Consider the following 57671-nt stretch of genomic DNA (forward strand, 5'->3'; position numbering starts at 1 on the left):
TAAAAGCTGTAGTCCTTATCCTGCATACCTTTCCGCTTTTCTTAGTGCCATTCGGATGTAGACTTAAATTAAAATCAGTGTATACTAAAAACATAGCACTGATTTACAAAGGTGGTGATAAACAGTTGAGAACAGCATACCAGTACAGATTACGCCCAACAAAACAACAAGCAGCAGCAATAGACCGATGGCTGTCTATGCTATGCGCTCAATATAATTATTTGTTGGCTGATAGATGGATTTGGTGAGAAGCCTACACTGTATGCGATAGCATCAGTGTAGGAGTATGTCACTATTCTTGCTGAGTTGACCCAGATTCTTGGCCATTTGATGGATTTAACAAATTATCAAAGGGAGAGAGGCGAAAGCCCGGTGCTTTATAGTCTTTAGGTAAGTAATTTTCGGGAATGGTAATTTGATTACCATCTCGAATTGCTGAATAATGTGGAGAAAGAATTTCCATATCTGCTTCGTTGCATTTATCCTGAATATTCTGATGGAGTTCTGAGTAAATTCTCGCCATTAAAGTGGGCTGATTTGTATAAGCATTTATTTCATAACTTACATAGAAATCATCCAAACTTGTTTGTAATATAAACGGGGCAGGTTCTGTTAAAACATGTTGCGTTGCTAGCGCAGCATCAATTAAGACCTGATGAACTTTTCGCCACGGTAAGTCATAGCCAAGAGTTACCGTAGTGTGCAAAACTAAATAATAGTTTGGGTCTTGAGCTAGAGCGCTATAGTTGGTAATTTGGCTGGTTAGCACTGTGCCATTTGGGATAGTAATGACGACATTTTTGATTGTGCGAATCCGTGTCACAAACAAGGTTTTTTCGACAATATCACCAATCGCATCGTTAATCTTAATGCGATCGCCAATTCTAAAAGCGCGAGTATAAATTAGAATAACTCCTGCAACAATATTAGCGACAGCTGCCGATGAACCGAGTGATAACAGAACACCCAAGAAAACCGAAACTCCCTGAAATGCTGGTGAACCAAATCCAGGCAAAAAAGGCAACGCCACTACCAATGCCAAAGCGATTATTAAAAATAATGCTAATTTAAAAGTTGGTTCTGCCCATTCTGGATAAAATCCAGGTAAAGATAAACTTCCGTTGCCTAATTCCCTAAAAATGGGTCGAATAAACCTAATAACATAATAGGCACAAATAATAATTATAGCTAGGGAAATCAGTTGAGGTAAATAAGCAACTAATCCCTGGATAGCACTTTCTAAAGCTAAGAATAGATAATTCCATAGATTTGTACTAGTTTGTCGAGTCCAGGGGAAAAAACTCAATACTAATGGAATATAGATAGAGAGGACTCCCAGAACCAGTAGTAGGCGAGTCGCCTTAATAACATTATTTAAAACATAGGTGATTCGTGATGCAGGCAAAAGCTCAAAGTTTTGAATCCGAATAGCAGGTATGCTTCTTCCTTGCCAATTATGGATCAAATTAAATATTTTCTTAAATATCTGATTGCAAACCTTGAAAATTATTACAAGGGCAACGGTAGAAATAAATGTATAAAAAACTCCAAATAGAATATTTTTAAAACTACGATCTTGTCTATACTGGGTGATAGTAATACTAATTTTTTGGACATATTCATTGGCAAGTTCTTGTGTTGTTTGACCTGCTGCTTTGGCATCACCATCTGTAATTGTAAATATAACTTTATCACCAGATAAGATATTTGTTGTACTTGGCTGGTCAGAAATTTTTAAAGAATTAACCGGGACTGTGAGGTCTTTAGCCATTGTTTCAATTCTGTTTGTCACCGCCTGCGATCGCTCTGATGCTGAAAACGAGCCGACACCTGCTTTAATAACAAATAATGTTTGATCTCCCAAAACGACAGGAGCGCCATCTATCTTACTAACAGCTGGAGCCTTGTCAGTGGGTGGAGCATTATCCTGAGAATAAGCAAAAGGCGTAACGATGATGAGTATAAACACCATCAAAGCCAAACTTAGAAATTTATTTATAAAATATTTTTTACTACTATTCATCTATATTCATTGTTAGTCAAATTTAATTTTAATTTAGGTTAGCATACAAAAGAATGTCTGTTTGGCAGTAAAATTGACAACAAATAGCATAAAAGTTTATCTATCTTAAATCTGAAAATCTTAAATCAATCCTTAAGTTTTTCAATAAAACAGATTATAAGGTAATTTTAACCAACTCCTGTACCCAAGCAGTAAATTAAAACACCATATAAAAAAAGAATGAACAACGATCGCAACCACTCCCAAACCGAAACTCTCTACAGACATGGCGACGTTCTCATCAGACGGATAGCCACCCTACCTGTAGACGCACAAAAACGCGTAGGTACTACTCTAGCTTACGGTGAAGTTACAGGACATAGCCATCGCATTCAACAATCCCATGCCGCTCAATTGTGGGCAAATGGTAGTGACCTATTTCTCGAAATCAAAGAACCAAGCGCCACCTTAATTCACGAAGAACATCGAGCCATTGAATTACCCCAAGGACTTTACCGAGTCTGGAAACAACGTGAATACCGTCCAGATGCTTACATAGAGGTAGAGGACTAATGCTCAACATGATGTCCAATGGGCGTATTCCGAAAAAACCTGTAAAACAAAGCCCTGATATTAACCATGAACCTGTATCACCTGAACGTGGGCGAAAACTGATTTTAGAACATCGCGCCTGGGATGGAATACGTGTTTTGGGTCATCTAGATTTAAGCGGTGCAGCGCATCTTTACCAACTTCCAGAAAATCTCACAAGTGAAAGCCTAGATATTACAGACTGTGTAAACTTAACTACCTTACCTCCAGGTCTTCACGTCACTAATTGGATTGAATTAGCTGGTAGCGGTATTACTAACTTACCTGCGGGACATGGTTTCGTTTTGTACTGGCGGGGTGTAAGGGTGACAGATGAAATTGCCTTTGCCTCACACACTCTTACAGGACAAGAGATACTCAATATCGAGAATGTAGAATTGCGCCGTGTACTGATTGAGCGTTTGGGATATGAAACATTTTTACAGCAAGTAGGCGGATTAATCCGCGATCGCGATCAAGATACTGGCGGAGAACGTCAACTTGTATCCATACCCCTAGAAGATGACGAACCATTAATGGTATTAAAAGTAACCTGTCCATCCACCGGACACATTCACGTCCTGCGCGTTCCCCCATACATGCGAAATTGTCATCAAGCAGCAGCCTGGATTGCAGGTTTTAATAATCCAGATGAGTATCATCCAGTAGTGGAAGCGTAAAGAAATTAGGGAGTAGGGAGTAGTGGGAAATACTTTGCATTAGTACTAAAATTTTTGTTTTTCATCTCCCTCATTTTCCTCATTTTCCTCATCTCCCCAATCCCCAATACTTAAACACCGGGTTGCACAAATCGTTTAATGTCACCACAGGCTATGTAAGATTTGCCATCGGGTGCTGTTTTCACTTCATCAACAACGTACAGCATTCCTTCTTCACGCACCGTCCGAGGAAAGCGCATATTCCAATCTGGTTCATAGCCGTCAGAAACTACCCTAGCTCTGAGTTTGCTCCCTTCTTTGACACACTGCACTAAAATTTTGTCGTCCACAGTGTCAGTCGTGGCTAAGTCAGCTGCACTAGCCGGGCCTTTGGCGGCTTTACCTGTGCTAACTCGTTGGGATGATCTGCGGGTAACAAAAATATCTGGTTCACCAGGTTGAGTCAGACGGGTAATTGTACCTTCTACACGGTAGAAACTACCATCGCTGGAAAGTTCTAGTTTTTCAACCACATAACGTGCGCCTTCAGCACGAATAGCTCGCGGAAATTGGACGTTCTTGCTAACATCGTAACCGTCAGACTTGACTTTAACTCGCAATTTACCTGCTTCCCGAACACAGTGTAGTTCCACACCAGAACCAACTTCATTCACCACAGACATCGCGTAGACTTCATCGCCAGCTGTCACACCACGCCCCACTAAATCGCTCCGGTTGCGGTTCATGGTTTGGTAACTTTGATCTCGCAGTTCTTTTCTCCCAGCATTACCTAGAGCTTTTTGCGCGATGCGACTGGCGAAATACTCTAACTGATCTATTTCCTCAGCAATTTCAAAGTTCTCATTTAATCCTTTATCCCGTAACTCTTTAATTAACTCACGCAAAATTTGTTCAGCTTCTTCATGTTTGCCATGTTCAGCTAAATTCAGAGCAATTTCTTTGGCTTTAGCAATAGTGAGGCGGCTGAGTTCTAAGATAATATGACTAGAAGATGCGATCGCGGATTCTTCTACAGTGCCAACTTTGGCAATAACATCGGCCATACCAGAAACACTTTGAATTATTTCATCTTGGATAACATCAGCGCTGTAATGCAACTTCATCACAGGTAAATCACCAATTGCGGCGGCTGCTATCTCTAGACTCAACCCCAAAAGTTTATCTTCTCCCTCGTACAGTTCGCCCAAGCTAATCACAGTTTGACCAGTTTCATTTTGACTGACTGTAGCCAAACTTAAGGTGTCTACAAGGCTGACACCATCAGCTAATTCCAGTGTCACCTTCAGATTTTGACCTACCACTGCTCTGAGACTATCTAGCTCAATGCTAAATACTTCTGTAGCCTCATCAATACTTTGGATAAAATAGAAATTACCATTGGCGGCTCTTGCCATCCCAATCAACAAATCTTCATTAAAACCTTGGTCAAAACCCAAGGTAGTTGTAGTGATACCTTCCTCAGCTTTTTTTCCGGATGTCGCTGTGAGTACTTTGGGGTCTTGAATGCCCATGTTGGCGTGGCCATCGGTAAGCAAAAGCACACGGTTTATTTTTTGTGGATCGAGTTGTGACTTCACATGTTCGCAACCTTGCAGCCAACCCCCAGATAAGTTAGTAATACCCCCGGCTCTGACTCTGCGAATAGAGGTTTTCAATGCAGACTTATCAGTTACAGCTTGGGGTTGCACAACGGTATCTACTTCGTCGTCGTAAACCACCACCGAGAGAATATCATTTGACTCAAGTTGATCTACTACAGATTCGGCAGCTTTGAGTGCATGATGCAAAGCACCACCAGCCATAGAGCCAGAACGGTCAATTACTAGAGATAAATTCAGATCACGTCGGGGAGATTCGGCAACATCAGCCCGAAACCGGAGCAGAATATTTGTCTTTAATGAAGAACCTGTAGGTAGAATTGCTTGGTCAAAGTCGTAACTAGTATTAATCATTTTATATAGCCTTCTGAGTTAGCTGTATTTAGTTACAAGCCTGATAATGCATGGTTTATCAGTGTTGTTTTTAGTTTACCCAGAAAGTATATTAATCAGTATATAGAGGCAATTTAAAGTAATTATTGTGTTATTTAGTCATTTTTACCACAGTTATTTAGAGTTTGCTGCCAATCAGCTACACATATCCCTTTACTCTCAAACCGCGATATGTGTTTTAAGTTTGTGGTGACAATTACGACTTCATCAAAACTTGGTAACTGGAGAATAGCCTGAGCCACAAGAATGACATCACCGTCCAAACTATCATTGCTGGCAGTCGGCTTACCTTGATTTCGCACCCATGCCCACAATTCTGCTGCTTTCTGCATTGTTTCTGGGGTGATTGGTATTAAGCAAGTTTGACTAAGTTTGTTGAGGCGATTTATACTCTTTTCCTTTCCTTGTCTCAATAATTCCCGCCGCAGCTCATAGTCAGCTATCTCAGGCACACGTATAGCAGTTTCAGTATTCTGTAAAGATTGTAGCCATTTACTAATTTTCGGTTCTATTTTTGGATGTGTTACTTTACTCAGAGGATGAGTGTCTAGTAATATAACATTGCCCATTTGATGGTTATGCAGTCCGCCAATTGTGATTTAAAGCTGCTTCAATCTGAGGGTATGCTTCGTCATCGTATCCTGATTCATCGGCCATCCATTCATCAACTAAGCCTAGGACTTTTTCTAACGAATCGTCCCCGTTTGTTTTTGGTTCAACAAATCCCTCAAAGTCAGTAATATCAATGTCTCTCGTCTGACTCGAAACGAACGTCATTTGGTGATAGCTTCCAAGAATGCCAGTACTGGGAGTCAAGTAATTATATTTACGATCAGAAAAATCTTGTCGTATTTGACTAAAAGGCGAAAATTTTGCCTCAACCAACGCATCGACTCTTGCCTTAACTTCTAGCAGTTCTGCTAAAGAAAGGGCATCTAATTGTTGCATAATCACATTGATCGATGATGTCTTGGCCATAGGGTTACTATAGGTGAACTTATTTTTCAATTCTATGCCATTCGCAGCTGAAGTGTATCTGCTTACCTAGCGCTGTTACCATGCTGCGACTCATGCAAAATTGGCATAGTAAACAAACCCCAAGCCAAACCCGTAATCAAACCAAAAGGTGTCACCAGATAATTATTAAAATCCCATAACCCAAACACCTGGGCCGCCAATTCCAAAGGATAAGCCATCATCAACACACTAGCCAGCGCCGCACCATTCCAACCATACTGACTCAACCAATAAAAACCCCTACCATCAGTCACCCCATACAACAACCGAGTAATTAGCAACCCCGTCACAGTACCATAGCAGCGCATACACACAGCCATAATCAACGGGGGCGCTAAATCAAGTCCCATATTTGGTTGCGGACACACATGATTACCCATGAAATAAATAATGTCCGCAATCCTCCCCAACAAAAACACATCAGACGCCGCCAAAAAAGGAGCAAGAGGCGGGCCGAAAACCATCCCCACCAGCATAAAGTCAGCAACAAAACTGACCCAATTAACCCGTAACTCATCCTTAAAAGCTACCCTTACCATTCTTCTTCTTCGCGCCTTTGCGTCTTTGCGTGAGACATTTCTTAACCTACATTAGCAACATAGGGACTTGTCAACTTATCCAACTGCTGAATCAACAAACTGAGGAACAAACCCACATCAGTCACCACACCCACCGATTCCACAGAACCGCGATCGCTTAACTTAGTAACCACAGCTGGATTAATATCGACACAGACCATTTTCACCCCAGCCGGAGTCATATTTCCCACCCCAATGGAGTGCAGCATCGATGACAACATCAAAATCATCTCCGCACCCTCAATCTGTTTGGCGTATTCCTCTTGTGCTGTAATCAAATTCATTTCGGTATCAGGTAAAGGCCCGTCATCACGAATGGAACCAGCTAACACAAAAGGTATATTATTCGAGACACATTCATACATCACGCCACTTTTAATTACTCCCGTCTCCACAGCTTTGGCAATACTGCCATAACGACGGATAGTATTAATTACCTTGAGATGATGGCGGTGTCCACCACGCACAGCGACACCCCGCTTCATATCCATCCCCAAGGATGTGCCCATCATATTTTGCTCGATGTCATGGACTGCGATCGCATTGCCACCCAACAGTGCTTGTACGTATCCTTCCCGAATTAGTTGTGATAGATGTTCGCCACCACCAGTGTGAATCACCACAGGCCCCGCTGTGACAACTACTTTACCGCCAGCATCTCTAATTTTCCGTAATTCCCAGGCTACTTGCTCAACTACCAGTTCCACGCGCCGTTCGCTAGAAACTCCCGCTGACATAAAGCTGAATTCTTGAGCATTCCGCTGTTCTCGTGATTCTGTTTTGCGGATGGTGCGGATACCTAGTACATCCACAACTACCCGGTCATCAACTTCTAGATCGCGTAAAATTTTACACCTTGCCACTAGACCATCGGGGCTTTGAGTAATGGCGATCGCCCCATCCATGCGCTGATTTTGTACCTTCACCCATTCACCGTTAATCCGCACTTCTGTGGGATAAATCGTACTGACGTAAAAATCATCAGGAGCAACCCCATTTTGGATCACAGGTTCTAGTTTGGCATCCCGTTCATCGTGGGGCAAATCTACCGCACCCAAATCGATTAACTCAGAGATGATTTCTTCCATCACCTCATGGGAAGGCGCTGACACTCTCACCTCAGCGGCTGAAGTACTTTGCCGTTGTTCTCCCAAGTTGAAATTCATCACTTGGAAGCTACCCCCAGCATCCACAATCAAATCCAAAGCCCGATTAATTAAACCAGAGTCGAGCAAATGCCCTTCTAGACGAATAATTCGGCTTTCTACCGAGACATTGGCACGGATTTCTGCATGTAGTGGTTCCGTTACGCGCAGGGTGAGACATTTAGCTGCACCACCAGCTTTGAGAAATTCAGTTAGTGGCGTTTCAATGACTCGAAAACCCACATCTGCTAAACGTGTTTTTAAAGTATTGCTAGCCTTGTTCATGATGACGATGCTTTCCACGTTCACCGTGTTGCAGGCAAAGTTGACAGCATCGGCTTCGGTAATCGCTATCCGCTTTTCAGGTGCGACACGCATTTCGATTAAGCGGTTAGAATAGGCATCAAAAGCGCCAGGATAATACAATAAATAGCCGTTAGCTAAAGGACAGAAGCAGGTATCTAGGTGATAGAACCGCTCATCAATTAGGCGCAGGGAAAGCACCTCAATATCTAGCCATTTAGCTAAATAAGGGTGAGAATCTAATTCAGAACGAAAGCCGTATCCTGCCCATAGCCAACGTCCTTCTCGATCTAACAATGCATCCCCTGCTCCTTCAAAGGGTAGGTCTTTAGGCAGTAAATGAACTGTATAACCGTTCTCTTCAAACCAGTTGTTGAAAAAAGGTTCTTCGCCCTGACGTTCTTTATGCAAAAAGCGGCTGAGGACGACATTATCTCCTAACACCAAGCCAGCATTGGCCGTAAACACCATATCTGGCCAACCAATTTGGGGTGGTACTAAATCTACAATGGCGTGTTGTGTAAGGATGTGGTAGAGTTTCTGCCACTGTTCGACGGCGCGATCGCGCGATGACTTGTGAATATTCCCTTCCATCCAGGGATTGATTACATAGTCCACATCGTAGTGGTCAGGGGCGCACATCAAAAAGCGAATCAGGGAAGTCATAAAAAATATTACAAGCGTTTAGATGCTACAAGCCTACTTCGGATACAGACTTTTACTAGTTCTAGTTTTGTAAAACCAGCTATTAACCTTCTATCTTTTGATAGTTCTCAGGTGACACACAGGCTCCGCTCTTATTCTATTCTTAGAAAAGACAAATTAAAGTGTCAATTTGGCAGCAGTAATTTAGTCAGTAATACAGATGCCAGTATTAACTCACAAACTGGAGTATAACCTTGATTTACAGAATAGTTGCAGGTTAATTAGCTAATTATTTGACTAGATGAGGATATATCGTATTTTTTGATTTTCTGAGGAAGTAATCAAAATTTGATTGATCCGCAATCACCCCAGATATATTTGATATAATTTCGCAAGATTTTTTTATAAGTTGATAATTATTTTAAATAAAGCTGAATCGTACACTTAGTTTATGGGGTTGATGGGCAACTAATTTATCGACATAAGTTAAGCTGTAATTACAGAAAATGCTTACAATTCTCAGGTAAAACCCACCATAGTAGGATTACGGAAATAATTTGCCTATTTCGCTTGATATTTTGAGCTAGTACGTTTTAAGATAGCTAAATTAGTGATAATAGGTAGCAATAGACTATGAGCTTTTCTGGAATTACTGTTAAACATCGTTCCCAAGAAGTTGAGGCTCTCAAGTCGTTTCTGATTTACAGTCTGATTGGTTCGTTAGCGCTACATATTGGCGTATTGGCCTCAGGCATAGGAAATTTGTTGGTGAGGACGCCTGAAGAAGAATATGCACCAATAGAGTTAGCCATTATTGATCCTCCTACTGAAGAACCAGAAAAACCACCCGAAGTAATTCCAGAAGAAGCAAAACCACCCCAACCTCGCCAAATTATTACTCGTAACGAGATACCAGTTAGTCCGGCAAAAACAGAAATTGTCCAGGAATCCCAGCCACAGATTGCTCCTCAGCCTCCTGTAGTTGCCGCAAAACAACCCCTCGTAACACCACCAGAACCAAAGGTTGAGAGTGTAGAAAAGCCTCCAGTACAACCGCAACCAGTTCAACAGCAACTACAACCACAACCAACCACAACAACCACCGAAAAGCCAGAGCCTACTAATGTTCCACGCCAGGAAGCAGTTGCCAAACTAGAATCTCTACTAACTTCAGAATCATCACCATCAACAATTGCTGTTGCTCCCACTAATCAAGGTAACGAGAAATTGAGGGAGTCTTTAAGCGGCTTAAGAGATTCTAGAGCTACTCAAAGTAGTAATACTAATACAGTAGATAGTAATGCCGTCCCCAGACAAACTACAGCGACCAGTACTAACAATACACGAGTACCGCGATCGCCCATAGCGGCAGCACCTACAGCACCACAAATTCCTAATCCTGGCAGTAATTCCAGTGGTTCAGGTGATGGTCGTGCAGCTTGTACCCAGTGCCGTACCAACTATCCAGAGTTTGCTAAACGACGAGGAATCGAAGGTAGAGTAGAAGTAGCTGTTGATACTGATGCCAAAGGTAATGTCACCAATGTCCGGATTGTTAACTCTAGTGGCAATAGCCGATTAGATGAAGAAACAGTAAGACAAGCGCGTAATTGGAAATTAAAACCCTCAGAAGGTGGTAGACAAGGAGTCTCAATAGCTACTGATTATGCTATCCAAGGTTCCCAGCGACACCGCCAAGTCCAAGAAAGAAAAAAACAACAAGAAGCACAAGCTCAACAAAGAAGTCGCCAGACAGCAGCACCTAGTTCTAGTAACCCTCCAGCCCCAACAACTAGCGAACCCAGAGTTAGAGCAAGGCGAGAACCTACACCAGCAGTGAATCCAGCCCCAACTTCTAGTCCTACAACGACAACACCAGTCAGACAACCTCGTCAACCTGTACAAAATACTGCTACAGGCTCATCATCGGGAACCAGGACAACTCCTACTCCCAGTCAAGGAAATGTCAGAGATTCTTTACGCAGTGTCCAGCGTCAGCGAACATCTACTACTTCAGCACCAGCAAAACCAGCGGCAAAACCCGCACCAGCACCAAGACCAGCGGCAAAACCCGCACCAGCAGCTAATACAAATCGCCGTCCTCGTCCCACAGCCAATACCCCACCTCCCGCTAATACACCATCTCCTAGTCAAAACAATTTGCGGGATTCTTTACGCCGTAGTCGCCAAAGCGCTCCCTCACAGCCAGCAGCAACGCCTGAAACTGCGGGTCAGGAGTAATTCAACAAGAATGCTCCCGCTAATCCTGTTCATGTGCAGCAGCAGTGGGAGCAAGTACCGCAAAACGAGACTGATGGTTTTTATTTTTAGGTGTAGGATTCTTGAAGTTCTTTAGACTTAGCTGCTGCTGCTTGATAAGCGTCTAAGTATTCCTTACCACCCAACATTACATCACCGTAATACTCATAAGGTGCATCACCATAAATTGGTAAGGGGTCATCTTCTGGATAATCTTCTTGTGATTCTTCTATTATCGCTTTCAATTGCTTGACACCCCAACTTTGTGCAGCGAAGTACCAAAGCTCATGAGAACTTTTTTGCAGATGTGGTAAGGTGGGGTCAACAATCTTGACACTTGAATCATCACCTGAAGTATCGCTTAATTCCATCCAACTATGTTCAATTGGTTGAGATGGTTTATCAGCAACTGCTAAAAACCCCTGGACATACTTTGCACCTTTTGTAATTAATACTGCTCTGTAAGCATTATCAAATGGCTTATTAGCTTTGCTTTTTATACTTTCAGCAATTTCAATGGAAAGCGTTTCATCTAATGCTTTATTCATTAGAGTGGGGATTAGAGCAATGACTACACTATATTTTATCACTTCCATGTCGGCGGATAGCTTTATTTTTGAACCCTAGTACCGCTGATACAAGGTTAGTGGTAGCATCAGGGGTCTAAAATAGTAAAAAATAGCACATGTGAATTAGACAGCGTTAGGTTAGGCGCTCAAAAATCAATGGTGGAAATAATTGCTGTTTTTATGATCATTGGGCTAATTGTGATTGGTATTTTAATCAGTCCCCTAATCATTAAGCAGCGTCGCAACCGTATTAAACGCCGTTCTTTTCCTCCATTGTGGAATGCTATCATTGAAAATCATCTGCCCATTTATCTCCAGCTTTCACCTGATGAACGTAGAAGATTTCAGGGACATATTCAAGTATTCTTGGCAGAAAAGCAATTCATTGGCTGTGGCGGATTACAAATAACCGCAGAAATGAAGGTAACTATTGCTGCTGTTGCTTGTTTACTTTTACTCAACGAGCGAGGAAAATACTTCCCGAAACTGCGTTCTATTTTGATTTATCCCGGTACATATTTTGTGAATCAAACTGTGGCTACAGGAAATTATGTAGTCGAAGAAAGACGCGAGGCCCGATTGGGAGAATCATGGACTCAAGACCAAGTGATATTGTCTTGGTCACAGGTTAAACAAGATACTGATAACTGGAAAGATGGACATAATGTTGTGCTGCACGAATTTGCCCATCAGTTAGATCAAGAGGATAGAACAGCCAACGGTGTGCCTATCTTACAGCGCAATTCCGATTATGCTATTTGGGCGCAGGTGATGACAGCAGAATATCAACAACTTTGTCATGATATTCAAAGAAAAGCCAAAACTGTTATGGATGGCTATGGTACTACCAATCCCGCCGAATTTTTTGCCGTGGCTACTGAAACATTTTATGAAAAACCACGCCAATTGCAACGGCAGCATCCGGCACTTTATGAGCAATTACAATACTACTATCAATTAGATCCTGTCCAATGGACTTAATGATAAATCCATTAAATTCGCTAGTTTATAAACAGTCCGCGCCCCAACATTACCATCCCACTCCGCGTCGCCAACTTCGCAGACATCAAAACCGATAATTTTGCGTGGCTTGCCGCCGTAGGCATCGCTTTTTATCAATTCCCGGAATAAACAAAAAGTTTGCTCTAATTCTAAGCCACCAGGAACAGGAGTACCCGTATTTGGACACAACTTGGGATCAAGCCCATCTACATCAAAACTAATGTAAACATACTCTGGTAAATGACTGATAATTTCCCGGCATAAATCAATCCAAGTGCTACCAGCGTAGAGCTTTTGTTTAATCATGGGATCATAATAAGCGATGATGCGATCGCCTCCGGCACTGCGCGAAGCGCAATCGCCTGATTGATCAATCATTGCCACTTCGTCATGGGAAATATCACGCACGCCTACCTGCACTAACTTGGAAATCTGCGGTATTTTCAGTCCATTAAACATAATCGAAGCATGGGAAAACTCAAATCCCTCATAAGCATCGCGTAAATCTGCGTGGGCATCAATGTGTAAAATGCCGTAATTTGGGTATTTCGTGGCTAATGCTTGGAGGTAACCTAAAGGTACACTGTGATCCCCACCAATGACTGCAACACGTTTCCCTTGGTTAATTGCTTCCTGACACTGGGTAAATAACCATTCATTTATCTGTTGACCAGCTTGATTAATTTCAGTTAGCACAGGGGTTAAATCGGGCGCATCTGTAAGTGATTTACCTTGTGCTAATCGTTCAATAATCTTCGCTGCCAAGGTGCGATAATACTCGTTTTTTTCTAAAATATCCTGGGAAATTTCCTGCATAAAAATTCCCTGTTTCCAGCCATCAGGATGATCGAAATCGAATAAATCCAGTTGTATGGAAGCATCCAAAATTCGCTGTGGCCCATTGGCAGTACCAGCACCATAAGATACAGTGGCTTCCCACGGCACAGGAATGACAATCAAGTTAGCAGACTCATAATCGCATGGCATACCAAATAAGTTGCCATTAATTTCCCCTACGCCACTAGGATTGTAGTCTGGTTGTTGAGTACTCATCTAGATTTACACCTGCCTGGGTAAGTTACTGTCTCGTACCCAATTATCCTAACGAAAAGAGGCTCCCTTTCGTCATGATGAGCCGGATTTTCCCTTGACAGTGTAGACATGTTATTTAATTCATGTTCCTAAACTAAATAACTGGTATTAGGGACAATAGGAAAGAAGGCATATTCATACCAAGCAGTCCAAACAAAACTTCTAATCCATCTTTGATACTTTTGGGGGCTTAATTCATAACTGAATTCTCCCTCAGATTTATCAATAGAAGATAGATGTGAATTACAACCGCAACCGTGATGATAGGTAAAACCGTATTTAGAAGCGATGCTTTGCACTTTCATTTGAATAGCAAAAACTTTTCCTGCGTGTAACACGGCATCCCAAGAACGCTTATGTACTATGTCGCGTTTATCAAAACGTAAGGCGCGTTCTTCAAATACATGATCTCGATAAATGGGGGCTAGGTGTACATGATAGAAACTAGCAGGTAGATCATATCCAAATTCATCAAACAGTTCCTTGGCAATATAAGCTACTTTTGTCTCATCTGCATACTCTGTTCCTTGAGATGCAACATTTTGAATAATTTGGTCAAAATTGGGATAGCTATCAATCAAAAGATCTTGTCCATAAAATTCCAAAGTTTCATGCGCTAATTTGCCAAATAACTGGGAAAATGCTGATTTTAAATCACCTAAGTCTGGACGTTCATGAAATAAATCCACATCACCGTGCGCTAGTTTATATTGGAACAACTGCGCCATTTCCACATAACTTTGTGGGTTATCAAGTCCTACATTTGCTATTCCTGCTGCAATATCTTGCCACACAGGAGGCAATTGAGAAATAGGAACCGCATTTTCAGAAGCAATCACCGTAATATTAGGAGCTTCGAGAACCTGCATAAATAATCTCCATTTAAACTGGGAATCAGCATTTAATCACAATACTTGTCTAGGAAAATTAAATATTACTAAAATATTTTTTTGGTTATTTAAATATGTGTAAATTAAATGCACAGCACAGTAGATACTTTGACAGTATCGTGACAATGCTACAAAAAAACTGTTACAGAAAATACAAAATTTTCAGAAATGAGATATGCTGATTCAACACTTCCAGACGTTAGCACAGTACAACACCTTAGCAAATGGTCGTTTGTATCAAGTTTGTTCACAGCTTTCAGATATGGACCGAAAACAGACTCGACTAGCATTTTTCAAAAGTATTCACGGTACTTTGAATCATATTATGTTGGGTGACCGGATCTGGATGGGACGCTTTACAGGTCAACAGATGCCATCTCAAGGACTTGATGCTATCCTCTATGATAAATTCGAGGATCTTTGTGCAGCCCGTGTTTTAGAAGATGAACGCATCGAAATATTTATTCGCAACCTAGATGCTGATTTCTTACAGGGAAAAATCACTTACAAAAATAATCAGGGTAAAATTTACAACGATTCGGTGAGTTTGTTGCTAGCACATTTTTTCAACCACCAAACTCATCACCGAGGGCAAATTCACGATATGCTTACCCAAACAGAAATTGCTCCTCCAGTTTTGGATATGCATCGGGTGATTGCGCCATGATGAAGAAGCAGGGGAGCAGTCCCATAATTTATGTGTGGGATTAATCTAACAATCTAAAATCAAATCTAAAATCGAAAATTGTATGAGTTCTGAAAATTTAGAATTAACTATTGGTTGGCTGTATCCCACACTGATGAGTACTTATGGCGATCGCGGTAATGTGATTACTATAGAACGTCGCGCTCAGTGGCGGGGATATGATGTGAAGGTTGTAGCCTTGGATCAAAATGCTACAGCCGCTGATATTAAAACTGTAGATGTCATAGTTGGTGGTGGCGCACAAGACCGTCAGCAAGAAATCGTCATGCGCGATTTGCAGGGTGCGAAAGCTGATGCTATGCGTGAAAAAATCGAAAATGGGACACCAGGAGTTTTTACTTGTGGTTCTCCCCAACTACTGGGACATTATTATGAACCTGGTTGGGGACAAAGGATTGAAGGGTTAGGCATCCTCGATTTAGTTTCGGTACATCCTGGGGAAAATACTAAACGCTGTATTGGTAACTTGGTAATTGAAGTTACAGCCTCTCGTTTAGCTCAGGAACTAGAAGAGATGACGGGAAGCAAACCTTATTTAGTGGGCTTTGAAAATCACGGCGGACGCACCAAGTTAGGTAAAGTAGAAGCTTTGGGACGTGTGGTGTATGGCTTAGGCAATAATGGTGAAGATGGTACAGAAGGAGCATTTTATCGCCATGCGATCGCCACTTATTCCCATGGCCCCTTATTACCTAAAAATCCCTTCGTAGCTGACTGGTTAATTCAAACAGCATTGCGATTAAAGTATCAGCAGGCGATCGCCTTAAAACCTTTAGATGACACTCTGGCTGTACAAGCGAGAGAAGCCATGTTGAAACGCTTAAAAGTTAGTTCACCCACTCCGACAACAGCAAAAGCTTAACGCCTTCTAAATTTCCGCACCTTGGAAACGGGACGCATCGCTTCTCGGCCGAGGAGAAACATTCCCGTGACACCCAAACTGACAACCCAAGCATATTGATACCAATATTGGTGAATCTGCTCAATGGTAGTTAGTGCTGGATGTAACGTGTTTAAGTAAAGCAGTAGCACCAGGATCATGAGCGCCCCAAAACCCACAAAGCTCAAACCAATCAGGATTCGCGCAGGACGAAGCTCCCAATCGCTAATTTGCTCTAAATTAATTTCTGCAAGTTCCTGCAAAGATTCATCAGCCACATTGGAAGCTACGCGCAATTTGTGACTGAGCTTGGGTGGTAATATTGGTGTCAGTGTTGCTACAGTAGGGCGTCGTAGCAAAGCCTCTGTGTCTCGTAGCAACTCCAATGGCTGACGAGCATTAGTTGGTTGAGCAAAATCTATATTATCCGTAGCAGTGGGGACGGTGGCTTTGCTTTCCAAATCCATAACGCGCCTGAAAAGAAAAAGGATATCAATAGCCTAGCGAATCAGTTAGCAGCAGTGCAAACCCAAGAAATAATTTCTCTGGGAATTGGGGATTGGGGAAGAAAAAGCAGGTGGGACATAATTTAGGCTTGTACCAAAATCTGTCTCCCACATCTCCCTTAAGCGGAAATCACTTGCTCAAAAGCCTCAATCAGCCGATCAACTTCCTCTATTGTGTTGTAATGCACCATACTCACGCGGATAATACCACCTTGATTAGCTAATCCCAGAGATTCGATTAGCCGTTTAGCATAAAAATCACCGTAGCGAATCCCAATATGATGGGGGTCGATTTTTCCAGGGATAGTCGAGCTATGTACACCGTCAACTACAAAAGATATGGTGGGTACACGCGATTCACGATTAGCTATTGATTGGCCAATGACGCGGATTTTCGGCTGACTGTTGAGGTATGCTAGCAGGCGATCGCTAATTTTTTCTTCATGCACACTCATCAAATCAAAAACTTGCACCATTTTATTTCTTAATTCAGGTGCAGTTTCATTCCCATAATGTAGTTGTGCTAATTCACTTAAATAATCACATAAACCAAGCATCCCATAAGTTAATTCAAAATTAAGATTACCTAACTGAAATTTATAAGGAATATCTGTCTGTTGAATAAAATAATGGTTGAGTCCAGGGATGCTTAATAAATGTTCTTCCTTCCCATATAGTAAAGCACAATGAGAACCATAAACTTTATAGCAACTCAAAGCATAAAAATCCACATCTAAATCTTGCACATCCACTAATCTATGGGGAGCATAAGCTACTCCATCCACACAAATCATGGCTCCCCGCTCATGCACAAATTTGGCAATTTCTTTAATCGGGTTGATAGTTCCCAAAATATTAGAAGCATGAGTCAAAGCTACTAATTTTGTACGCCGACTTATTAACACGTCTAAATCTTCTAAATGAAGTTCTAGTGTCTCTGGGCGAATTTGCCAAAATTTAACTTTAATTCCTTGTTTTTCTAGAGCCACCCAAGCACCAATATTTGCTTCATGGTCGCAATTAGTAACTATAATTTCGTCGCCAGGTGTGAATGTTTGGCTCAGACAAAGTGCCAGAATTTTTAACATCATAGTAGTGGATGGCCCCATAACCACTTCTTTTGGTGATTTGGCGTTAATTAAAGTAGCCATTCCCTGAGTACCCAACGCCACGCGCTCTCCTGCTAGTTGAGAAATTTCATAAGAAGCTCCCAACTGAACATCAGTAGTTAGGAGAAATTCGCTAATTCTATCTACAACCTTTTTCAGAGTTTGTGACCCACCAGCATTATCGAAAAAAGTCCATTTTCCTGATAGTGCCGGAAAATATGGGCGAACTTTGTCAATATTCAAAAACATAGTCTGATTTCTCCAGAAAATAATTTCACTGATGAGTGTATCAATCCCAGCTTGGGGTTTCTGGATCGAAGATACACCACACACCCAGGATAAAAGCGGAAATACCGACCATATCAGCACTTACGCCAGCAAAATGATTTTGCCTAAAATTTTTGGCGGGTGTCTATCTCAAGACTGATACCAATTTGTGTTGAGATATGCGATTGTGAGCAAAGCGTAAAGATAGATAATTGCTTGTACGCTGCATTGAAAATACACCTTTGCTTTTGTAACAACAACTTGGGATGAGAGAGGCGATCGCTCTGACAAGTGTTAGATGTTTTTATTCTTCACAATTTACTCTAATTTTTTTGATAAGTTTAAGATAGAGCCAAAAAAAATTTGGTATTGAATAAAAATTCCTTGATTAAACAGAAAGGAAAAATCTATGGATACTGCTGTTAGATATGATATTGGGGTTATTAAGGAAGAAGCACGGCAGCTAGTCAATAAGGGACTGATTGACCGTCAACAGCCCATTTATTCTCTATGTAGATATATTCCCCATCGTGACTGGCTCTTGTTTGAGATTGAGCTAGAAAAGAATGAATTTTTGCTCAGGGATCGAATTATTGACCTTTTGAGTAGTGAAACCTGGGAAGATGACTGATGCTGCTCGTAAAAGTTTTTCTACATTAGCAGCATTCACCACAAAATTTCTAAATATAGCCATCAAGAAGAAATTGTAATTTTTCTTTTTGCTTTTCGTTCAAACAAATAATATTCATTTTTAACTAAGCTATATTTGCTTTTTAGTTAATCCTGGTGCGGTAAACGAGTACTCAAGAAAATTACTCCAGTAATGATGCCGTTCAATGATGCCGTTCTCTGTCCCTGTTCCCTGAGCTAAAAACAGACCCAGAATAAATACTTCCTAGCCCTTGAGGTGCCATGCTTTAACTATCGGCACCCCAAACTATCCCGTGTAGCAACACCAGTTACAGGATTAATTCCTGTAGCGCGATCGCACATTAACGCCACTTGATAGCGGTCAATCAAAGCATCTGTAAAATCAGCACCTGTAATGTCCGCATCGAAAAAACGACTACGGGTCATAGTCGCTTCAGTGAAAATAGCATTTTTTAAATTTGCCCCATCTAAGGTGACACGATCAACTAAAGCGCCAGTCAGGTTGGCACTTTCCAAATTAGCTTTTAATAAAACTCCCTTAGTGAGAATTGCATTAGTTAAATTTGCGCCTTGAAAATTAGCCTCGCGCATCTCCGCAGCCACAAAAGTCCCACCTGCCAAATCAGCATGGGAAAAGTCACGATTTTGTAAACTGCCATTGCTGTAGTTGATTGTGTTCAGTTGAGCAAAAGCTGGTTGGGGATTAATTATCACCCACAACCAAGCCAACATTACAATCACCATCAAACTCAACAATTTCAGTAAAATCTTTTTCATAACTTTACAAACTTGATCGATCATCATTAGCCAATAGTTTAACGACTAATGACTAATGACTCACTCTATTTCCAATCTTTACCAATACGAATTGTCAAATCAGATTCTAAATCCCCAGTTGCCGATACATCAACGTGACCCAAGCCGATGATTTCATTCAGCTCAAGTCCTGTGCCTCGGTTACCTTTCTGGACAATAATTTGAGTTTGACGTTGAGTATCGGGCCAATCAGACACCGCGTAAACGTTTGTAAAGCCTTTCTGTTTGAGATAGCTAATAACTTTTTGTGTTAGCTGGGGTTGATTGGAAGCATTTTGAATAGCAATTCTGCGGTTATGTACTGGGCGTAAATCTGGCTTGAGACCAGGTACATCTACCCCAACATAATTATTCAATAGACTCTGTTGTCCATTCAGATTCAACCAATAACTATTAGGGTCTTGGCTAAATCGGCTGAACGTACCCGGCAAAATGGTCATTTGGAAATTATCCCGTTCCAAGTTCACGGAATAATTAGCTAAAGCCATCATTTCTTCGAGTTTGAGATTTGTATCAAAATACTTCCGCATTAAGCGGGTTAATTGCGGTAGTCTGGGTAAGACTGTAGGACTATTGAGGCGTTGAAGCAAAGCGGTAATTAACGCTTGTTGTCGCTGCACTCTAGGGAGATCCCCTAGTCCTGGTTCGCGGAATCGGGCAAATTGCTCTGCCTGTTCACCGTCGAGAGTTTGCCAACCACTGACTAAATTAATTGATAACTGATTACTAGTATCTCGATATTCCATATTTTGGGGTACAAATACATCTACCCCACCCAATTGATCGACTAACTGCCTTAATCCACTAGTAGAAATACGGATATAACGATGTATAGGAGCATTATTTAAAGTCCGACTGACAACCCGTGCTGCTAAGACTGGGCCGCCTTGAGCATTGGCATCAGATACCTTTGTTAATCCTTGTTCTGGGATAGCGATCATTGTATCCCTGGGAATAGAAAGCACCCGCATAGATTTATTACTAGGGTCAAGCCGGACAAGCAACATAGTATCGCTGGTACCTGCAAAACTTTCCGGTGAGCCATCAACAGTACCTTTGACCGGATCAACCCCCATAATTAAGATGTTCATCGGTCGAGAGAGTTTATACTGGGATATTTTGCCCCACAACTCTCCAGGTAAGGGAACTTTCTGCTCATCTTTACCAGAAAATCCTAATTCCTCATCTGTTTTGTCCAGATTGCTCCACAAAGGAGTCCACAAAGCCAAAGTCGATACCAACAATCCAGATAACACGATCCCCACAACTACTGTCAGTGTCCACAGTAGCCACCGAGGCATAGTCAAGCCTAATCTCTCGTAAAGCTCATTGGGAATTGCACTTACAGACTCAGCAACACTACGGGAAATATTTCCTGGCTGATGAGGAACTATCTCTAGTTCTGACGGAGATGGCTGTGAAATTCCTAGCTCATTTTCTGCCCATTGTATTTGTTGCGGTCTTTCCTCCAGTTCTAATTCTGGTACTTGTTGCGGTGTGACCTGATTTTCTGACCATTGAAACTGTTTAATCACAATTATCTCCCCACTTAACCACTCCCGAAAGGTATGTTAATCGAAGCCACAAATCTTGCCAGGGGAAAAGCTCACTGTACACTTATAGTGTTCCGACTTAGGTGTGTATGACAACATGAATAGTTCATTGTTCCCAGTAATTCTTGCCGGTGGCAAAGGTGAGCGTTTTTGGCCCCTGAGTCGCAAAGACAGACCCAAACAATTTTTAAGCCTTGATGGTAGCTCTAGAAGTCTATTACAAGCAACTGCCGATAGACTGTTAACAATCTCCAACTCTTGGGATAACTTGTGGGTGATTACTTCTAGTCAGATAGCCGGAGGTGTAAGGCAACAACTACCTGAACTGCCATCTCAGAATTTATTAATTGAGTCACAGGGTAGGGACACAGCCGCCGCCGTCGCCTGGACAAGTTTGGAAATTCAAAAGCGTTACGGAGAAGACGCTATTATTGGCTTTTTTCCCTCTGACCATTGGATAGCTGATCAAAAAGCATTTGTCAATACTTTAAGTGCTGCTACCCAGTTAGCGGCAAGCACGGAAGCGATTGTCACTTTGGGGATCAAGCCTACTTTCCCATCGACTGGTTACGGCTACATTGAACAAGGCGAAAAGATTGGTAGCTTTAATGATTTGCCAGCCTATCACGTCAACCGCTTTACTGAAAAGCCCAACCGTGAAACGGCAGAAACTTTTTTATCTACGGAACGTTTTAGCTGGAATAGCGGTATGTTCGTGTTTCGGGCAGGAGTTGTTCTCAAGGAACTATATACCCATGCACCAGAAATCATTGAACCGTTAGCACAACAAGGTCCTGATATATATCCTCAATTGCCTAAACAGAGTATAGACTATGCACTCATGGAAAAGACAAATTTAGCATATGTCTTGCCAGTAGAATTTGGGTGGGATGATTTAGGAGATTGGAATGCGCTGGAACGCTTACTGAAAAAAGCAGAGAATCCCAATGTGGAACTCGCTACCCACGTAGGATTGGATACCCAAGGGGCTATTGTTTATGCGTCTAATCCTGAAGATGTAGTTGTTACTATTGGTTTAGAGGATGTAGTGATTGTGCGCGATCGCAACGTCACCCTCATTGTCAACAAAGAACGCACTCAAGAAATCAAGCAGATTCTCAAAACCCTCGCCGACGATCCCCGATTTACTGAACTGTTGTAGTTGTTAAGCTGTAAAAGTTAAAACCCTTGGCAGAGACTGAATAGCCCGTTTTCATATTATAACTTGAATGTCTGGATTGGGGATTGGGGAAAACACACTGCCTCATCTCCCCACCTCTCCACTTCTCCATCAACCTCGCCACCTCCCCACCTCCCCACAATGTTCCTCACCCAAACTGTCCCCCGTCAAAGAGAAATTATCGAAGTAGTCCTCCGTAATGGCTGGGATTATATGCGAAGGTTACTGACTGGTGGTAAAGCAGATGAACCTCAGTTACCCACACCTGCGGTATTAAAAAACATTCTTGTGGATTTGGGACCAGTTTATGTCAAACTTGGTCAGTTACTATCTACTCGTCCAGACTTACTGAATGCTGCCTACATTGAGGAACTTTCTACCCTACAAGACGAAGTACCACCAGTTCCTTGGGTAGAAGTAGAAATAGTTATCCGCAAGCAACTTAAACGTCCTCTAGAAGAAACATTCAGTACAGTTAATCCTGTAGCAGTAGCTGCGGGATCAATTGCCCAGACTCATCGAGCCACATTAATCGATGGTCGAGAAGTAGCGCTGAAGGTGCAACGTCCGGGAATTGATATCACAGTTGCTCAAGATATCGCTTTAATTCAAGGTATTGCTGATTTAGTAGCACGTACCGATTTTGGGCAAACCTACGAAATCAAATCTGTCGCTGAAGAATTCACCAAAGCTTTAGAAGCCGAGTTAGATTTTACGCGGGAAGCTGGTTATACAGACGAACTGCGACGGAATTTATCCCGTAGTCGTTGGTTTGATCCCAAACAAATTGTGGTAGCAGAAATTGTCTGGGAATTGACCACAGAAAAGTTAATGGTGATGGAGTGGTTAGATGGTGTACCTCTGCTGTCAGCAGATTTGACGAGTGAGCAAAACGGTAATAGTTCTGATCCCAACCGCAAAGCCATTACCACTTTGCTATTTCGAGCTTTTTTTCAGCAACTATACATTGATGGCTTCTTTCATGCTGATCCCCATCCTGGGAATTTATTTTATCTTGTCGATGGGCGCATTGCAATTTTAGATTGCGGAATGGTGGGTAGACTTGATCCCCGCACTCAGCAGATATTAACAGAAATGCTGTTGGCGATTATTGATTTAGATGCGGGGCGATGCGCTCAGTTAACTTTGCAATTAGCAGATTCTCCTCAACCAGTGATTTTGGCAAGGTTAGAAAGTGATTATGATCGCATGTTGCGGAAGTATCATAATGTCAGCTTGACAGAAATCAATTTTAGTCAAGTAATTTATGAAATTTTGCAAGTTGCCCGTAACAATAAAATTCGCCTACCTAGCAACATGGGCTTATATGCCAAAACCCTAGCTAACCTAGAAGGAGTAGCCCAATCATTTTACCCAGAGGTAAACTTATTTGATGAAATCAAGCCATTAATTACAGACTTATTTCGGCGGCAATTACTAGGAGATAATCCCATCCCATCGCTATTGAGAACAGCCCTAGATATTAAAAGTCTCTCATTACAATCTCCCCGGCAAATTGAACGGTTATTAGATCGAGTCACCTCCGAAACCTTACAGTGGAATCTTTCACTCCGGGGTTTGGATGGTGTGCGACGGACGATGGATGATGCTGCCAATCGCTTATCTTTTAGTATTTTAGTGGGTTCCTTAATTATGGGAGCAGCCATTATTTCCACCAAAGCTCAAACAACTCAACTATCTTTCTTAAGTAGCGTTCTCTTTGCTGCTGCCAGTTTATTAGGATTGTGGTTAATTATTAGTATCTTGCGATCGGGGCGTTTAAGGTAGAAGGTAGGGAGTAGGCTTCGCCGTGATCAGCCGTTAGCGTAGCTTCTTGAAGGGTACGGGAGTAGGGAGTGGGGAGAAAATGCCAAATTACCTTTCTTTTTCTCTATGTCTTCGCGTCTTTGCGCGCCAGTTGCTACAAGTCGGGGAACCCGCCCAACGCACTGGCTTGCCTTTGCGTGAGGCAAAATTCATATTCTCAATCAACAATGCCAAAAAACCCATATCTTAATAACTAGAACTCTAGATAAACTCAGACAAATCATCAGTGTGCATCTGTATTCCTCTGTGGTGAAAATACCAAATCTATGTCAATCATTACTGTTGAAAATCTGAGTAAATTTTATCCGGTAGCTGTCAAAGAACCGGGTATCAAAGGAACACTCACCCACTTTTTTCGCCGCACCTACCGTTCAATTAAAGCAGTTCAAAATGTTTCCTTTGAAATTGCGCCTGGTGAAGTGGTGGGTTTTTTGGGGCCTAATGGTGCAGGTAAAACCACCACGCTCAAAATGCTCACGGGATTGATTCATCCTTCCGACGGTATAGTTAAAGTCGCGGGACATGTGCCGTTTCTTCGCCGAGAGGCATTCTTGCAAAAAATCACCTTGGTGATGGGACAAAAACAGCAATTACTCTGGGATTTACCAGCACTCGATTCTTTGAGAATCAACGCTGCTGTTTACAACATCTCTGATAAAGAATTCCAAAAACGAGTGGGGGAATTAACAGAGATGCTGACTCTAGAAGGTAAACTTACCCAACCAGTGCGAAAGTTGTCTTTGGGCGAACGGATGAAAGCAGAACTGTTAGCAGCGCTGTTGCACCGTCCTCATGTATTGTTTCTAGATGAACCCACACTAGGACTTGATGTAAATGCTCAGGTGGCAGTGCGTGATTTTCTCCGTGAGTATAATCAACGTTACCAAGCTACCGTATTATTAACTAGTCATTACATGGCTGATATTACTGCCTTATGTGAGCGAGTGCTATTAATTCACCAAGGCAAACTCATGTATGACGGCAGTTTAAATGGATTACTAGAACAATTTGCACCTTATAGAGAAATCCATGTAGAGTTAGCCGAGCCGTTACCAAAAGAAAAACTAATGTCTTATGGTGATGTACAACTATTAGAAGGGCGTGCAGTGAGTTTTATGGTACCGCGAGAGTCGCTTACTCGTACAGTATCCAAGATGTTGGCGGATTTAGAGGTGATTGATTTAACAGTGACTGAGCCGCCTGTGGAAGAAGTGATTGGCAGAGTTTTTCAGGCGGGAGTTGTTTAATTCGTAATTTTCAATGAAAAAAACTATTAGGAAAATTTTGACTTTTCTGTCTGTTTATTATGCCTATATGGTGGAGTATCGGGCAGAATTGATTTTATGGGTTTTGGCTGGATCTTTGCCAATTATCTTGATGGGTGTTTGGATACAAGCGTCGGAAAATGGGCAGTTTGGTTTGAATCCTGTAGATTTTGCTCGTTACTTTCTCACGGTTTTTGTTGTCAGACAAATTAGTGTTGTCTGGGTAATTTGGGAGTTTGAAAGGGAAGTAGTAGAGGGTAAGCTGTCATCCAGGTTATTACAACCCATAGATCCAGTGTGGCACCATGTGGCATCTCATTTGTCGGAAAGAGTTGCTCGCATACCGTTTGCATTTTTACTGGTTGGGTTGTTTTTTTTACTTTATCCCCAGGCTTTTTGGTTGCCGAGTTTGAGGCAATTCTTATTGTTTGGGTTGGCAGTGGTGCTAGCTTTTATCTTACGGTTTACAATTCAGTACACCTTTGCGCTGTTTGCTTTTTGGACAGAACGGGCTAGCGCTTTAGAAAACTTCTGGATGTTATTTTATTTGTTTTTGTCTGGGTTAATTGCACCTTTAGATGTTTTTCCTGAACAGGTGCGAACAGTTGTCATGTTTACGCCTTTTCCTTATTTGATTGATTTCCCGGCGAGTCTTTTGGTGGGTTTACCTGTGGATGTTGGGCGGGGATTTTTATCAATCATGGGTTGGATATTATTATTTTTGGGTGCAAATCGTCTGCTGTGGCGTGCAGGATTGAAACGATATTCGGGTATGGGAGCGTGAGGAGAATGGGGAGAATGGGGAAAACCAAGTTAACTAATAGCTTCAAGCAGCGCGTCAAGCCAAGGTTTTCACCACAAGCGATCGCATTGATCATCAATTACAGGAACTTGGCATGATCTTAATCGATCAAACAGATGAGATGGTACAACTAGTTGGTATTCCTGATGGATCTTTACTTGAACCGTAAGATTTAATCGGATAATCTAAACATTCAGGATTGTTTTAAAAGGAAACCTAATTTAAATGAACAAAAAAACTATACTTAGTTTGCTTTCGACCCCTATGCTAGTTAGTTCGATTCTTTCTATGGGAGTCATGGCTAATCAAGCACAGGCGGCTGAACCAGAAGCAGACAAGACAGACAAACTATCCTGTATACGCAATAAACATGTAGTGGGATTAGTGTGTGCTAGAGCTTCTGTATTGGCACAAATTCCTGAATATGAACCGGATGTAGAGTTTTCTGCTCAAAAAGAAGTTCCCTTACTAGCGTTTAATGTTGAAGAAAGTGATATGGCAGTTGATTTATTTCAATGTGACTGTCCAGCCTGTATAAATTCTTTGCGTCAGATGCGTGGTATTGCACCTTTAGTCTATTGAGACGCAAACATTCATTGCATTTATTCTTGGGCGTGATTTATGAAATGCATTCCACGCCCTTTTTTTTAAGTTTAAGACTTACGCACTCGCTACGAAAATCAAGGCTTTGAGATTGCTTCCCTACGGTCGCAATGACGAAAATACGTGGTTGCTTCCGTAAGTCCTGGGATATTATGTAAATCATCAAGAAGCATCACCCTTCATCACAGGCCCACCCATCACCCAACCACGTTACTTTTTTGGACGAGAGAAAGAATTAAAGCGCCTGTTTAACTTACTTAAACGCCATCCCCTACAAAACGCCGCCATTATTGGTAAAAAGCGTAGTGGCAAAACTTCTTTACTACACTATTTAAAAAACATCACCACCACCCCAGTAGAACAGTTACGTCCAGGTCAAAAATCAGATTGGCTACCCCATCCAGAAACTTATCAATGGGTATTTGTGGACTTACAAGATGCACGGATGCAACGCCGAGAAGGAAGCATAATCCCCTTGGGTACACGCAGATTGTATTGTTTGGCACGCGGAGTAAGCAATCGCTTGAACTTTTTGAATGACTGCTGCATGAGTTCTAACCCACCAAGTTCAACTTTTGGTGGAGGTAAGATAGATACTCAAAGCTAGACTTCATCTTAGTTGCTTGTAGCGTAATCAGAAGCAATCTTATCTAGAAGAGATGCTGTACGATAACTGATAATTTTCTAATTTCTAAATCCAAAAAATTAGAAAAAAGTTGCTTTCTTTTCAGTATTTTGTTGATTGTGTAATGGTGTTGTGAATTTAGATAATTGCCAAGAGTTCTGATTTTTCAAGTTTTTCGATTTTCAGTTATGGCCAAAACACCGGAATATCCAATCGTTGTTATTCCAGAGTTAGTTAAAGACAAAAAACAGTTTACCCCTTTAGTTTTCCCGTCTGGACAAGGAGATGCACCAATTGGGGCAAGTGAGGGGCTGTTTGAAAATGTTCTCAAACATTATTTTGGTGAAATTGTTTCTCCCCAGCAGATGATGCTTCCACCAGGGCATCGACTACCTTTTACGGCTGATTTTCTGATGGTTGAACCAAATACTGGCTTACACATAGACTTGGAAGTTGATGAACCTATCTCATTTGCGACTGGAAAGCCTACTCACTGTATCGGCGATGATGACTATAGAAACAAGTGTTTTGTCGATGCAAACTGGCTGGTTATCCGGTTTGCAGAAGAACAAGTCTCATCTCAGCCAGAACGCTGCGCTCGATTTATTGCTGGTGCGTAGGCGTAGCCCGCCGTAGGCATCGCCCAACTGACAGATAATAATACTTATCGCCAGAAGCTACTTCATGTAGAGAAAGTTACTCCTATGCGTCAGTGGTCTGCACGTCAAGCTTCCAGGTTAAATAAAAGTGATTACCGCCAAGGCTATCTTGGCCAGAGAAGAAACTAAAGATATAAAAAAATATTCAATAGACAATTTGCTGAAAGCGATTAGCGTTCATCAGTTTTGAAATTTATCGGTTAGGGTTTTGTTTTAAAATTTTTGGTGGGCCGATCACAAAGATCATCAAGTTGAGTTGTTAAGCTAAGCAGCAAAAACAATTTAATATCAGTTCAACTTGGTAGTTATATATCATGAATCAACTTTTTGAATATGTTGGATTGCAACTACTAATGCGTCTATCATCACCTCATAGCTAGCATCAGTAGAACGTTCTAATGTCATTAATCCAGCCTGTTCGATGGCGATAAAACCAGTAATTGCTGCGTTAACCATTCGCATTGCATCAATTAATTTTGTTTCACTGAGATTGTAGGATTGCAGCACACGTTTGAGGAAACAGAAGACTTCCTGAATCAGTGGGGAAGTTTCTGGATCTTGGAGATTGAGTTGAAATTGGGTCATAACTCGATAGCGGTTGGAGTAAGAGCGCGCAAAGTCCCGCGTTGCACGTCCCCCTGCCCGTAGTAGTGCTTGGGGATCTTCCAGTCCGTTGGTTTGTTGACGAGACCATTCAATATATTGCTGCCAAATGGTGAGTGCAACTGCCCGTCGCAAAGCTACATTGCCATCTAGATGCTTGTAAATCGCAGGAGGCTTAATACCCAATTCCCTTGCAACCCGATTCACACCTAAAGCAGCTTCCCCTTCTCGATCGAGACAGGCGATCGCAGCATTAATTACATCCTGCTGCGTCAAGGACTTTTCTTTGATTGGACGACCCATAAAGAATTTAGTTAATACAATTAACTAAAAGTGAATATAATTAACTTTATCAAGAACTACCTGTCTACGCCTATGAGTAGCCTGACGTTTGCTCCTGCCCATCAGCTGGCGCGAATGATTCGCGATCGTGAAGTTTCTGCCGTTGAAGTTCTCAATGCTTACTTGGCTCAAATCGCCAAACACAACTCGAAGTTGAATGCCATTTGCACGCTGGATGAGGAAAATGCTTATCTTAGGGCGAGGCTGGCCGATCAGGCTTTAGCTAAAGGCGAAAACTGGGGTGCTTTACACGGCGTTCCCATCACGATTAAAGACATTTTTGAAACCGCAGGGTTGCTCACCACCGCAGGCTACATTCCTCTCAAAGACTACGTACCTCAACAAGATGCCACTGTCGTTGCCAGACTTCGGACAGCAGGAGCAGTCATCCTGGGAAAAACAAACATGGCGGAACTGGCTGGCGATTACCAAAGTACGAATTCCCTGTTTCCACGAGTCAATAATCCTTGGAATCTTAACTACACTGCTGGCGGGAGTTCTGGGGGGAGTGCTGCGGCTGTTGCAGCAGGGCTATCGCCATTGGATTTAGGCAACGATATTGCGGGTTCAGTGCGTCAGCCTGCTCACTTCTGCGGTGTATATGGTTTGAAGCCTACGGATCGCCGCATTTCTACAGCAGGACAAATTCCAGAAGTGCCTGGAATGCCAGTGTGTCTTCGGCAAATGATGACAGTGGGTTGTTTTGCGCGTTCGCTCGAAGATATCCGGTTGTGCTTCTCATTAATTGCAGGCTCTGATATTCGCCGTCCTGATGTGCCGCCAATTCCGCTTGATAACCCGAATGGTAAGTCTTTACAGAATCTCAAAATTGCTTGGCTCGATGAATGGGTAGAGGTTCCTGTTGCGTCTGAAATTCGAGTGGCGATGAGTGCGATCGCACAAACCCTGACTCAAGCAGGTGTCCAAATTGAACGCTGGTTTCCTCAAAATTTTGACCTATCAAAAATACTGAACCTCTACGGGCGGATGGCTGCATACATCAACATTTACGCTCAACCCGTAGATCGATATAACTTGCGTCGCAGTTGGCAGCAGATTTTTCGCACCGCTACCCAAGGCGACAAAGAACTCCGCAAATTGGGGGATTTTAGCCGCCTTCTACCAGACCTGTTGAACCCGCGTCTGAAAGGATATTTTGAGGTACTTACCGAGCGCGATCGCTTCACTGCCCAAATGGATGAGGCATTAGAACCTTGGGATGCGTGGCTCACTCCTGTTGCTGCCACCCCTGCCTTTACACATCGTCCCGCTTGGAGTGCTATTGAGATTGATGGCCGACCCTACCCTCATACAGTGGCAAACGGAGCTTACACTATGCCATTTAATCTGAGTGGACATCCTGCGGTAGTGATTCCAATTGGACACACTCAAAATGGTCTACCGATTGGAATGCAAGTTGTTGGCAAACGGTGGCGTGAAATGGAGTTATTAGCGATCGCTCAGGAACTTGATAAAGTAATTAATGCTTTCCGAAGCCCGTCTGTAGTTATTTAACTAAATTTTTAATTTTAGTAAGGATTCAGGTAGCAGAGTATTGACAAAAGTGACACTTGAGGAGGAGTATCACAGATATGAACCAAAGCCTGCCTCAAGAACTAGACCCAGAAAGCTTGAACCAGTTATCCAAAAAAGAACTGGTGGATATCATCATTGAGCAGAGCAAGATAATACGTGAGTTAGAGAAAACAATCAAAGAATTACAGCAAGAAATAGAGCGTTTAAAAGTCAGCAAAGATTTAGATAGCACAAATTCATCGAAACCCCCATCTGGGGACATCCTGAAAAAAAGCGAAACCAGAAAATCACCACCTCAAGAAGAATCAAATCAGCCGAAAAAGAGACCAGGCGGGCAGCCAGGACATCAGGGAAAATAGAGTTTTGCGTCTATCGCGTAAAGTGATAATCAAGGTATTCGTCCCACTTGTTAAACTGGCTGAAAATTTATATGAACCCTCACGAAAGTGATACAAAACAAGCGGCTACGTCATCAAAAGCATGGAGTAGTTGGCAAGAAAATCTCACTCTCATTGCGATCGCCTTATGTTTGGCACTCCTGATTAGGACTTTTATTGCCGAACCCCGGTACATCCCATCAGACTCTATGCTACCTACATTACACACAGGCGATCGCTTGGTAGTAGAAAAAGTCTCTTACCGTTTTCACCCTCCTACATCTGGGGATATTATCGTTTTTCAGCCACCTGAAGAATTACAAAAACGGGGATATCCCTCAGACCAAGCTTTTATTAAGCGGGTAATTGGTGTTCCTGGAAAAATCCTCAAGGTGACTAACGGTAAAGTTTACCTCGACGGTGAACCCTTAGCAGAAGACTACATCGCTGAACCACCCAATCAGCCATTCCCACCAGTACAAGTCCCCGAAGACAAGTTTTTTGTCATGGGAGACAACCGTAACGATAGTAACGATTCTCGCTACTGGGGCTTTTTACCGAGACAAAATATCATCGGTCGGGCAACTTTTCGTTTTTGGCCCCCCGATCGCATTGGCTTTATTCAAAGCTAGACCCCCACTCCCTACTCCCCATCCCTGTGATATCATGGGAGACTGCTGCATACATTTATAAAAACTAGAAAGTGAATCGATCATGGCTCTGACGCAACAGCGCAAACAAGAAATAATGTCGAACTACCAAGTTCACGAAACCGATACTGGGTCTGCCGAAGTTCAAGTTGCTATGCTGACCGAGCGCATTAGCCGCCTCAGCTTACACCTCCAGTCCAACAAAAAAGACCATTCTTCTCGGCGTGGATTGTTGAAGATGATTGGTCAGCGCAAGCGTCTTCTCGCCTACATTCAAGCAGGTAGTCGAGAAAAGTACCAAGCTTTGATTGCTCGTCTTGGTATTCGTGGATAGGAACAACTGCTTATGTCTGCTGAAGAATCTGAACGCAGTCGCTTACCCTTTGAACCGAAAAAAAAGCGCCAAAAACCTGCCAAAGCTACCAATAATCCTCCAGTACAGCCAAAAGTAACCGAAAAACCAGCTAGTAAGCAGCCACCTTTCAAAAAAGAAGAGATGGCAATTCCCGAAGTAGTCAGCCAACGGATGATTCGGCGGGTGGCTGGATTTTGCGGTATCCCCACAGCTTTGGGTATTGCTAGCTTAGTGGTCAGCTATTTACTAGCCACCTATTCTGATATCAAACTGCCTCCCATTGCCGTGTTACTGGTAAATATGGGATTATTTGGTATAGGAGTTTTGGGAATCACTTATGGGGTTCTCTCTGCCTCTTGGGATGAAGAAAGACCTGGAAGTTTCATTGGTTTAGGCGAATTTGGCACAAATTGGGGTCGCATGGTGGAAGTGTGGCGCGAAACTCGGCAAAAGAACGTATGATGTTCGGCGCTCAGATATCAGACAACTGTGTTATTGGGTAAATTTTCAAGTAAATGTTGAAGTTGACATTTGATAACTTCAACATTGCTAAATAAAAAATTATAAATTTGATTAAACCCTATATGCAGTTGCCAAATCACTGAGCGCTATATTTGGGAAAATCAGCAAAATTTTCAACTTAATTAAATAAATTGACTTAATTGCCGAAATAATTAGGAAACTTAAATATGATTATAGTCATGAAAAGTGGTTCCCCAGAAGCGGAAATTAACCGCATTAATGAGGAACTAATTACTTGGGGACTGACACCAGAAAAAATTATTGGTCAACACAAAGTTGTCATTGGTTTAGTAGGTGAAACCGCCAGCTTAGATCCCTTACAAGTCCAGGAAGTCAGCCCTTGGATTGAGCAAGTTTTACGAGTAGAGTTGCCCTACAAACGGGCTAGCCGTCAGTTCCGTCATGGAGAAGCTTCAGAGGTAGTAATTAATACTCCTGATGGCAATGTCACCATTGGGGAAAATCACCCGTTGGTAGTTGTAGCAGGCCCTTGCTCCGTAGAAAATGAAGAAATGATCATTGAAACGGCGCAGCGTGTCAAGGCAGCAGGCGCTAAGTTTTTGCGTGGTGGTGCATACAAACCCCGGACTTCTCCTTATGCCTTTCAAGGACATGGTGAAAGTGCTTTAGATTTGTTAGCAAAGGCCAGAGAAGCTAGCGGATTAGGTATTATTACTGAAGTCATGGATGCAGCCGAACTGGACATCATCGCTGAAGTGGCCGATGTGATTCAGGTGGGAGCGAGAAATATGCAAAACTTCTCCCTGCTAAAAAAAGTAGGCGCACAGCCCAAACCAGTGCTATTAAAGCGGGGAATGGCCGCCACCATTGAAGATTGGTTAATGGCAGCCGAGTATATTTTGGCAGCGGGTAATTCCAATGTGATTTTATGTGAGCGGGGTATTCGCACTTTTGATCGCCAACACACCCGTAATACTTTGGATTTATCAGTAGTGCCAGTATTGCGTAAGTTAACTCACCTACCCATCATGATTGATCCTAGTCATGGCACAGGCTGGTCAGAATTTGTCCCCTCCATGGCAATGGCGGCGATCGCAGCTGGAACTGATTCTCTGATGATTGAGGTTCACCCCAACCCCACTAAAGCCTTATCTGATGGGCCACAATCGCTAACACCAGAGCGCTTTGATTACTTAATGCAAGAATTAGCCGTGATTGGTAAAGCGATGGGACGTTGGCCACAACCAGTAGTAGCTCTGACTTAACTAAATATTGCGTAAAAATTAGGAGTCAGCAAGTGAAATATCCTGCTGACTCCTAACTTGATTAACGTCTTCTACCGCCACCGGAACCAAACGAACGACTACCACCTGTAGAACGTCTAGTCCCAAAACTGCTACTACCAGATCTAGGTCTAGTGGAACCAGATCTGTTATTATTTCTGAGATTACTGGCACCTACACCGGAACCAGATGAGCGATTACCTGTAGTGGGACGAGGTGTAGTTCTGACAGTGGATGTATTAGGTGCTGACCTTCTAATATTACCTGTAGTGCGGAAAGTTGTACGATTGCGCTCGACGGCTGGTGGCGCATTGTAACGAGTGCGATAGCTACTAACTGCTTGATTATAGGTACTACCATAGCCGCCATAACCAGTTAGCACTCCTCCTGGCTGATAGGCGGGTGGTACATAGTATTGGGGTCTAAATAACATATTACCGATGGCTTGACCTGCAATGTTACCAGCCACAGCCCCAGCAAAAGGCGCCCAAAAGTTACTTTCTCGTCGGACTACCACCGTTTGTTGTTGTCCCGTTTGGGGATTGGTTTGTGTTTCAGTGACGTTGTGGATGTACTCGATTTTAAAGTCTTCTGTCATGTATAAAGCAGGCTGTCCGTTTTCGACCTTCAAAGAAGTTTTCTTTCCTTCCTTGATTTCTTCGTCGGTTAGTCGTGCCATTTGCAAATTATCAGTTTGAAATGTAGGGGGAGTACTGTTGAGTAAAAACAGTGTATATTCCCCAGTACCATCATCAAAGGTGGCTTGCTGTACTTGATACTGACCATCACTTAATTTTGTTGCCGTAGAAGTACTGTTAACATTCCTATTTGGCGCGGTAGCTTGGTTAGAACCACCACAAGCAACAGTTGTTATGCACAAACTCAAAGCTAAAAAAACAACTGTAAATTTTCGTAATACTTTCATGAGCATTTGATTATGTCCTTCCTTCGAGCTTAACAAGTCTCAATCAAGGTAGTAATGTAGAGACTACCCAACAAGTTATAGAGGAATCAACTCTGGGTAGTATTGCAATAGTTGATCGTTAGTCAGTTCATCACCTAACTGTGCGGGTGAAAAATGAAACTGAATGGCGCGGAATTGGTCTTTGTAATGCAAATTGATTAAGGCTTTCAAAGCATCCTTGAGTGCGGGAATGTTGGATAAATCGGTTTCCAAATCAGGAACTTCTCCTTCATAGGCTACAGTAATCATGACAATGACGTTACGGGTTACAGGTAGAGAAAAAGACTGATCTCCACCAGCAGGTGCATTTAAATCATATTCAGCACCGTAACGTTCGGCAGAGTCGCTAAATAAGTCATTGACAAAATCTCCCGCATCCCCTTCATCCCAAAAGACTTCGCCTTCATTGGCAGCAGAAAGCCAAGACTCATCATATCGCAACAGAGTTTCGCAAATTTCTACTAATCCTTCTCCCAAAACCTTCAAGTCACCGTCGGCATCAATGGCTTCGCGGGCGCTACTATTTAATACTCCGAGAATTGGTGCGACATCAGACCCGGCTAAGTGCAAAAACAAGCGACAAACCACATAGCGAGTCCGTCCCATCATTTTATTAAAGCGATCGCGCATTTGCTTTCTCCCAAATTTTGTTGCTCATTACTAATACCATTACCTGTCTTTAATATTGACTGATATAGTGGAAGCTTTGGAGAAAATCCACCACCATATTTAATGCCGGTGGTGTAGATATAGCAATTTCACTGTTTATACTAGTTGAAAATGTGACATTGCCATCGGCAGGATGAATAAATTTTTTGCCAAAATTAGGGTGATCATAGATAATTAAAGTCTGAGCGCTGGAATTAGTTAATATAGTCTGGGTTGGAGTTCTACAGAAATTTAATTTTCCGGCTAATTCCAAATTTCGTTTCATTTGTCTAATTTTTTCAACCTGATTCATAGCTTGCTGGATGAGCAGAGTTAATTGCATTACTTTATCAGGTGCTTTTAATCCCAGAGAAAATACATCCTCTGCGGCAATCATTTCCATGAGTGTATAAATATTTTTGTGGGTATTAATAGCATCGAGAAACGGCAGAATTGCCATACAAGCTGTAGGTAATAAGGCTTCATCGCTGTCTAATCGGAAAGTCAAAACAGTGCGACGACGGCCAATTTCCATGCTGGGGGGTTGTTTCAATTCCCGATATTCCTGAGCAATTTGGTAATAAGCCGCAGCTAAGGCAAAATTAGCTTCATGTTCTAAGGCTGCATCAACCATAATCTGGATTGTCGGCGCAGTTTCATTGAAAAATTCCCGTGGGTCTATCGCATCAAATTTTTGGATAATCGAGCGATCGCCATTGGGACTAAGATCAACCCATTCACAGGTAATACCTTCGGTTTTTAAATTAAATCGGGATGTGGAATAGAGTTTTGCTCCAGTTAGAGTAGCACCAGATAAGTCTGCACCTATCCATTCGGCTTTGATTAAAGTAGCTTGAGTTAAATTAGTATGTATTAAACTTGCATTGGTTAAATTGGCATTACTCAAGTCTGCACCAATTAAGTTAGCTCCGCTTAGTTTAGCGCCACTTAAATCAGCCCAACGAAGATTCGCACCTTGTAAATCAGCCCAACGGAGATTTGCACCACTGAAATCTGCACCACTGAGGTTAGCATGACGCAGGTCGGCTTGTTTGAGTTCAGCATCACGCACATTGGCTCCACTCAGGTCAGCACGACTTAAATCGGCGGCGTTTAAATTAGCCATTTCCAAGTTAGCGCCCACCAAAGAACAGCCTTTCAAACTAGCTTCACTGAAATTGGCGTGACGCAGATTGGCTTGTCGCAGTGTCGCTTCTCGCAAATCAGCACTATTCAAGTTAGCTTCAAACAAGTCAGCCCGACTGAGGTCAGCCCGAATTAACTCAGCCCGGACTAGGGATGCTCCCCGTAATTGAGCGCGACTGAGATCAGCACGAATTAAATTAGCAACATTGAGACTAGAATTATTCAGATTAGCGCTGTCCAAATTTGCGCCACTCAATCTGGCCACATTTAGCTTGACATGACTCAAGTTAGCAGCACTGAGGTTCGCTCCACTCAAGTTAACTATACTTAAGTCAGCCGAACTGAAATTTACACCACTGAGTTTGACACCACTCAAGTTGGCTTCTACAAGCTCAACACCACTAAAGTCAATGATTCCTGTGGCGTATTTTTCTAGCAATTCCTCTACAGTCATGAATGCTACCCCTCAAATACCAACATGAATAGTTGGCAAAGTATGCAGAAAATAAGTAATAAATAAACTGTCAAAATCGAAAATGAAAATTGGTATTTTAGGACTGGGACTGATAGGTGGTTCTTTGGGTTATGATTTGCGATCGCAAGGTCATCATGTTTTAGGAGTCAGTCGCCGGGAATCTACCTGTAAAAGAGCTATGGCTTTAGGTAGCGTCGATGTAGCATCTGTGGACATGAATTTGTTAGCAGCCGCAGAAGTTGTATTTATTTGTACGCCTATCGCCCTTATTGTTCCCCAATTGCAGCAACTGATTGATCATTTACCTACTACTACGGTGGTAACTGATGTCGGTTCAGTCAAAGCCCCCATAGTCAAGGACATTGTTCCCTTATGGAAAAATTTTATTGGTGGTCACCCCATGGCCGGGACATCAGATAGTGGGATAGAAGCCGCACAACATAACTTATTTGTGGGTAGACCTTACGTATTAACACCAGATGAAACAACACCACAGACAGCGATCGCTGTTGTAGAAGAAATTGTGCGATCGCTTGGGGCTAATCTATATTATTGTCAGCCCGAACAACATGACCGAGCTGTGAGTTGGATTTCTCATTTACCCGTCATGGTGAGTGCATCCTTGATTGCGGCTTGCATGGGTGAAAGTGATCCCGCGGTTTTGCAATTAGCTCAAAATCTTGCTAGTTCAGGTTTTCGTGATACCAGTCGTGTGGGAGGTGGCAATTCAGAATTAGGATTGATGATGGCACAATATAATCGCCAATCCTTACTGAGTGCATTACAAGGATATCGCCACAATCTTGACGAATTTATCAACTTAATTGAGCAGGAAGATTGGGTGAATTTAGAGTCAAAATTAAAATCAACAGGACAGGCACGACCAAAATTTGTGGAATAATTATGGGGTGCGTTACAGTTTATTTAACGCACCTTTATTTAAATAAAACAGGTTTCACCAATTATTTTAAATACACAATTTCTTATGCTTGTAAAGGCGAAACAGTAATCAAATTAGAAAATCTAGTAAAGTCACCTGTGTTGTGAGTGAGTAACTGCGGAATATCATAGACTAGCATTGTAGCGACGATATTTGCATCATGCACTTGCTTACCACCTATAGGAATTTCTTCCATCAACGATAAAAGCTTTTCTGTTACTTCGGGACTATCTTCAGCTACTCGAAATTGAGCTTGAAAAAATCTAACACGCTCAATTACTGTGGTCATAGGTTGAGGATTTGTGAATGCTTGTGGACGAGTGAGAGTCACAATAAATTCCCGCAAAACTTGGCGACTAACCCATAACTCAATTTCTGTATCATAAAGATTCTGAATCTTTTGTAGTGCTGCTTGATGAAAAGAAGACTCGGATACATTTGCATACACCAAGATATTCGTATCCAGAAATACAGAGTTAGCGGCCCCAATCATCATACATATCCTCACGTCTTAAAGAAAGGTTTTCAGGCCAAGAACCATAATGATCTACTGGAAAATTGAAAGGAGGACGCTTTTCCTTTATCGCTACTTTCTCAGTCACAGGTTTGTCTGCAATTACTATTACCACTTGATGCTCACCTGCTGGGATATCAGGCGGTAACTGGACTGTAATTTTACCGTCTTTAGTCACCGTGGCAATTGTTTCAATAGTTTTCATACATTTTCCTCGATTGCTGCTAAGACAGACTTCGGTAATAGCTTATCTTTAAACCAAACTATTTTCGCCGGCACATTATCTAATTTTACGCCAGCTTTTTCTAAATTCAATCTTTCAGAAATAGCCAAAATTAAATTGTCACATCCAGAACGCCGCACCTGATAAAACTTCTTTTGTAAATATTCTGGTCGCCAATAACCAACAATTTCTAATAAGAAATCACGACCATCAGGATGTATTAACCGAAAATCGGGAATCATCACACTACCAGGAATCGGTACTAAATCAACTTCTCGCTCTAACACCCAATCTGTTTTTAGTGCATCCCACTTATCAGCAAAAGATGACTCAAGCATACTATCGTAAGGCTTACCCTTAGAGTAATGAGATACTAAACCACATTCAGAATTGAGGGTAAATCGTCCAGTTTTCCAAGTATTAGTATAAGCATCGCGGGTTTGCAGAGTTGCCGCCAAACTCCATTTAGTCACATGTAATAGAGCCGGAATTAACTTAGCGATCGCCAGCCCATATCGCGTACTTGGATGAAATAAACTCGTCGGACCATCCACCGTAATTGTAAACCCGTGGTCAGCATCCCCTTCAATATAAGCCATCAATTGAAACAACTTTAAATAACGAAATAACAGCTTATATTCCCCCGGAACATTCCGATGGGCATTTAAAATTAATTGACTCGCCTTATAAAAAATTCCCTGCACCTGAGACAAGTTATATCTATTTAACAAATCCACCCCAGAAGGCGCATCAAAATTAGTTAAAATCTTATTTTCCGCCAAATCAGCATATAAACCATCACGCACCTGTTCCAGCAACACCTCACGTTCTAGTTCCTGACTTAACTCAGCCGCAATCTTATTTAAAGTAACTTGCGTAGATTCACCACTAGGAACCGACTGCGCCGCCAAAGCAAACACCCGTTCCCTTAACATAGGTGGTTCTAGAGGACTCACCACCTCAAAAGTGCAAAAACTACTCTTGAGAATATAAGCCAACCCCCGCTTCACCCGATAATCAGTTGCATCACCCTCCAAATCCAGAAGCTGACGTTCCAGCACCCCCTGACACTTCCCCACAGCCTCCTGAAAACAACCAATCAACTCATTCCCCAAATCCAAATGCTTCTGATCAATCTTCAACCTCTTGGGAATTATCTCCTCCCCATTCAGACGATGACTTAGTAACTCCGTTGGTAACATCTTTCTTATCGCTCGAATAATTTATTTCCAACTGTTCCGCCGCCTTCGGACTTCTACCCTTTCCACCCCCATACACCACCTGCAAATCCCCCCTCTTCTCTTCGCGCCCTTGGCGACTTGGCGGTTTGTTATCTCTTTCTACACCCCTACGCCGAGCCGAAGTCCCCTCCTCACTAGTATCCTCAGCCACCACCTCATACAAAATCGCCTGCTTATTAGCCACATTCCCCTTTCTTAAAACCCTACCCAAACGCTGAATATACTCCCTAGTCGAACCAGTCCCCGAAAGAATAATCGCCACCGAAGCCGCCGGAACATCAACACCCTCATTTAACACATGAGAAGCCACCAAAGTATTGTATTCCCCCTCCCGAAACTTAGTTAAAATCTCATGGCGTTCCTTCACCGGAGTTTGATGAGTAATAGCCGGAATTAACAACTGCTGCGAAATACTGTAAACCGTCGCATTATCAGCCGTAAAAATCAAAATCCTCTCCGGAAAATGTTCAGCCAACAAATCAGCCAAAACCCTTAACTTCCCATCAGTACCCAAAGCAATCGACTTCGCCTCACGATGCGCCAACATCGCCCTTCTTCCCGCAGGCGATCGCGCACTCATTTTCACAAACATTTGCCAACCTTGAATACTCCCCAAAGAAATCTTCGATTGACGTAAAAAATCATTGCGCGTTTGAATTAACTGATTGTATCTTTCTCGCTCCTGCTGCGATAACTTCACCTTAATTTGCACAATTTCGTGGTTAGCTAACGCATTTCCCGCCAAATCTTCAGCCCGTTTACGGTATACCTCCGGGCCAATCAAAATATTTAAATCCGCGTGCTTCCCATCAGTGCGTTCCGGTGTGGCTGATAACCCCAAACGATAAGGGGCGATCGCGTACTCAGCAATCACCCGGCCAAAATCCGTTGGTAAATGATGACACTCATCAAACACAATCAACCCATAGAGATTACCCAAACTTTCCGCATGAATCGCCGCGCTATCATAAGTCGCCACCAAAATCGCCGTGCGATCGCGTGAACCACCCCCCAACAAACCCACCTCAGCATCAGGAAACGCCGCCACCAAATGAGCATACCACTGGTGCATCAAATCCAAAGTCGGCACCACAATTAAGGTGGTGCGTGGTGTAGCTTGCATGGCCATTTGCGCCAAATAAGTCTTTCCCGCCGCCGTAGGTAGCACCACGACCCCCTGCCTTCCTGCCAGCTTCCAAGCCGTTAACGCCTCATTTTGGTGGGCATAAGGCTGCATTTCCACACTCGCAATCAAATCCACCGGATAAAATTCTTTCGCTTCATCTACAAAATAAACATCTTCGGCCTGTAAAGCTTCCACCACAGCCCGATATCGCAGCGCCGGAATGCGAAACTTTTCCACGCGATCGTCCCATGTAGCGTAATCCATCCAACCCTTACCCCGTGGTGGTGGATGCAAAATTAATGTACCGCGATCAAACGTTAATGTGGGTGTACGAGCCATTTTTGATAATAGGGAATCGGGAGTAGGGTTGAAAGTGTCTTAGGAACATGAATTAAATAACATGCAAGTCTAGTTTTTGACCTCACCCCGTCTCTGACTTGCGTCAAAGTCTCCCCTCTCCTTACCAAGGGGGTTGGGGGTGAGGTTCTGTATTTTATTAAATCCACATTCCTTAATATTTGGGTTTTCTGAGCAATTGATTTCGTAAATTGTATTACTTGCTTGATTAATTACTAATAACAAAAAGTGTCTATTTTCCCAAATGGCTTTAGTTCTACTTTTTTAGTGAGCTTTCTCCATTCCTCTATCCCACTCGCTTCTTTACCTCTTTAGATAGATTAACAGCCCATAATTGTTAGCTGTGGATTGTCTCGGTGCAAAATAGGTGATGAGAGAACGCATAGTTTAGCTAATTTCTAAAATCTCGCTTTAGCTAGCTGCACCAAAGGAGACGCCACGTTGAAAGGAATACGCCCCCGGCTCGCACCCTACGCTGTGGCATTGTTAGCTGTTGGTAGTGCATCACTACTGACATTTTTACTATACTCACAGCTGTTCCCTACAATTTTCCCACTGTTTTTTGCTGCCGTAGCTATTAGTGCTTGGTATGGTGGCATCGAATCAGGGTTGCTGGCTACATTTATTTCAACTCTAGCCATCAATTACTTTTTCATGGAGCCTGTGTTGTCCTATTCTGTTGCTACTACCGATGACATCATCCGATTAAGCGTATTTCTGTTGGTAACCATACTTATTAGTTTGCTGAATGCCGAGTTACGTCGTTCTAAACAGCACCTCGAAACAAGTATGCAAAAGCTACAGGCAAGTGAAACAAGGTTTACAAAGTTGGTACAATCCAACATCCTGGGAGTAATTATAGCCGATATCAACGGGGCAATTATTGAAGCTAACGATGCCTTTTTAAGCATGGTTGGTTATTCACAAGAGGATGTGCTAGCGGGGCGAGTCCGATGGCGCGAGATGACACCAGCAGAATATCTAGAAATCAGTGAATCCTGCATCACAGACTTGAGAACTAAAGGTGTGTGTCAGCCTTTTGAGAAAGAATATATTTGTAAAGACGGTAGTCGTGTTCCGGCTTTGGTAGGGTCTACCTTATTAGAAAATAATCAACAGCAAGTTATTAGTTTTGTTTTAGACTTAACCAATCGCCAGCGCATAGAACAGGCACTACGGCGACGGGAAGATGAAATGCGGCTAATTACTAATGCTGTACCTGTTTTGATTTCTTATGTCGATGCCCAGCAATGCTATCGTTTTAATAATAAAGGATACGAAGATTGGTTTGGCTTTTCCGCCGCAGATATTTATGGTAAACATATTCAGGAAGTTTTAGGAGAATCGGTTTATCAGGCACTTATTCCTTATATAGAAGCGGTATTTTCTGGGCAACAAGTAACCTTTGAAAATCAAATATCCCGCAAAGATGGTTCATCCCATATCGTGAGTACAACTTATGTGCCGCAGTTTGGGACACAAGGGCAAGTAGAAGGCTTTGTAGCGCTGGTAACAGATATTACAACTCAAAAGCTAGCAGAAAAGGCTCTCAAAGAAAGTGAAGAAAGGTTACGGACACTCACGGAAAAGGTACGCGTAATTCCTTGGGAAGCAGACGTTACCACAGGTAAGTTTACTTATGTGGGGCCACAAACTGTAGAAATTCTGGGTTATCCCTTGCAAGAATGGTATACCGATAATTTTTGGGAAGAACACATACATCCAGAAGATCGTCAATTGGCAATAGAGTATTGTTACGAATTATCGCTGTCACGCGATAATTACGAATTTGAATACAGAATGTTAGCGGCTGATGGCAGAGTAGTGTGGCTGTATGAAATCGTGAATGTTGTGCGGAGTGGAGATAAACCCCAGCTGCTACATGGGTTTATGATTGATATTAGCGATCGCAAGCAAGTAGAACAAGAGCGGGAACAATTACTAGCCAGCGAACAAGCAGCACGTGCTGAAGCGGAAACAGCAAACCGCATGAAAGATGAGTTTTTAGCTACACTCTCTCACGAACTCCGGACTCCCCTAAATGCCATGTTGGGTTGGACACAACTACTTAGGAGTCGTAAATTTGATGAAATTACCACAGCCAGGGCCCTGGAGACAATTGAGCGCAATACTAGATCATTGGCACAATTAATTGAAGATGTTTTAGATGTCTCGCGGATTATTCGGGGAACTCTGCGCCTGAATACCCAGCCTGTAGAACTCATACCAGTTGTAGAAGCAGCCGTTGAGACTGTACGCCCCGCAGCTGACGCTAAAGAAATTCGCATCGAGTGTATATTTGATCCTGGAGCGGGGATAGTCATGGGTGATGCTAACCGCATACAACAAATTGTGTGGAATTTGCTCTCCAACGCCGTTAAATTCACACCCAACCAAGGAATAGTCACGGTGCAACTCAAACGCATTGATTCCCATATCCAAATTTGGGTGAGCGACACCGGAGGGGGAATCGCGCCGGAATTTATACCTTATGTATTTGAGCGCTTCCGTCAAGCTAATAGTTCAACCACGCGATCGCATGGCGGTTTAGGATTAGGACTAGCGATCGTGCGTCACTTGGTAGAATTACATGGAGGCATAGTCCGTGCCGAAAGTCCAGGTATTGGACAAGGGGCAACATTCATCGTGACTCTGCCCATGAAAATTGTGGCATGAGTCCCAGTCAGGTAACGCGTTGATCATAGAAACTATGACTGTTAACGAAATATCTCTGCGACTGGCCCAAGAAACAGATGCTTGGGTGTTGAGTGCAATTCATATTGCTGCTATTAAAGCTCTACCTCCAACTTTTTACAGTAAAAAACAGCTTTTAGCTTGGCGCAATTATCTTCACAAGCCCAATGGTCAAAAAATTTTAAAAAGTATGCAAGTCGAAACTTTTTGGGTTGCTATTGATCATGATATGATTGCTGGATTTGCTAGTTTTATAGTTGAGGAACTTATTAGTTTATATGTACATCCTTATTATCAAGGTCAAGGCATAGGGCGAACTTTAGTTAAACATTTTTGTCATGAAGCAGGTGAGCAAGGAGTGGATCAGGTAATTACAAATGCCAGCTTATATGCTGAGGGATTTTATGTACGAATGGGTTTTACTGCTATCAAAAGAGTACCTCATCAGTTAAGAAATGGGATATTTGTTCCCGTTACCAGAATGAGTAAAAAGCTATCTATTTCTACGTATTAAAGCTCATCTTTAGATTTGTCCACAATAGAGCAAAATGTGTAAACTTGTTTTACTTAGATGCCAAAACCTTTATGGCGTGTCATAAATTGTAAGTAAGTACTTGCAAACAATTAATGAATAAAACTCTCCGCTCATCCGCTTTAACCCGTACACGTTTAATAGAAGCTGCCTCGCAGGTATTTGCTCGTTTTGGTATTCAAGGAGCCACAACTCGTGAAATAGCCCGTGTTGCTGATGTGAATGAGGTGACATTATTTCGTCACTTTGCCAGTAAAGAACAGTTGTTGAAAGCAGTAATTGAAAATGCTTCAGCCCTCCAAACAGAAGCCCTGGCGCATCCTGAAGCTTGGACACAGGATCTTAGTGTTGACTTGAGGAACTATGCCCAGCTTTACAACGCTATGCTGGAAGAATACGAAGACTTAATTCGCACTTTCATTGGTGAAGCTAAACGTCATCCTGAGGCGGCGAAGCAAGTGATTAAAGAAGCTGCCAAGCCTTTAAAAGATAAACTATTAGCTTATCTCCAATCTAGTCAGCAACGTGGCATTGTCAGATCTGAGATTGATTTATTTCCTGTAGTGGATATGTTTACAGGGATGCTACTAGCTGGAATGCTGTGCCGCAGTGTCAATTATCAACAAAACGACTATAGCGGTGAAGATTATATTGAGACTTGTGTGGATATTTTTGAGCGGGGAATTGCGGCTGTAACTCATAATTAGTCCCGATTAATTAAACTAGCGATAGCGTAGCACTGAGGCAAAGCAGATGGCCCGCATCAATTCGTCGGGATCAACTGGTTTGGGGATATGCAATTGAAATCCTGCTGCGAATGCTTGCTGTTGATTCATTTCCCCAGCATAAGCCGTGAGAGCGATCGCAGGTAAATTTCCGCCTTGTTCGGGCGATCGCTTTCTTAATTCACGCATGAGCATATAACCGTCTGTCTCTGGCATCCCAATATCACTGATTAAAACATCTGGTATCCATTGAGACAAAGTTTCTAAAGCCTCTTGTGCTGATGAGACGGTGGTGACTTTGACATCATATTCTTGCAAAATAAAACTAATTAAATCTCGGATATCCGGCTCATCGTCTACCACTAAAACTTTTATACCCGCCACCAAGGAAGCATCAGCCATCAACAGTTCAGCGTTATTATCTGGATACATTACCTCTACACTCCTGAGCAAAAATGGTAGTCTGACGGTAAATGTGGCCCCCAATCCTTCTCCTGGACTGGCTGCGGTAACTGTTCCCCCATGTAGTTCCACAACCTGACGCACAATTGCCAAACCTAAGCCTAGCCCACCAAATTTGCGTGTAGTTGTACTGTCAGCTTGACGAAAATAATCGAACACATCAGCCAGAAATTCCGGCGTGATTCCTTTACCTGTATCAATAACTTGAATTTGCGCTTGGGAATCAACCTCTTCTAGGCGAACTTCTACCCGTCCACCAATGGGTGTAAATTTCACAGCATTGGATAGCAAGTTCCAAACAACTTGTTGTAGGCGACTAGAATCACCCATTACTTGTCGCAACCCAGGATTTAGTATAGTCTGAATTTCAATTGATCTGGCGTTTGCTGCCAACTTTACCGTTTCAACAGCAGCTTCTACCACCATAACCAAATTGACTGGACAAATATTGAGGCTCAATTTGCCTTGGAGAATGCGTGAAACATCCAATAAATCTTCAATTAATTGGGTTTGTAATTTGGCATTACGTTCAATAGTTTCCAAGGCTATTTCCATAATTTTTGGATCAAACTGACGACAGCGGAGCAATCTTGACCACCCTAAAATGGGGTTAAGTGGGGTTCTGAGTTCATGGGAGAGAACTGCTAAAAACTGATCTTTAACTCGGTTAGCAATTTCGGCTTCTTGACGTGCTGACTGTTCTCTTTGCAGGAGGAGATCACGTTCTTTTTCTGCTTGTTTGCGATCGCTAATATCTAATACTAAAGCTACTCCGTTATCTTGGGAGTCATTGAATAGAGCCAGCCCCAAAACAACTGATACTCGCTTACCGTGGCGCTGGATGTACTCTTTTTCGTAAATTGGAGAAACTCCAGTAGCTGTTACCTCAGCAATGGCGCCATCGTCTACATCTTGATATTCTGGAGGGGTAAGTTGTCGCCAATTAATTTTACCTAAGCGGCTAAATTCTTCACGAGTATAACCAATTATCTGTAAATAAGCATCATTAGCATCCGTAATCAAGCCATCCACATTCCAAAAAGCCACACCCAGCAAATTGGACTCAAACAACCGCCGAAATCTAGCTTCGCTGTCACGCAATGACTTTTCTATCTGTTTGTGAATGGTAATATCTCGTGAGACAATGATTACACCTTCAATAATTTGGTCGGTATTGCGTAATGCCGTAATGATGTATTCATAAAAATTCGATCCATCTGCGAAACTAAATTCGCATTCATCCTTAATTGGTTGTCCAGTGGCCATGACAATTTGGCATTGATTCTCTACTCGATGAGCCAAATCTGGGTCTACATCTAATTCTTTTATAGCTTTACCCAGAATATCCTGATTGTTGAAACCCAATGTAGTAGCCGCACCGTCACTGACATATTGATAGCGACCTCTGCGATCAAAAATATAAATGTGATCAACAGAAGTAGCAAGAATTGCATTTAAAACATTTGCCTGTTCTTGAACCTTGGTAGTTAATTGGCGATTACTTTCTTCTGATTGCTTATGTTGAGTAAAGTCAGTACAAACCCCAATCATGCGTACTGCTTCTCCTTGGTCATTATAAATAAATTGTCCCCTACCAAAAATCCAATGTACACTTTGGTCTGGCCAAATCACCCGAAATTCATCAATGTAATCAATTTTTTGTGCCAAAGCATTAGTGATTTTTTGTTGGACAGATTGTTGATCTTCTGGGTGAATATATTTAATGAATGCCTCATAAGTGCCTACAAAACTGCCTGGAACTAGACCAAACAGCAGTTGATGATTTTCTGACCAAATTAATTGATTATTAATCATATTCCAGTCCCAAAAACCCATGCGGGCAGCATCTAAGGCTAGCCTCAGTCTTTCTTCACTTTCTCTAAGGGCTATTTCTACCTGCTGGCGCTCCTGAATTTCTTTTTGGAGTTGCTGCAAAGCCACTGCCATATCTGCTCTTGTGGCTTGATCTGTTAATAGCAAATTGGCAATTTCTGTTTCAAGAGACTCGGTGGAAGGACTGACTATAAACTCGTCAAATTCGTCTCCGTTAGCAATAAAGCTTGTTTGTTGACTCCAGCAATTAGTAGCAAATAATTTTGAGCAATAACCCGCCAACTTCCCCGCCATCATGCCGCTACCCCAACAGACACCCAAGGCTTTCTGATAAGCGCCTTCCCAACTATTCTTGACTCGAAAACGACACTTTTGCTCTTCCCAGTTCAATTCCACCAATTGCCAATGTCCCCAACCTGCTCCCTTAGCATTTTGGGCCAGCATGGCGAAGCCTGCGGCAAAATCCGGAAATTGAGCAATTATTTGCCAATCGGCTTCCACACTCCGACGTCCTTCACTTTGGAGAGCTAGAGCAAAACGCTCAGTACCCACCATAGCTTGTAGTCCTGTCATGAATCCTGCCAGAGTTGTATCTCTCCACATTAAGACAACTGGTAAGTTGAGAGCTTTACAAGTGCCTTCATCAAGATTCCATTGAATGTCACACCCAGCAACTTGAATATGAGGCTGTTCTGCTGTTGCCAGTTTTGCTTCTAGTATTTTTAGTTTTTGTTCTAGTGCTGTGTACTTTTGCTGATGCTCAATTTCTGATGCTTCCAACTCAGCAATCCGCTGTCTTAGAGATGCTAATTCGTTAGTAAATTCGCTGTTATTTCTATTAACGTCTGGCATCTTCAATACAAATTACACTAAATAACTTTACTCCCAATTGTCTACACCCTATAGCCCTAATTGAGTATGGATTCTCAAATTCAAAAAGACAATCTGTCATCAGGCACATAAGAATTTCAGCCAAAAGATATATACAGAAATCACTTTTTATGTATAATACCCAATAGGCGTCAAATTATTTTCTCCACTTCATATAAACTCCACCAATAAATAACCCAACAAACTGCGCCCAGTAAGTAGTACCAAGGGGATTAACTCCAAATGGCGCGATGTGTAAGCTCCCTACACCATAAAATAGCTGTTGTATAAACCACCAAAAGAGATAGAAATAAGCAGGCAGTTCTAGAGGAATGTATATTATTAATAGTGGCACAACTGTGTCTACTTTAGCTTGAGGAAACTGCATTACATATGCTCCTAAGATAGCTGCGATCGCTCCATTCGCTCCAATCAAGGGAACTGTCAAATTCGGTTCCAGCAAAATTTGCGCTATTCCTGTCAATATCCCTGCAACCAGATATAACCCCAGAAAACGCCCATGTCCAATAAAGTTTTCTAAAGTTTTGCCAAAAACCCACAAAAATAGGAGATTTCCCAAAATTTGACTAAAGCTACCGTGGAGAAACAGTCGGGTAAACAGTGAAGCCGAACCCCAAAAAACCACTATCCAAGCAGCCGGAGTGACGTGGATTGCATGGGTAATAGCCCCACTCATTTGAGCAGGAATTACACCCCAGATATTGATAAAAGAGCCTAATTCCCCAGCAAATTCTAGTTTTAATTGCCATAAAAATATGACAATGTTAATACCAATTAGCCAATAAGTAATTATTGGCTGATGACGACTACGAATATTATCACCAACAGGAATCATATGAATTTTAAATTTTAGATGAATCTTCTCCCCATCTCCCCATCCTCCATCCCCTCGTTCCTCCCTGTTCCAGTTAATTTGTGGCAAGATTGGAATCAGACACAATGCACTCAACTAGGCAAACGAGATGCTAGGAAAGACACTTGTTGGAAGATACCAAATTATTAGCCACTTAGGGGGTGGGGGATTTGGTGAAACTTTTGTTGCAAGTGATACTCACTTGCCTGGATTACCTCAGTGTGTTGTCAAGAGATTGAAACCTCAAGCCACTGACCCAGCAAATTTAGAGACAGCTAGGCGTTTATTTGATACTGAAGCGCAAGTTTTGTATAAATTAGGGATTCATGACCGGATTCCTCAGCTTTTAGCGTTCTTTGAGGAAAACGCGGAATTTTATCTAGTACAAGAATTGATTACTGGACATGACTTGAGTCAGGAGTTAACGCCAGGAACCACCTTAAGTGAAGAACAGGTGCTTGACCTAATTCAAGAAGTTTTAGAAATATTAGAATTTGTCCATCAACAACAAGTAATTCACCGCGATATCAACCCCCACAATTTACTCAGACGCCAGGAAGATAACAAGTTAGTTTTAATTGACTTTGGGGCTGTTAAGCAAATTACCACTCAAATAGTTAGTCCTGAAGGGCAGACAAAAGCTACTGTTGCCATCGGTACTCCTGGATATCTACCAGGCGAACAAGCCCAGGGTACACCCAAATTTAGCAGTGATATCTATGCGGTGGGAATCATCGCTATTCAAGCCCTCACAGGATTATCACCAAATCAGTTAGAAATTGATGTTGATAGTAATGAAATTGTTTGGCAAAATCAAGCCACAGTCTCACCAGAGTTTGCCCAATTTATCGACAAAATGGTGTGTTACGATTTTCGGCAACGTTATACTTCCGCAACTGTTGCCCTGCAAAGTTTAAAAGAGTTAAAAAAACCTGCTTCTGGGACTTTAGTTTTGAGTCCGGCTTTACCAACTAATGTGGCCTTGCCTATTAATAAGATTAGCAAGTTAAAAATCCCACAAATCAAAAAAGGCATATTAATTAAGTTAGCTTTAGGCATATTTTTGGTAGGAACAAGTGGTGTTGCTTCTATATTTGTGATTAATTTTATTAATGCGAATAACGCCACAGCATTATCTAATCAAGGAAGTACCTTATTTGACCTCCAACGCTATCAAGATGCTTTGGCAGCCTATGAAGAAGCAGTAAATATTAGACCAGATTATGCCCAAGGGTGGAACGGTCAAGGCAAAACATTATTTAAATTGAAAAAATATCCAGAAGCCTTAGCCGCATACGACAATGCTATTCAAATTCAACCAGATTATGTAGAAGCTTGGAGTGGTAGGGGTTTTGCTTTACAGAATTTACAGCGCTACCAAGAAGCGATCGCCTCTTTTGATAAAGCCTTACAATTAGATAATGAATATATTGAGGTTTGGATTGCTAAAGGGGAAATTTTTAGTAAATTACAGCAATATAATAATGCAATTCAAGCATATGACCAAGCCATAAAATTAAAGCCAGATTATTACGAAGCTTTATATAGTAAAGGGTTAGCTTTTCATAAATTAAAGCAATATGAAGATGCAATTACCGCCTACGAAAAAGCTGTGGAATTAAAAACAGATTATAGTCAAGCTTGGTATGCCTTGGGTAATGCGCTGGTGAATTTAAATCGTTACGAATATGCATTAACAGCTTATGATAACGCAGTCCAATATAGACCAAATTACCACCCCGCTTGGTTTTCTAGAAGTAATGTACTGATGACATTACGGCGTTATCCCCAAGCCATTGAATCATTTAATCAAGTAATTAAATCTAATTCCCAAGATTATCAAGCATGGTACAGTCGGGGATGGGCGCTACATCAAAGCCAACGCTATGAAGAAGCTGTGGAATCTTATAAGAAAGCCGCATCTATTAAATCAAATGATTATCAAGTTTGGTATAACTTGGGAAATTCCCAATATATTTTACAAAAATATCAAGAAGCGATCGCAGCTTATGATCGGGCGGTACGTTATCAAGCAAATCATGCCGAAAGTTGGTACAGCAGAGGGAATGCTTTAGTCAATTTACAACGATATAAAGAGGCGATGGCATCTTATGATCAAGCGTTGAAATACAAGCCTAATTATCGAGAAGCCATCAACGCTCGCAACCAAGCCCAAAGTCAACTATCAGTTGACCCAGAGGCGATTATTGTCCCCGTAATTACCGAACCTGATTGACTCTCACCAGTTAAAGAATTTTACGCCCAGTGAGAACTTCTCGCACTTCTAACATCGCTGAATAGGTGGGTAGAATGTGGAGAGTTTCATTGTCTGGTGTATGTTGCAATGCCGTGGCGATGGCCTGACGCAAATCTGATTCTACAATCAAATTTAGGTGACTCTGCGCCGACTTTTCACTATAGCGTAGACGTAGGGCCATATCATAGACGCGATCGCCACTGACTACTAAAGTCCCGCCACGTTCCACTAATTTTTCTGTATCTACGTCCCAAATCCATGATACATCAGTACCATCGGGTGTGCGATCGTTTAATACCAAAAGTGTAGTTTGATCAGTGCTTTGCGTCACCACGCGAATTGTTTCATTTGTCCCCACAGGATTTTTGGATAACAAAATTCGCACTCGTTTACCGTTAATGACCAAATCTTCAGCACGACCAAAAGCAGCCTGAAAGTTGTTAATTGTATCTTGAATTATCGCTTGATCAACGCCTAACTCTTGCGCCGCAGTCACAGCCGCTAAAGTATTATATTTGTTATACAAACCCACCAAAATTTGTGACCATTGGCTGCTTTCTAGTGTGGGCTGACTTTTACTAAAACCACACTTGGGACAGGTAAAATCTCCCAAATGGGACAAATACACACCTTGATAATCTAGAGAGTGTCCACAACTAGGACAATAAATCGAATCAACGGCGTGAGGAATGGCTTCTAAATAGTGTTCCGGTTCATTCATCCCAAAGAATAAAACCTTTTGGGGTAGCTGTTGACCGAGATAAGATAAAGTCGGGTCGTCAGCATTGGGAATCACTACCGTTTCTAGTGGGAGGGTAGAGATGACCTTTGTCCAACGCTTACTAATACTGTCTACTTCCCCATACCTGTCAAGTTGGTCGCGGAATAAGTTTAAACAGAGGATAATTCTCGGCTGGAGAGGTTGTAAAACTTTCGGTACAATATTTTCATCTACTTCCAGAATGGCGTAATCAACGTTCAGCGCACCCACTAAGTTGGTGTTTTCTATTAAAGCCGTCATCAAGCCGTTTTCCAGGTTTGCACCTGTAGAGTTATGGGCGATACGGTAACCATTGCGTTCTAAAATCGTGCATAAAAGTAGCGCTGTAGTAGTTTTACCATTAGTACCAGCAATGAGAATCACTCCGTTTTTTACTTGCTGACTCAGTAATTCTAAAATTCGGGGTTCAATGCGACGAGCAATAGAGCCTGGTAATACACTAGCAGCACCCAGACGGAGCGATCGCACAACAAACGTCACACTTTTTGCCACTAACACCGCGAAACCGAGTCGCAGTCTATCAATGAGTCTTATTTTCTTTCCCACATTCGTTCCCCAATCTTCCAGTAATTGCTAATTAATAGTCTTTAATTTGCAAATTTAACGCGTTGTGCGACTTAATTCTTGAAACCCCGCGTCCATTCCTCTTCCCGAAAGGTCGAGAGGCTTTGATTCTTGCTCCCCTTCCCTTGTAGGGAAGGGGTTGGGGGTTAGGTCTGAGAGAAAGTCGCACACGGCGTAATTTAATAAGCGTGAGTTTAACGAATCCTTGCCCAAAAAGCCAGTCCCATCTCCCTCATTCCGTACTTCCCAAACAAAGCTACCCACTTTCGAGAGATAATCCCAGTAGGCGTTATCTTAAAAAATAGAGTGCGGGTGTAATTATATATCCAGCCCAGTTAGCCGAATTCAGCACACACTCACAGCCATTAGTAGCTTGCAAGGTTCTCTTTGATGAATAGCAAAAAGTTTCTTTTTTTACAAAAACAAATTGCTGACTGGCGACGGTTGGTGTCCAAATGCTTGTTACTGCTTGCTTGTCTATTAGTGATAAGTGTCCAACCTGCATTTGCTGGTATTGATGATGATGTTTATGATGGCAACATTTTTGTAATCTATGCTGGTAATGGTTCACTGGTTCCTCCCAAAGAAAGTTTGGCCAAGGCTTTAGCAGATAATAAACCTGTATTTTTAGCCTTCTATGTGGATGACAGCAGTGATTGCAAAAGATACGCCATTTCCATTTCCCAGGTACAAGAATTCTATGGTCGGGCGGCAGAAATTATCCCCATTAATGTGGATACCATTCCTCTCAAACAAACCTATGACCCCACCGAACCAGGATATTACTACTCTGGGGCTGTTCCTCAAGTTGTAGTCTTTGATCAGTCAGGTAAGGTAGTTTTGAATAAGCAAGGTCAAGTACCTTATGAGGAAATAGACGATAGCTTTCGAGAAGTGTTTGATTTGTTGCCCCGTACCGAATCAGTACAGTTAAAACGGCGTTCATTCAATGAGTTTAGTAGTGAGTTAGCCGAGTAACTTTGAGGGTAGGCCAAATTGGTCTGCCCTCAATTTCAGTTTTATCTGATACTGCATTCCCCTGGATGACAAAGGATAATATTTAAATAACTGCCTGAAACATCTACCATCTGACAACCAGTTAGGAGTTAATCTCAAGTCCATAACTAATGACTAATAGAGTGTGTTCTGATGTCAAAGGTTTATACTACCGAGGAGCTAATTCAAATTTTGGCAGATGAACGCCAAGCTTGCCTCACAGGTAAACGCCTAAAATTAGAGGTAACAGTTTCTGGTAACCCTGTCATTGACCAGTTTATCCAAACTGACGGGCTACAAAAGTTCACCGCCTATCAAGATTTTAAAGCTGCCATTCACGAATATCAGAGGGAACACAAAGTTTCAGGTATTGTCTGGCGGGAGATGACAGTCAAAGGTAAAAGCCTCCATTACCCAGAAGTAAATACTGAATTAATCGCCCTGAGTGGAGACTTAGAAATACTCAAAAATGCCAAAAGTTCTATGTTGGAATTTTGGTATGAAGTGACTGCGGGGATGGATTTATATTTGAGTTTTAATAATAATAAACAACACCAAAAAATTCTCAAACCTGATGTAGAGAGAATTGCTCAAATTACCGAATGGGCTAGTTTGTGGAAGTGGGAAAATTCTAGCTTTTTGGAAATGATTTTACAATTAGGTTGGGGTAAACCAGAAGAAGCTTGTTACAAAAGGGGCAGACCGCAATCGGGTAGTGAGCATATTCATGCTGTAAATCCTGGTAATCATCCCATTGGTTAAATTAGGGAATAGGGAGTAGGAGAGTAAAAAAAATTATTGTGGGGTGGGCGTCCTCGCCCGCCCAGAACAAACAAGATGTCTGTTATACGCAAATTTATACGTTAAACCGGAATAACATCACATCCCCTTCTTGCACAACATATTCTTTCCCTTCACTGCGAACTAAGCCTTTTTCCTTCGCCGCATTCATGGAACCATTCGTAACTAAAGCATCATAAGCAACAGTTTCGGCGCGAATAAATCCTCGCTCAAAATCAGAGTGAATCACTCCTGCTGCTTGGGGTGCAGACATCCCCGCATTAATTGTCCAAGCGCGGGTTTCTTTAGGGCCACAAGTGAAATATGTCCGCAAGCCTAACAGAGCATAGGTAGCACGAATTAAAGATTTCAAGCCACCTTCTTCTACGCCTAAAGATTGGAGAAAATCAGCTTTATCTTCTTCTGGTAATTCTACTAATTCAGCTTCTACTTGCGCCGAAACTATGACAACTTGGGCATTTTCAGTAGCCGCAACTTGCCGGACTTGTTCCACAAATTCATTACCTGTTGCCAACTCTTCTTCAGATACATTAGCAGCATAAATAATGGGTTTATTGGTGAGTAGTCCCAGTCCTTTAATAATTTCGGCTTCTTCTTCAGCCAAACTTACTTGACGGACAGATTTACCTTCATTTAAAGCAGCCGCTAATTTTTCTAATATTGCTACTTCAAACTGAGCATCTTTGCTGGTGCGGGCTTGTTTGCGGGTGCGGTCAATGCGGCGTTCAATTTGTGATAAGTCGGCTAAACCTAGTTCTAAATTAATGATTTCAATGTCTCGCGCTGGGTCAACAGAACCGGCTACGTGGATAATATCATCATTTTCAAAACAACGTACTACATGGACAATTGCATCCACTTCTCGGATGTGGGAGAGAAATTGATTACCTAGTCCCTCACCTTGACTTGCACCTTTAACTAAACCCGCAATATCGACAAACTCAACACGCGCCGGGATAACTTGTACAGAACTGGCAATTTTAGCTAGAACATTTAAGCGCTCATCCGGTACTGCGACAACGCCGACATTCGGTTCAATCGTGCAAAAAGGAAAGTTAGCTGCTTCTGCTTTGGCGTTAGCAACTACGGCATTAAATAAAGTAGATTTTCCGACGTTGGGAAGTCCGACAATTCCGGCTCTTAGCATTTTCGATTTGAGATTTTGTGAAGTACAGAGTCAATTTAAACAGGTTCAGGTATGGTTTGGGGAACTGTTCCGGGAACTGGTTGGGGAATGGGGGCTGGTACTGGTTGGGGAATGGGGGTAGGTACTGGTTCTGGTACTGGCCCTGGAGTGGGTTCGGGAGTTGGGAGTGGATTTGGTTGAGGATGGGGAATTTGTGGTTCGGGTATAGAAATCGCTGTGGGGTAAATCATGGTATGTCTCAATTTAATTATTCGACTTTATTAAGCTAGATGACAACTTCCACTGATGACATCTCCCCAAATAGCGATTACCCGGTTAAATATCCTTTTATTAATTTATCGCTATTGCTAGCAACTGTGTTTGCATATGGAAATCCCCCAAAATATAATCTGGGGGGTTGGTTTGATATTAACGATCGCGTGTGGTTAATTTATCAGTGCGCCTGGTTGTCCATTTGGGACTACATAGGAAGCTAGGGTTTTAACAGAGGCATTCAAGTCAGTGATGCTGGAGACAACGCGGTAATCACTTTGCCAAAGTGCTGGTGTCAGTTGACAACGAACGTATCCCCGGAACGCACCATCAAAGAATTTAGTGTGGGGATTGTTGCTCAGGGAAGCTTGTACAGGGGCGATAAATTGGCTGGGAAAGTCAGAGGAAATTGAGGTTCCCACAAACTCAGTACCGACTGTTGGTGAATTTGGGTGATTAAAATCAAGCTTTAGGTCGTGTACCCAACTAGAATGGATGTCTCCAGTAATAACTATGGGGTTGGAAGGTCGACGCTGGTTGAGAAAATTGAGGATGCGATCGCGTGCTGCTACGTAGCCGTCCCATTGATCTATATTGAAAACTCCTAGATCGGGGGTGCTATTAAAATTGTATTGCGCGAACATGGTTTGTTGAGCAATTATATTCCAGCGCGATCGCGATTGGTCTAATCCTTTGAACAGCCACTGTTCTTGCTCCGAACCTGTCATGGTAGCATTGCTATCAAAGGCCGCGGGACAGCGAGGTTTCAGCCCATCATCACAAGGTTGATTAGTCCGGTATTGCCTGGTATCTAGGACATTAAACTCAGCTAAATTACCAAATGTGAACCGCCGATAAAGCAACATATCTGGGCCTTTGGGCAATGAAGACCGACGCAGAGGCATATGTTCGTAATAAGCTTGGTAAGCATTAGCTCGTCTTTGTGTAAATGCCTCTAGGGTTTGGTTGTCTTCAGGTATCAAGTTGGCATAGTTATTATCAACTTCATGATCATCCCAAGTGACAATCCAGGGACAGGTAGCATGAGCCGCTTGCAGATTTGGGTCAGTTTTGTATAAAGCGTGACGGTTGCGGTAGTCTTCCAGGGTAATGATTTCGGGGCCATTATGCTGGCGTGACGCACCCGATCGCGGCCCATATTCGTATATATAATCACCTAAATGCACCACCAAGTCAAGGTTTTCTTCAGCTAAATGCCGAAAGGCTGTATAAAAGCCGTTTTGCCAGTCTTGACAAGAGACAAAAGCAAAGTTGAGTTGGGAGATAGAGCCAAAAAATGCTGGTGCGGTGCGAGTACGTCCAATGGGGCTAAATTCCCTACCCACCTGAAATTGATACCAGTACCAACGGTCAGGATCTAGCCCCCGGACATCAACGTGTACTGAG

Annotated in this window: 51 protein-coding genes and 3 pseudogenes (1 of these 54 running past the window's edge); 27 read left to right on the top strand and 27 right to left on the bottom strand. The window is 42.3% G+C overall.

What is annotated here, in order from left to right:
- Positions 1 to 125 precede the first annotated feature (125 nt).
- Positions 126 to 245: pseudogene (locus ACM0OT_RS19060) on the top strand (helix-turn-helix domain-containing protein); the annotation flags it as partial.
- 47 nt (positions 246 to 292) lie between these two features.
- On the opposite strand, the gene ACM0OT_RS19065 reads toward ACM0OT_RS19060, so the two are convergent.
- On the bottom strand, positions 293 to 2023 hold the full coding sequence (locus tag ACM0OT_RS19065; protein ID WP_414565982.1) for a mechanosensitive ion channel family protein: 1731 nt from the start codon (positions 2021 to 2023) through the stop codon (positions 293 to 295).
- Positions 2024 to 2242: 219 nt separating this feature from the next.
- Here ACM0OT_RS19065 and ACM0OT_RS19070 point away from each other — a divergent pair, with 219 nt between their 5' ends.
- Both ACM0OT_RS19070 and ACM0OT_RS19075 read left to right on the top strand, forming a co-directional pair.
- A complete protein-coding gene (locus ACM0OT_RS19070; RefSeq protein ID WP_414565983.1) occupies positions 2243 to 2575 on the top strand; it encodes a hypothetical protein in 333 nt (110 codons plus the stop codon).
- Positions 2575 to 3273, top strand: coding sequence for a DUF6745 domain-containing protein (locus ACM0OT_RS19075; RefSeq protein WP_414565984.1), 699 nt, complete (start codon positions 2575 to 2577; stop codon positions 3271 to 3273). The genes ACM0OT_RS19070 and ACM0OT_RS19075 overlap by 1 nt, the downstream gene beginning before the upstream one ends.
- 110 nt (positions 3274 to 3383) lie before the next feature.
- Here ACM0OT_RS19075 and ACM0OT_RS19080 read toward each other — a convergent pair whose 3' ends face one another.
- The 5 genes from ACM0OT_RS19080 to ACM0OT_RS19100 all read right to left on the bottom strand — a co-directional run bounded on the left by ACM0OT_RS19080 (position 3384) and on the right by ACM0OT_RS19100 (position 8973).
- Positions 3384 to 5225 (bottom strand): vWA domain-containing protein, encoded by a 1842-nt coding sequence (locus ACM0OT_RS19080; protein ID WP_414565985.1) that lies wholly within the window; start codon positions 5223 to 5225, stop codon positions 3384 to 3386.
- Positions 5226 to 5359: 134 nt separating this feature from the next.
- Positions 5360 to 5833: a type II toxin-antitoxin system VapC family toxin gene (locus tag ACM0OT_RS19085; protein WP_414565986.1), complete on the bottom strand. Its 474-nt coding sequence runs from the start codon at positions 5831 to 5833 to the stop codon at positions 5360 to 5362.
- A 7-nt stretch (positions 5834 to 5840) separates the two neighbouring features.
- Positions 5841 to 6212, bottom strand: a complete 372-nt coding sequence (locus tag ACM0OT_RS19090; RefSeq protein WP_414565987.1) for a hypothetical protein — start codon at positions 6210 to 6212, stop codon at positions 5841 to 5843.
- Positions 6213 to 6304: 92 nt separating this feature from the next.
- Complete coding sequence (locus tag ACM0OT_RS19095; protein ID WP_414565988.1) at positions 6305 to 6820, bottom strand: DUF2085 domain-containing protein; 516 nt, start codon at positions 6818 to 6820, stop codon at positions 6305 to 6307.
- Positions 6821 to 6861: 41 nt separating this feature from the next.
- Complete coding sequence (locus tag ACM0OT_RS19100; protein WP_414565989.1) at positions 6862 to 8973, bottom strand: TIGR00300 family protein; 2112 nt, start codon at positions 8971 to 8973, stop codon at positions 6862 to 6864.
- Positions 8974 to 9585: 612 nt separating this feature from the next.
- Here ACM0OT_RS19100 and ACM0OT_RS19105 point away from each other — a divergent pair.
- The gene (locus ACM0OT_RS19105) at positions 9586 to 11193 is read left to right on the top strand and encodes an energy transducer TonB (protein WP_414565990.1); all 1608 of its coding nucleotides are present in this window, start codon (positions 9586 to 9588) and stop codon (positions 11191 to 11193) included.
- Positions 11194 to 11279: 86 nt separating this feature from the next.
- Here ACM0OT_RS19105 and ACM0OT_RS19110 read toward each other — a convergent pair whose 3' ends face one another.
- The gene (locus tag ACM0OT_RS19110; protein ID WP_414565991.1) at positions 11280 to 11759 is read right to left on the bottom strand and encodes a hypothetical protein; all 480 of its coding nucleotides are present in this window, start codon (positions 11757 to 11759) and stop codon (positions 11280 to 11282) included.
- Positions 11760 to 11936: 177 nt separating this feature from the next.
- Between ACM0OT_RS19110 and ACM0OT_RS19115 the strand changes: the two genes are divergently transcribed.
- Complete coding sequence (locus ACM0OT_RS19115; RefSeq protein ID WP_414565992.1) at positions 11937 to 12761, top strand: M90 family metallopeptidase; 825 nt, start codon at positions 11937 to 11939, stop codon at positions 12759 to 12761.
- Here the strand turns inward: ACM0OT_RS19115 and speB are convergent.
- Both speB and ACM0OT_RS19125 read right to left on the bottom strand, forming a co-directional pair.
- On the bottom strand, positions 12738 to 13835 hold the full coding sequence (gene speB, locus ACM0OT_RS19120) for an agmatinase SpeB (protein ID WP_414565993.1): 1098 nt from the start codon (positions 13833 to 13835) through the stop codon (positions 12738 to 12740). The two genes, ACM0OT_RS19115 and speB, sit on opposite strands and share 24 nt — an antisense overlap.
- 128 nt (positions 13836 to 13963) lie before the next feature.
- Positions 13964 to 14743, bottom strand: coding sequence for a hypothetical protein (locus ACM0OT_RS19125; protein WP_414565994.1), 780 nt, complete (start codon positions 14741 to 14743; stop codon positions 13964 to 13966).
- Between the two features lie 196 nt (positions 14744 to 14939).
- Here ACM0OT_RS19125 and ACM0OT_RS19130 point away from each other — a divergent pair, with 196 nt between their 5' ends.
- Both ACM0OT_RS19130 and ACM0OT_RS19135 read left to right on the top strand, forming a co-directional pair.
- Complete coding sequence (locus ACM0OT_RS19130) at positions 14940 to 15431, top strand: DinB family protein (protein WP_414565995.1); 492 nt, start codon at positions 14940 to 14942, stop codon at positions 15429 to 15431.
- Between the two features lie 82 nt (positions 15432 to 15513).
- Positions 15514 to 16332 (top strand): type 1 glutamine amidotransferase, encoded by an 819-nt coding sequence (locus tag ACM0OT_RS19135; RefSeq protein WP_414565996.1) that lies wholly within the window; start codon positions 15514 to 15516, stop codon positions 16330 to 16332.
- Here the strand turns inward: ACM0OT_RS19135 and ACM0OT_RS19140 are convergent.
- Entirely contained in the window at positions 16329 to 16817 is a 489-nt protein-coding gene (locus ACM0OT_RS19140) for a hypothetical protein (protein ID WP_414565997.1), read from the bottom strand. The two genes, ACM0OT_RS19135 and ACM0OT_RS19140, sit on opposite strands and share 4 nt — an antisense overlap.
- A gap of 158 nt (positions 16818 to 16975) precedes the next feature.
- The gene (locus ACM0OT_RS19145) at positions 16976 to 18214 is read right to left on the bottom strand and encodes a cysteine desulfurase-like protein (RefSeq protein ID WP_414565998.1); all 1239 of its coding nucleotides are present in this window, start codon (positions 18212 to 18214) and stop codon (positions 16976 to 16978) included.
- A gap of 427 nt (positions 18215 to 18641) precedes the next feature.
- Between ACM0OT_RS19145 and ACM0OT_RS19150 the strand changes: the two genes are divergently transcribed.
- Complete coding sequence (locus ACM0OT_RS19150) at positions 18642 to 18863, top strand: DUF4327 family protein (protein ID WP_414541858.1); 222 nt, start codon at positions 18642 to 18644, stop codon at positions 18861 to 18863.
- A 290-nt stretch (positions 18864 to 19153) separates the two neighbouring features.
- Here the strand turns inward: ACM0OT_RS19150 and ACM0OT_RS19155 are convergent, their stop codons facing one another.
- Both ACM0OT_RS19155 and ACM0OT_RS19160 read right to left on the bottom strand, forming a co-directional pair.
- Positions 19154 to 19660 (bottom strand): pentapeptide repeat-containing protein, encoded by a 507-nt coding sequence (locus ACM0OT_RS19155; RefSeq protein WP_414565999.1) that lies wholly within the window; start codon positions 19658 to 19660, stop codon positions 19154 to 19156.
- 65 nt (positions 19661 to 19725) lie between these two features.
- Positions 19726 to 21234 carry an LCP family protein gene (locus ACM0OT_RS19160; RefSeq protein ID WP_414566000.1) on the bottom strand — a complete coding sequence of 503 codons (1509 nt, stop codon included), beginning with the start codon at positions 21232 to 21234 and terminating at the stop codon, positions 19726 to 19728.
- Between the two features lie 115 nt (positions 21235 to 21349).
- Here ACM0OT_RS19160 and ACM0OT_RS19165 point away from each other — a divergent pair, with 115 nt between their 5' ends.
- From ACM0OT_RS19165 to ACM0OT_RS19190, 6 genes and pseudogenes are all read left to right on the top strand, one after another.
- Complete coding sequence (locus ACM0OT_RS19165) at positions 21350 to 22414, top strand: mannose-1-phosphate guanylyltransferase (protein WP_414566001.1); 1065 nt, start codon at positions 21350 to 21352, stop codon at positions 22412 to 22414.
- A 159-nt stretch (positions 22415 to 22573) separates the two neighbouring features.
- Complete coding sequence (locus ACM0OT_RS19170; protein ID WP_414566069.1) at positions 22574 to 24220, top strand: ABC1 kinase family protein; 1647 nt, start codon at positions 22574 to 22576, stop codon at positions 24218 to 24220.
- 305 nt (positions 24221 to 24525) lie between these two features.
- On the top strand, positions 24526 to 25506 hold the full coding sequence (locus tag ACM0OT_RS19175) for an ABC transporter ATP-binding protein (protein ID WP_414566002.1): 981 nt from the start codon (positions 24526 to 24528) through the stop codon (positions 25504 to 25506).
- Positions 25507 to 25519: 13 nt separating this feature from the next.
- Positions 25520 to 26308 carry an ABC transporter permease gene (locus tag ACM0OT_RS19180; RefSeq protein ID WP_414566003.1) on the top strand — a complete coding sequence of 263 codons (789 nt, stop codon included), beginning with the start codon at positions 25520 to 25522 and terminating at the stop codon, positions 26306 to 26308.
- A 243-nt stretch (positions 26309 to 26551) separates the two neighbouring features.
- Complete coding sequence (locus ACM0OT_RS19185; RefSeq protein WP_414566004.1) at positions 26552 to 26908, top strand: hypothetical protein; 357 nt, start codon at positions 26552 to 26554, stop codon at positions 26906 to 26908.
- Between the two features lie 834 nt (positions 26909 to 27742).
- Positions 27743 to 28342, top strand: a pseudogene (locus ACM0OT_RS19190) (hypothetical protein).
- Between the two features lie 183 nt (positions 28343 to 28525).
- Here the strand turns inward: ACM0OT_RS19190 and ACM0OT_RS19195 are convergent.
- On the bottom strand, positions 28526 to 29119 hold the full coding sequence (locus ACM0OT_RS19195) for a TetR/AcrR family transcriptional regulator (RefSeq protein ID WP_414566005.1): 594 nt from the start codon (positions 29117 to 29119) through the stop codon (positions 28526 to 28528).
- Positions 29120 to 29191: 72 nt separating this feature from the next.
- Here ACM0OT_RS19195 and ACM0OT_RS19200 point away from each other — a divergent pair, with 72 nt between their 5' ends.
- From ACM0OT_RS19200 to aroF, 6 genes and pseudogenes are all read left to right on the top strand, one after another.
- On the top strand, positions 29192 to 30673 hold the full coding sequence (locus ACM0OT_RS19200) for an amidase (protein WP_414566006.1): 1482 nt from the start codon (positions 29192 to 29194) through the stop codon (positions 30671 to 30673).
- Positions 30674 to 30750: 77 nt separating this feature from the next.
- Positions 30751 to 31050, top strand: a pseudogene (locus tag ACM0OT_RS19205) (DUF6444 domain-containing protein); the annotation flags it as partial.
- A gap of 74 nt (positions 31051 to 31124) precedes the next feature.
- On the top strand, positions 31125 to 31703 hold the full coding sequence (lepB, locus tag ACM0OT_RS19210; protein ID WP_414566007.1) for a signal peptidase I: 579 nt from the start codon (positions 31125 to 31127) through the stop codon (positions 31701 to 31703).
- Between the two features lie 82 nt (positions 31704 to 31785).
- Positions 31786 to 32055, top strand: a complete 270-nt coding sequence (gene rpsO, locus ACM0OT_RS19215) for a 30S ribosomal protein S15 (RefSeq protein WP_414542437.1) — start codon at positions 31786 to 31788, stop codon at positions 32053 to 32055.
- Between the two features lie 12 nt (positions 32056 to 32067).
- Positions 32068 to 32538, top strand: a complete 471-nt coding sequence (locus tag ACM0OT_RS19220) for a PAM68 family protein (RefSeq protein ID WP_414566008.1) — start codon at positions 32068 to 32070, stop codon at positions 32536 to 32538.
- Between the two features lie 227 nt (positions 32539 to 32765).
- Positions 32766 to 33824 carry a 3-deoxy-7-phosphoheptulonate synthase gene (gene aroF / locus ACM0OT_RS19225; RefSeq protein ID WP_414566009.1) on the top strand — a complete coding sequence of 353 codons (1059 nt, stop codon included), beginning with the start codon at positions 32766 to 32768 and terminating at the stop codon, positions 33822 to 33824.
- Positions 33825 to 33885: 61 nt separating this feature from the next.
- Here the strand turns inward: aroF and ACM0OT_RS19230 are convergent, their stop codons facing one another.
- The 3 genes from ACM0OT_RS19230 to ACM0OT_RS19240 form a co-directional block, all read right to left on the bottom strand.
- A complete protein-coding gene (locus ACM0OT_RS19230; protein ID WP_414566010.1) occupies positions 33886 to 34773 on the bottom strand; it encodes a hypothetical protein in 888 nt (295 codons plus the stop codon).
- Positions 34774 to 34842: 69 nt separating this feature from the next.
- Positions 34843 to 35436 carry a DUF1517 domain-containing protein gene (locus ACM0OT_RS19235; protein ID WP_414542433.1) on the bottom strand — a complete coding sequence of 198 codons (594 nt, stop codon included), beginning with the start codon at positions 35434 to 35436 and terminating at the stop codon, positions 34843 to 34845.
- Positions 35437 to 35485: 49 nt separating this feature from the next.
- A complete protein-coding gene (locus ACM0OT_RS19240; protein WP_414566011.1) occupies positions 35486 to 37054 on the bottom strand; it encodes a pentapeptide repeat-containing protein in 1569 nt (522 codons plus the stop codon).
- A 67-nt stretch (positions 37055 to 37121) separates the two neighbouring features.
- Here ACM0OT_RS19240 and ACM0OT_RS19245 point away from each other — a divergent pair, with 67 nt between their 5' ends.
- Positions 37122 to 37976, top strand: coding sequence for a prephenate/arogenate dehydrogenase (locus ACM0OT_RS19245; protein ID WP_414566070.1), 855 nt, complete (start codon positions 37122 to 37124; stop codon positions 37974 to 37976).
- A gap of 82 nt (positions 37977 to 38058) precedes the next feature.
- Here the strand turns inward: ACM0OT_RS19245 and ACM0OT_RS19250 are convergent, their stop codons facing one another.
- From ACM0OT_RS19250 to ACM0OT_RS19265, 4 genes are read right to left on the bottom strand one after another with little or no spacing between them, the layout of a single operon-like run.
- The gene (locus ACM0OT_RS19250) at positions 38059 to 38511 is read right to left on the bottom strand and encodes a type II toxin-antitoxin system VapC family toxin (protein WP_414566012.1); all 453 of its coding nucleotides are present in this window, start codon (positions 38509 to 38511) and stop codon (positions 38059 to 38061) included.
- Positions 38492 to 38734 carry a hypothetical protein gene (locus tag ACM0OT_RS19255; protein WP_414566013.1) on the bottom strand — a complete coding sequence of 81 codons (243 nt, stop codon included), beginning with the start codon at positions 38732 to 38734 and terminating at the stop codon, positions 38492 to 38494. Before ACM0OT_RS19255 ends, ACM0OT_RS19250 begins: the two co-directional genes overlap by 20 nt.
- Positions 38731 to 39954 (bottom strand): DUF790 family protein, encoded by a 1224-nt coding sequence (locus ACM0OT_RS19260; RefSeq protein WP_414566014.1) that lies wholly within the window; start codon positions 39952 to 39954, stop codon positions 38731 to 38733. Before ACM0OT_RS19260 ends, ACM0OT_RS19255 begins: the two co-directional genes overlap by 4 nt.
- Positions 39884 to 41458, bottom strand: a complete 1575-nt coding sequence (locus ACM0OT_RS19265) for a DEAD/DEAH box helicase family protein (RefSeq protein WP_414566015.1) — start codon at positions 41456 to 41458, stop codon at positions 39884 to 39886. Before ACM0OT_RS19265 ends, ACM0OT_RS19260 begins: the two co-directional genes overlap by 71 nt.
- A gap of 459 nt (positions 41459 to 41917) precedes the next feature.
- Here ACM0OT_RS19265 and ACM0OT_RS19270 point away from each other — a divergent pair, with 459 nt between their 5' ends.
- The 3 genes from ACM0OT_RS19270 (at position 41918) to ACM0OT_RS19280 (ending at position 45409) form a co-directional block, all read left to right on the top strand.
- Positions 41918 to 44152 (top strand): PAS domain S-box protein, encoded by a 2235-nt coding sequence (locus ACM0OT_RS19270; RefSeq protein ID WP_414566016.1) that lies wholly within the window; start codon positions 41918 to 41920, stop codon positions 44150 to 44152.
- 34 nt (positions 44153 to 44186) lie between these two features.
- Positions 44187 to 44684 (top strand): GNAT family N-acetyltransferase, encoded by a 498-nt coding sequence (locus ACM0OT_RS19275; RefSeq protein WP_414566017.1) that lies wholly within the window; start codon positions 44187 to 44189, stop codon positions 44682 to 44684.
- 113 nt (positions 44685 to 44797) lie between these two features.
- Positions 44798 to 45409, top strand: a complete 612-nt coding sequence (locus ACM0OT_RS19280) for a TetR/AcrR family transcriptional regulator (RefSeq protein ID WP_414566018.1) — start codon at positions 44798 to 44800, stop codon at positions 45407 to 45409.
- 15 nt (positions 45410 to 45424) lie between these two features.
- Here ACM0OT_RS19280 and ACM0OT_RS19285 read toward each other — a convergent pair whose 3' ends face one another.
- Complete coding sequence (locus ACM0OT_RS19285; protein WP_414566019.1) at positions 45425 to 48574, bottom strand: PAS domain S-box protein; 3150 nt, start codon at positions 48572 to 48574, stop codon at positions 45425 to 45427.
- A 175-nt stretch (positions 48575 to 48749) separates the two neighbouring features.
- Positions 48750 to 49448, bottom strand: a complete 699-nt coding sequence (locus tag ACM0OT_RS19290; RefSeq protein ID WP_414566020.1) for a rhomboid family intramembrane serine protease — start codon at positions 49446 to 49448, stop codon at positions 48750 to 48752.
- A gap of 127 nt (positions 49449 to 49575) precedes the next feature.
- Between ACM0OT_RS19290 and ACM0OT_RS19295 the strand changes: the two genes are divergently transcribed.
- Positions 49576 to 51702, top strand: coding sequence for a tetratricopeptide repeat protein (locus tag ACM0OT_RS19295; protein ID WP_414566021.1), 2127 nt, complete (start codon positions 49576 to 49578; stop codon positions 51700 to 51702).
- 10 nt (positions 51703 to 51712) lie between these two features.
- Here ACM0OT_RS19295 and ACM0OT_RS19300 read toward each other — a convergent pair whose 3' ends face one another.
- Positions 51713 to 53050, bottom strand: coding sequence for a MurT ligase domain-containing protein (locus ACM0OT_RS19300; RefSeq protein ID WP_414566022.1), 1338 nt, complete (start codon positions 53048 to 53050; stop codon positions 51713 to 51715).
- Positions 53051 to 53458: 408 nt separating this feature from the next.
- Between ACM0OT_RS19300 and ACM0OT_RS19305 the strand changes: the two genes are divergently transcribed.
- Positions 53459 to 54046 carry a thylakoid membrane photosystem I accumulation factor gene (locus ACM0OT_RS19305; protein ID WP_414566023.1) on the top strand — a complete coding sequence of 196 codons (588 nt, stop codon included), beginning with the start codon at positions 53459 to 53461 and terminating at the stop codon, positions 54044 to 54046.
- 171 nt (positions 54047 to 54217) lie between these two features.
- On the top strand, positions 54218 to 54826 hold the full coding sequence (locus tag ACM0OT_RS19310) for a hypothetical protein (RefSeq protein ID WP_414566024.1): 609 nt from the start codon (positions 54218 to 54220) through the stop codon (positions 54824 to 54826).
- Between the two features lie 94 nt (positions 54827 to 54920).
- Here the strand turns inward: ACM0OT_RS19310 and ychF are convergent, their stop codons facing one another.
- From ychF to ACM0OT_RS19325, 3 genes are all read right to left on the bottom strand, one after another.
- The gene (gene ychF, locus ACM0OT_RS19315; RefSeq protein ID WP_414566025.1) at positions 54921 to 56012 is read right to left on the bottom strand and encodes a redox-regulated ATPase YchF; all 1092 of its coding nucleotides are present in this window, start codon (positions 56010 to 56012) and stop codon (positions 54921 to 54923) included.
- Positions 56013 to 56047: 35 nt separating this feature from the next.
- The gene (locus ACM0OT_RS19320) at positions 56048 to 56242 is read right to left on the bottom strand and encodes a hypothetical protein (protein ID WP_414566026.1); all 195 of its coding nucleotides are present in this window, start codon (positions 56240 to 56242) and stop codon (positions 56048 to 56050) included.
- Positions 56243 to 56437: 195 nt separating this feature from the next.
- Positions 56438 to 57671 carry the 3' portion of an alkaline phosphatase D family protein gene (locus tag ACM0OT_RS19325; RefSeq protein WP_414566027.1) on the bottom strand. It continues 338 nt past the right edge of the window, so only the last 1234 of its 1572 coding nucleotides appear in the window; its start codon lies beyond the right edge, outside the window; its stop codon occupies positions 56438 to 56440.

Source organism: Anabaena sp. CCY 9613, from assembly GCF_963920895.1.
Taxonomy (GTDB): domain Bacteria; phylum Cyanobacteriota; class Cyanobacteriia; order Cyanobacteriales; family Nostocaceae; genus Cyanocohniella.

Bases quoted from the DNA above. Each gene is read 5' to 3' on its own strand.
- ACM0OT_RS19065 (WP_414565982.1), bottom strand. From the start codon at position 2,023: ATGAATAGTAGTAAAAAATATTTTATAAATAAATTTCTAAGTTTGGCT.
- ACM0OT_RS19070 (WP_414565983.1), top strand. From the start codon at position 2,243: ATGAACAACGATCGCAACCACTCCCAAACCGAAACTCTCTACAGACAT.
- ACM0OT_RS19075 (WP_414565984.1), top strand. From the start codon at position 2,575: ATGCTCAACATGATGTCCAATGGGCGTATTCCGAAAAAACCTGTAAAA.
- ACM0OT_RS19080 (WP_414565985.1), bottom strand. From the start codon at position 5,225: ATGATTAATACTAGTTACGACTTTGACCAAGCAATTCTACCTACAGGT.
- ACM0OT_RS19085 (WP_414565986.1), bottom strand. From the start codon at position 5,833: ATGGGCAATGTTATATTACTAGACACTCATCCTCTGAGTAAAGTAACA.
- ACM0OT_RS19090 (WP_414565987.1), bottom strand. From the start codon at position 6,212: ATGCAACAATTAGATGCCCTTTCTTTAGCAGAACTGCTAGAAGTTAAG.
- ACM0OT_RS19095 (WP_414565988.1), bottom strand. From the start codon at position 6,820: ATGGTAAGGGTAGCTTTTAAGGATGAGTTACGGGTTAATTGGGTCAGT.
- ACM0OT_RS19100 (WP_414565989.1), bottom strand. From the start codon at position 8,973: ATGACTTCCCTGATTCGCTTTTTGATGTGCGCCCCTGACCACTACGAT.
- ACM0OT_RS19105 (WP_414565990.1), top strand. From the start codon at position 9,586: ATGAGCTTTTCTGGAATTACTGTTAAACATCGTTCCCAAGAAGTTGAG.
- ACM0OT_RS19110 (WP_414565991.1), bottom strand. From the start codon at position 11,759: ATGAATAAAGCATTAGATGAAACGCTTTCCATTGAAATTGCTGAAAGT.
- ACM0OT_RS19115 (WP_414565992.1), top strand. From the start codon at position 11,937: ATGGTGGAAATAATTGCTGTTTTTATGATCATTGGGCTAATTGTGATT.
- speB (WP_414565993.1), bottom strand. From the start codon at position 13,835: ATGAGTACTCAACAACCAGACTACAATCCTAGTGGCGTAGGGGAAATT.
- ACM0OT_RS19125 (WP_414565994.1), bottom strand. From the start codon at position 14,743: ATGCAGGTTCTCGAAGCTCCTAATATTACGGTGATTGCTTCTGAAAAT.
- ACM0OT_RS19130 (WP_414565995.1), top strand. From the start codon at position 14,940: ATGCTGATTCAACACTTCCAGACGTTAGCACAGTACAACACCTTAGCA.
- ACM0OT_RS19135 (WP_414565996.1), top strand. From the start codon at position 15,514: ATGAGTTCTGAAAATTTAGAATTAACTATTGGTTGGCTGTATCCCACA.
- ACM0OT_RS19140 (WP_414565997.1), bottom strand. From the start codon at position 16,817: ATGGATTTGGAAAGCAAAGCCACCGTCCCCACTGCTACGGATAATATA.
- ACM0OT_RS19145 (WP_414565998.1), bottom strand. From the start codon at position 18,214: ATGTTTTTGAATATTGACAAAGTTCGCCCATATTTTCCGGCACTATCA.
- ACM0OT_RS19150 (WP_414541858.1), top strand. From the start codon at position 18,642: ATGGATACTGCTGTTAGATATGATATTGGGGTTATTAAGGAAGAAGCA.
- ACM0OT_RS19155 (WP_414565999.1), bottom strand. From the start codon at position 19,660: ATGAAAAAGATTTTACTGAAATTGTTGAGTTTGATGGTGATTGTAATG.
- ACM0OT_RS19165 (WP_414566001.1), top strand. From the start codon at position 21,350: ATGAATAGTTCATTGTTCCCAGTAATTCTTGCCGGTGGCAAAGGTGAG.
- ACM0OT_RS19170 (WP_414566069.1), top strand. From the start codon at position 22,574: ATGTTCCTCACCCAAACTGTCCCCCGTCAAAGAGAAATTATCGAAGTA.
- ACM0OT_RS19175 (WP_414566002.1), top strand. From the start codon at position 24,526: ATGTCAATCATTACTGTTGAAAATCTGAGTAAATTTTATCCGGTAGCT.
- ACM0OT_RS19180 (WP_414566003.1), top strand. From the start codon at position 25,520: ATGAAAAAAACTATTAGGAAAATTTTGACTTTTCTGTCTGTTTATTAT.
- ACM0OT_RS19185 (WP_414566004.1), top strand. From the start codon at position 26,552: ATGAACAAAAAAACTATACTTAGTTTGCTTTCGACCCCTATGCTAGTT.
- ACM0OT_RS19195 (WP_414566005.1), bottom strand. From the start codon at position 29,119: ATGGGTCGTCCAATCAAAGAAAAGTCCTTGACGCAGCAGGATGTAATT.
- ACM0OT_RS19200 (WP_414566006.1), top strand. From the start codon at position 29,192: ATGAGTAGCCTGACGTTTGCTCCTGCCCATCAGCTGGCGCGAATGATT.
- lepB (WP_414566007.1), top strand. From the start codon at position 31,125: ATGAACCCTCACGAAAGTGATACAAAACAAGCGGCTACGTCATCAAAA.
- rpsO (WP_414542437.1), top strand. From the start codon at position 31,786: ATGGCTCTGACGCAACAGCGCAAACAAGAAATAATGTCGAACTACCAA.
- ACM0OT_RS19220 (WP_414566008.1), top strand. From the start codon at position 32,068: ATGTCTGCTGAAGAATCTGAACGCAGTCGCTTACCCTTTGAACCGAAA.
- aroF (WP_414566009.1), top strand. From the start codon at position 32,766: ATGATTATAGTCATGAAAAGTGGTTCCCCAGAAGCGGAAATTAACCGC.
- ACM0OT_RS19230 (WP_414566010.1), bottom strand. From the start codon at position 34,773: ATGCTCATGAAAGTATTACGAAAATTTACAGTTGTTTTTTTAGCTTTG.
- ACM0OT_RS19235 (WP_414542433.1), bottom strand. From the start codon at position 35,436: ATGCGCGATCGCTTTAATAAAATGATGGGACGGACTCGCTATGTGGTT.
- ACM0OT_RS19240 (WP_414566011.1), bottom strand. From the start codon at position 37,054: ATGACTGTAGAGGAATTGCTAGAAAAATACGCCACAGGAATCATTGAC.
- ACM0OT_RS19250 (WP_414566012.1), bottom strand. From the start codon at position 38,511: ATGATGATTGGGGCCGCTAACTCTGTATTTCTGGATACGAATATCTTG.
- ACM0OT_RS19255 (WP_414566013.1), bottom strand. From the start codon at position 38,734: ATGAAAACTATTGAAACAATTGCCACGGTGACTAAAGACGGTAAAATT.
- ACM0OT_RS19260 (WP_414566014.1), bottom strand. From the start codon at position 39,954: ATGTTACCAACGGAGTTACTAAGTCATCGTCTGAATGGGGAGGAGATA.
- ACM0OT_RS19265 (WP_414566015.1), bottom strand. From the start codon at position 41,458: ATGGCTCGTACACCCACATTAACGTTTGATCGCGGTACATTAATTTTG.
- ACM0OT_RS19275 (WP_414566017.1), top strand. From the start codon at position 44,187: ATGACTGTTAACGAAATATCTCTGCGACTGGCCCAAGAAACAGATGCT.
- ACM0OT_RS19280 (WP_414566018.1), top strand. From the start codon at position 44,798: ATGAATAAAACTCTCCGCTCATCCGCTTTAACCCGTACACGTTTAATA.
- ACM0OT_RS19285 (WP_414566019.1), bottom strand. From the start codon at position 48,574: ATGCCAGACGTTAATAGAAATAACAGCGAATTTACTAACGAATTAGCA.
- ACM0OT_RS19290 (WP_414566020.1), bottom strand. From the start codon at position 49,448: ATGATTCCTGTTGGTGATAATATTCGTAGTCGTCATCAGCCAATAATT.
- ACM0OT_RS19295 (WP_414566021.1), top strand. From the start codon at position 49,576: ATGCTAGGAAAGACACTTGTTGGAAGATACCAAATTATTAGCCACTTA.
- ACM0OT_RS19305 (WP_414566023.1), top strand. From the start codon at position 53,459: ATGAATAGCAAAAAGTTTCTTTTTTTACAAAAACAAATTGCTGACTGG.
- ACM0OT_RS19310 (WP_414566024.1), top strand. From the start codon at position 54,218: ATGTCAAAGGTTTATACTACCGAGGAGCTAATTCAAATTTTGGCAGAT.
- ychF (WP_414566025.1), bottom strand. From the start codon at position 56,012: ATGCTAAGAGCCGGAATTGTCGGACTTCCCAACGTCGGAAAATCTACT.
- ACM0OT_RS19320 (WP_414566026.1), bottom strand. From the start codon at position 56,242: ATGATTTACCCCACAGCGATTTCTATACCCGAACCACAAATTCCCCAT.